The 54767-nt window shown below is 68.5% G+C and carries 53 protein-coding genes (2 of these 53 only partly in view); 25 read left to right on the top strand and 28 right to left on the bottom strand.

The features are described 5' to 3' along the window. On the top strand, positions 1 to 73 hold the final stretch of the coding sequence (locus tag KHO22_RS25885; RefSeq protein WP_211950026.1) for a hypothetical protein. It extends 596 nt beyond the left edge of the window; the window shows 73 of its 669 coding nt (coding positions 597–669); the start codon falls outside the window, past its left edge; its stop codon occupies positions 71 to 73. A 30-nt stretch (positions 74 to 103) separates the two neighbouring features. On the opposite strand, the gene KHO22_RS25880 is transcribed toward KHO22_RS25885, so the two are convergent. From KHO22_RS25880 to leuC, 3 genes are read right to left on the bottom strand one after another with little or no spacing between them, the layout of a single operon-like run. Continuing rightward, a complete protein-coding gene (locus KHO22_RS25880; RefSeq protein WP_211950025.1) occupies positions 104 to 1051 on the bottom strand; it encodes an alpha/beta fold hydrolase in 948 nt (315 codons plus the stop codon). Further along, positions 1011 to 1661 (bottom strand): 3-isopropylmalate dehydratase small subunit, encoded by a 651-nt coding sequence (gene leuD, locus KHO22_RS25875; RefSeq protein WP_211950024.1) that lies wholly within the window; start codon positions 1659 to 1661, stop codon positions 1011 to 1013. Before leuD ends, KHO22_RS25880 begins: the two co-directional genes overlap by 41 nt. Next, positions 1654 to 3090, bottom strand: coding sequence for a 3-isopropylmalate dehydratase large subunit (gene leuC, locus KHO22_RS25870; protein ID WP_211950023.1), 1437 nt, complete (start codon positions 3088 to 3090; stop codon positions 1654 to 1656). Before leuC ends, leuD begins: the two co-directional genes overlap by 8 nt. Before the next feature lie 105 nt (positions 3091 to 3195). Here leuC and KHO22_RS25865 point away from each other — a divergent pair, with 105 nt between their 5' ends. Next, complete coding sequence (locus KHO22_RS25865; protein ID WP_211950022.1) at positions 3196 to 4110, top strand: LysR family transcriptional regulator; 915 nt, start codon at positions 3196 to 3198, stop codon at positions 4108 to 4110. 28 nt (positions 4111 to 4138) lie between these two features. Here KHO22_RS25865 and KHO22_RS25860 read toward each other — a convergent pair whose 3' ends face one another. The 3 genes from KHO22_RS25860 to KHO22_RS25850 are packed head-to-tail and all read right to left on the bottom strand — an operon-like array spanning position 4139 to position 7592. Next, the gene (locus tag KHO22_RS25860) at positions 4139 to 5746 is read right to left on the bottom strand and encodes a rhodanese-related sulfurtransferase (RefSeq protein WP_211950021.1); all 1608 of its coding nucleotides are present in this window, start codon (positions 5744 to 5746) and stop codon (positions 4139 to 4141) included. Then, positions 5743 to 6387 carry a cysteine dioxygenase family protein gene (locus tag KHO22_RS25855; protein ID WP_230427022.1) on the bottom strand — a complete coding sequence of 215 codons (645 nt, stop codon included), beginning with the start codon at positions 6385 to 6387 and terminating at the stop codon, positions 5743 to 5745. The genes KHO22_RS25860 and KHO22_RS25855 overlap by 4 nt, the downstream gene beginning before the upstream one ends. Further along, positions 6384 to 7592, bottom strand: coding sequence for an acyl-CoA dehydrogenase family protein (locus tag KHO22_RS25850; RefSeq protein ID WP_211950019.1), 1209 nt, complete (start codon positions 7590 to 7592; stop codon positions 6384 to 6386). The genes KHO22_RS25855 and KHO22_RS25850 overlap by 4 nt, the downstream gene beginning before the upstream one ends. 258 nt (positions 7593 to 7850) lie before the next feature. Between KHO22_RS25850 and KHO22_RS25845 the strand changes: the two genes are divergently transcribed. The 5 genes from KHO22_RS25845 to KHO22_RS25825 are packed head-to-tail and all read left to right on the top strand — an operon-like array spanning position 7851 to position 13150. After that, on the top strand, positions 7851 to 8972 hold the full coding sequence (locus tag KHO22_RS25845; protein WP_211950018.1) for an LLM class flavin-dependent oxidoreductase: 1122 nt from the start codon (positions 7851 to 7853) through the stop codon (positions 8970 to 8972). Positions 8973 to 9003: 31 nt separating this feature from the next. Beyond that, positions 9004 to 10041, top strand: coding sequence for an ABC transporter substrate-binding protein (locus KHO22_RS25840; protein ID WP_211950017.1), 1038 nt, complete (start codon positions 9004 to 9006; stop codon positions 10039 to 10041). A 4-nt stretch (positions 10042 to 10045) separates the two neighbouring features. Then, positions 10046 to 11089 carry an ABC transporter permease gene (locus KHO22_RS25835; protein ID WP_211950016.1) on the top strand — a complete coding sequence of 348 codons (1044 nt, stop codon included), beginning with the start codon at positions 10046 to 10048 and terminating at the stop codon, positions 11087 to 11089. After that, positions 11083 to 11931, top strand: a complete 849-nt coding sequence (locus tag KHO22_RS25830) for an ABC transporter ATP-binding protein (RefSeq protein WP_211950015.1) — start codon at positions 11083 to 11085, stop codon at positions 11929 to 11931. The genes KHO22_RS25835 and KHO22_RS25830 overlap by 7 nt, the downstream gene beginning before the upstream one ends. Positions 11932 to 11962: 31 nt before the next feature. Then, complete coding sequence (locus tag KHO22_RS25825; protein ID WP_211950014.1) at positions 11963 to 13150, top strand: c-type cytochrome; 1188 nt, start codon at positions 11963 to 11965, stop codon at positions 13148 to 13150. Here KHO22_RS25825 and KHO22_RS25820 read toward each other — a convergent pair. Further along, positions 13128 to 14273, bottom strand: coding sequence for an AraC family transcriptional regulator (locus KHO22_RS25820; RefSeq protein ID WP_211950013.1), 1146 nt, complete (start codon positions 14271 to 14273; stop codon positions 13128 to 13130). The two genes, KHO22_RS25825 and KHO22_RS25820, sit on opposite strands and share 23 nt — an antisense overlap. Before the next feature lie 33 nt (positions 14274 to 14306). Beyond that, positions 14307 to 15299 carry a Bug family tripartite tricarboxylate transporter substrate binding protein gene (locus tag KHO22_RS25815; protein WP_211950012.1) on the bottom strand — a complete coding sequence of 331 codons (993 nt, stop codon included), beginning with the start codon at positions 15297 to 15299 and terminating at the stop codon, positions 14307 to 14309. A gap of 402 nt (positions 15300 to 15701) precedes the next feature. Here KHO22_RS25815 and KHO22_RS25810 point away from each other — a divergent pair, with 402 nt between their 5' ends. The 4 genes from KHO22_RS25810 to KHO22_RS25795 all read left to right on the top strand — a co-directional run bounded on the left by KHO22_RS25810 (position 15702) and on the right by KHO22_RS25795 (position 20194). Continuing rightward, positions 15702 to 16760, top strand: coding sequence for a beta-keto acid cleavage family enzyme (locus KHO22_RS25810; protein WP_211950011.1), 1059 nt, complete (start codon positions 15702 to 15704; stop codon positions 16758 to 16760). A 266-nt stretch (positions 16761 to 17026) separates the two neighbouring features. Next, the gene (locus tag KHO22_RS25805; RefSeq protein ID WP_211950010.1) at positions 17027 to 18028 is read left to right on the top strand and encodes an AraC family transcriptional regulator; all 1002 of its coding nucleotides are present in this window, start codon (positions 17027 to 17029) and stop codon (positions 18026 to 18028) included. Between the two features lie 283 nt (positions 18029 to 18311). After that, positions 18312 to 19286, top strand: coding sequence for a quinone oxidoreductase family protein (locus KHO22_RS25800; protein WP_211950009.1), 975 nt, complete (start codon positions 18312 to 18314; stop codon positions 19284 to 19286). Between the two features lie 65 nt (positions 19287 to 19351). After that, positions 19352 to 20194 (top strand): TauD/TfdA dioxygenase family protein, encoded by an 843-nt coding sequence (locus KHO22_RS25795; protein WP_211950008.1) that lies wholly within the window; start codon positions 19352 to 19354, stop codon positions 20192 to 20194. A gap of 18 nt (positions 20195 to 20212) precedes the next feature. On the opposite strand, the gene KHO22_RS25790 is transcribed toward KHO22_RS25795, so the two are convergent. Then, positions 20213 to 20641 carry a RidA family protein gene (locus KHO22_RS25790; protein WP_211950007.1) on the bottom strand — a complete coding sequence of 143 codons (429 nt, stop codon included), beginning with the start codon at positions 20639 to 20641 and terminating at the stop codon, positions 20213 to 20215. Between the two features lie 114 nt (positions 20642 to 20755). Here KHO22_RS25790 and soxR point away from each other — a divergent pair, with 114 nt between their 5' ends. Further along, entirely contained in the window at positions 20756 to 21241 is a 486-nt protein-coding gene (gene soxR, locus KHO22_RS25785; RefSeq protein WP_211950006.1) for a redox-sensitive transcriptional activator SoxR, read from the top strand. 17 nt (positions 21242 to 21258) lie between these two features. Here soxR and KHO22_RS25780 read toward each other — a convergent pair whose 3' ends face one another. Both KHO22_RS25780 and ytfE read right to left on the bottom strand, forming a co-directional pair. Then, the gene (locus tag KHO22_RS25780) at positions 21259 to 23544 is read right to left on the bottom strand and encodes a nitric-oxide reductase large subunit (protein ID WP_211950005.1); all 2286 of its coding nucleotides are present in this window, start codon (positions 23542 to 23544) and stop codon (positions 21259 to 21261) included. Between the two features lie 37 nt (positions 23545 to 23581). Further along, a complete protein-coding gene (ytfE, locus tag KHO22_RS25775; RefSeq protein WP_211950004.1) occupies positions 23582 to 24259 on the bottom strand; it encodes an iron-sulfur cluster repair protein YtfE in 678 nt (225 codons plus the stop codon). Positions 24260 to 24402: 143 nt separating this feature from the next. Here ytfE and norR point away from each other — a divergent pair, with 143 nt between their 5' ends. After that, entirely contained in the window at positions 24403 to 25968 is a 1566-nt protein-coding gene (gene norR / locus KHO22_RS25770; RefSeq protein ID WP_211950003.1) for a nitric oxide reductase transcriptional regulator NorR, read from the top strand. Positions 25969 to 26034: 66 nt separating this feature from the next. Here the strand turns inward: norR and ubiT are convergent, their stop codons facing one another. From ubiT to ubiU, 3 genes are read right to left on the bottom strand one after another with little or no spacing between them, the layout of a single operon-like run. After that, complete coding sequence (ubiT, locus tag KHO22_RS25765; protein ID WP_211950002.1) at positions 26035 to 26499, bottom strand: ubiquinone anaerobic biosynthesis accessory factor UbiT; 465 nt, start codon at positions 26497 to 26499, stop codon at positions 26035 to 26037. Next, on the bottom strand, positions 26496 to 27410 hold the full coding sequence (locus tag KHO22_RS25760; protein WP_211950001.1) for a U32 family peptidase: 915 nt from the start codon (positions 27408 to 27410) through the stop codon (positions 26496 to 26498). The genes ubiT and KHO22_RS25760 overlap by 4 nt, the downstream gene beginning before the upstream one ends. A gap of 29 nt (positions 27411 to 27439) precedes the next feature. After that, positions 27440 to 28468 carry a ubiquinone anaerobic biosynthesis protein UbiU gene (gene ubiU, locus KHO22_RS25755; protein ID WP_211950000.1) on the bottom strand — a complete coding sequence of 343 codons (1029 nt, stop codon included), beginning with the start codon at positions 28466 to 28468 and terminating at the stop codon, positions 27440 to 27442. Positions 28469 to 28726: 258 nt separating this feature from the next. Between ubiU and KHO22_RS25750 the strand changes: the two genes are divergently transcribed. After that, a complete protein-coding gene (locus KHO22_RS25750; RefSeq protein ID WP_211949999.1) occupies positions 28727 to 29908 on the top strand; it encodes an NAD(P)H-dependent flavin oxidoreductase in 1182 nt (393 codons plus the stop codon). Here the strand turns inward: KHO22_RS25750 and KHO22_RS25745 are convergent. From KHO22_RS25745 to KHO22_RS25735, 3 genes are read right to left on the bottom strand one after another with little or no spacing between them, the layout of a single operon-like run. Further along, on the bottom strand, positions 29839 to 30609 hold the full coding sequence (locus KHO22_RS25745; protein WP_211949998.1) for a Crp/Fnr family transcriptional regulator: 771 nt from the start codon (positions 30607 to 30609) through the stop codon (positions 29839 to 29841). The genes KHO22_RS25750 and KHO22_RS25745 overlap by 70 nt on opposite strands. Then, positions 30602 to 31924 carry a hypothetical protein gene (locus tag KHO22_RS25740; RefSeq protein ID WP_230427021.1) on the bottom strand — a complete coding sequence of 441 codons (1323 nt, stop codon included), beginning with the start codon at positions 31922 to 31924 and terminating at the stop codon, positions 30602 to 30604. Before KHO22_RS25740 ends, KHO22_RS25745 begins: the two co-directional genes overlap by 8 nt. A 22-nt stretch (positions 31925 to 31946) precedes the next feature. After that, positions 31947 to 32372 carry a hemerythrin domain-containing protein gene (locus tag KHO22_RS25735; protein ID WP_211949996.1) on the bottom strand — a complete coding sequence of 142 codons (426 nt, stop codon included), beginning with the start codon at positions 32370 to 32372 and terminating at the stop codon, positions 31947 to 31949. A gap of 354 nt (positions 32373 to 32726) precedes the next feature. Between KHO22_RS25735 and KHO22_RS25730 the strand changes: the two genes are divergently transcribed. From KHO22_RS25730 to KHO22_RS25715, 4 genes are all read left to right on the top strand, one after another. Next, positions 32727 to 34754 carry a type IV pili methyl-accepting chemotaxis transducer N-terminal domain-containing protein gene (locus tag KHO22_RS25730; RefSeq protein WP_211949995.1) on the top strand — a complete coding sequence of 676 codons (2028 nt, stop codon included), beginning with the start codon at positions 32727 to 32729 and terminating at the stop codon, positions 34752 to 34754. Next, on the top strand, positions 34751 to 35404 hold the full coding sequence (locus tag KHO22_RS25725; protein WP_211949994.1) for a response regulator: 654 nt from the start codon (positions 34751 to 34753) through the stop codon (positions 35402 to 35404). Before KHO22_RS25730 ends, KHO22_RS25725 begins: the two co-directional genes overlap by 4 nt. A 190-nt stretch (positions 35405 to 35594) precedes the next feature. Further along, on the top strand, positions 35595 to 35753 hold the full coding sequence (locus tag KHO22_RS25720; RefSeq protein WP_211949993.1) for a DUF3309 family protein: 159 nt from the start codon (positions 35595 to 35597) through the stop codon (positions 35751 to 35753). A 73-nt stretch (positions 35754 to 35826) separates the two neighbouring features. After that, positions 35827 to 36015, top strand: a complete 189-nt coding sequence (locus KHO22_RS25715; protein WP_211949992.1) for a DUF3008 family protein — start codon at positions 35827 to 35829, stop codon at positions 36013 to 36015. A 70-nt stretch (positions 36016 to 36085) separates the two neighbouring features. Here the strand turns inward: KHO22_RS25715 and KHO22_RS25710 are convergent, their stop codons facing one another. The 8 genes from KHO22_RS25710 to KHO22_RS25675 all read right to left on the bottom strand — a co-directional run bounded on the left by KHO22_RS25710 (position 36086) and on the right by KHO22_RS25675 (position 42969). Further along, complete coding sequence (locus tag KHO22_RS25710; protein ID WP_211949991.1) at positions 36086 to 36913, bottom strand: alpha/beta hydrolase family protein; 828 nt, start codon at positions 36911 to 36913, stop codon at positions 36086 to 36088. Continuing rightward, on the bottom strand, positions 36900 to 38042 hold the full coding sequence (locus tag KHO22_RS25705; protein ID WP_211949990.1) for a DUF3182 family protein: 1143 nt from the start codon (positions 38040 to 38042) through the stop codon (positions 36900 to 36902). Before KHO22_RS25705 ends, KHO22_RS25710 begins: the two co-directional genes overlap by 14 nt. A gap of 1 nt (position 38043) precedes the next feature. Beyond that, positions 38044 to 38556, bottom strand: coding sequence for a low affinity iron permease family protein (locus KHO22_RS25700; RefSeq protein WP_420839653.1), 513 nt, complete (start codon positions 38554 to 38556; stop codon positions 38044 to 38046). 333 nt (positions 38557 to 38889) lie between these two features. After that, entirely contained in the window at positions 38890 to 39348 is a 459-nt protein-coding gene (locus KHO22_RS25695) for a PRC-barrel domain-containing protein (RefSeq protein ID WP_211949988.1), read from the bottom strand. 65 nt (positions 39349 to 39413) lie between these two features. After that, entirely contained in the window at positions 39414 to 40007 is a 594-nt protein-coding gene (locus tag KHO22_RS25690; protein ID WP_211949987.1) for a hypothetical protein, read from the bottom strand. A 62-nt stretch (positions 40008 to 40069) separates the two neighbouring features. Then, positions 40070 to 40477: a hypothetical protein gene (locus KHO22_RS25685; protein WP_211949986.1), complete on the bottom strand. Its 408-nt coding sequence runs from the start codon at positions 40475 to 40477 to the stop codon at positions 40070 to 40072. A 172-nt stretch (positions 40478 to 40649) separates the two neighbouring features. After that, positions 40650 to 41468, bottom strand: a complete 819-nt coding sequence (locus KHO22_RS25680) for a sensor histidine kinase (protein WP_211950031.1) — start codon at positions 41466 to 41468, stop codon at positions 40650 to 40652. Between the two features lie 97 nt (positions 41469 to 41565). Continuing rightward, on the bottom strand, positions 41566 to 42969 hold the full coding sequence (locus KHO22_RS25675) for a sigma-54-dependent transcriptional regulator (RefSeq protein WP_211949985.1): 1404 nt from the start codon (positions 42967 to 42969) through the stop codon (positions 41566 to 41568). A gap of 347 nt (positions 42970 to 43316) precedes the next feature. Between KHO22_RS25675 and KHO22_RS25670 the strand changes: the two genes are divergently transcribed. Continuing rightward, positions 43317 to 44279: a sigma-54 interaction domain-containing protein gene (locus KHO22_RS25670; protein ID WP_230427025.1), complete on the top strand. Its 963-nt coding sequence runs from the start codon at positions 43317 to 43319 to the stop codon at positions 44277 to 44279. 29 nt (positions 44280 to 44308) lie between these two features. Here KHO22_RS25670 and KHO22_RS25665 read toward each other — a convergent pair whose 3' ends face one another. Next, positions 44309 to 45322, bottom strand: coding sequence for an SDR family oxidoreductase (locus tag KHO22_RS25665; RefSeq protein WP_211949983.1), 1014 nt, complete (start codon positions 45320 to 45322; stop codon positions 44309 to 44311). Between the two features lie 313 nt (positions 45323 to 45635). Here KHO22_RS25665 and ligD point away from each other — a divergent pair, with 313 nt between their 5' ends. From ligD to ku, 4 genes are all read left to right on the top strand, one after another. Beyond that, positions 45636 to 48311, top strand: coding sequence for a DNA ligase D (gene ligD / locus KHO22_RS25660; RefSeq protein ID WP_211949982.1), 2676 nt, complete (start codon positions 45636 to 45638; stop codon positions 48309 to 48311). Next, the gene (locus KHO22_RS25655) at positions 48308 to 48691 is read left to right on the top strand and encodes a hypothetical protein (protein WP_211949981.1); all 384 of its coding nucleotides are present in this window, start codon (positions 48308 to 48310) and stop codon (positions 48689 to 48691) included. Before ligD ends, KHO22_RS25655 begins: the two co-directional genes overlap by 4 nt. A gap of 210 nt (positions 48692 to 48901) precedes the next feature. Then, a complete protein-coding gene (locus KHO22_RS25650) occupies positions 48902 to 50917 on the top strand; it encodes a hybrid sensor histidine kinase/response regulator (protein ID WP_230427020.1) in 2016 nt (671 codons plus the stop codon). A 212-nt stretch (positions 50918 to 51129) separates the two neighbouring features. Further along, on the top strand, positions 51130 to 52143 hold the full coding sequence (ku, locus tag KHO22_RS25645; RefSeq protein WP_211949979.1) for a non-homologous end joining protein Ku: 1014 nt from the start codon (positions 51130 to 51132) through the stop codon (positions 52141 to 52143). A 79-nt stretch (positions 52144 to 52222) separates the two neighbouring features. Here ku and KHO22_RS25640 read toward each other — a convergent pair whose 3' ends face one another. Next, entirely contained in the window at positions 52223 to 52678 is a 456-nt protein-coding gene (locus tag KHO22_RS25640) for a BON domain-containing protein (RefSeq protein ID WP_211949978.1), read from the bottom strand. Between the two features lie 324 nt (positions 52679 to 53002). Between KHO22_RS25640 and KHO22_RS25635 the strand changes: the two genes are divergently transcribed. Then, positions 53003 to 53254: a hypothetical protein gene (locus KHO22_RS25635; protein WP_211949977.1), complete on the top strand. Its 252-nt coding sequence runs from the start codon at positions 53003 to 53005 to the stop codon at positions 53252 to 53254. Positions 53255 to 53424: 170 nt separating this feature from the next. Next, positions 53425 to 54357, top strand: a complete 933-nt coding sequence (locus tag KHO22_RS25630; protein WP_211949976.1) for an oxygenase MpaB family protein — start codon at positions 53425 to 53427, stop codon at positions 54355 to 54357. A gap of 12 nt (positions 54358 to 54369) precedes the next feature. On the opposite strand, the gene KHO22_RS25625 is transcribed toward KHO22_RS25630, so the two are convergent. Continuing rightward, positions 54370 to 54767, bottom strand: partial view of an MDR family MFS transporter gene (locus tag KHO22_RS25625; RefSeq protein WP_211949975.1) — the final stretch only. 1171 nt of this gene lie beyond the right edge of the window; only the last 398 of its 1569 coding nucleotides appear in the window; the start codon falls outside the window, past its right edge — the gene reads right to left on this strand; it ends in the stop codon at positions 54370 to 54372.

Raw genomic sequence — 54767 nt, 5'->3', positions numbered from 1 at the left:
GGGATGGGTCAACCTGGACCTGGTCTGGAGCATCGCGCTGGCGTTGTGCGGGGTGGCGCTGCTGGTGTGGTGATTGCAGGCTGGCGATCGTGCCCGATGCGCCTCACCCGCGCAGGAACGGCAACGCCGTCTCCAGCAGCAGCTCCGGCGCCTCCTCGGCAATGTAGTGGCCGCATGGCAGGCCGTGCCCGCTGACGCGCCGCGCCACCTTGCGCCATTCGTCGAGCGGGCGGAAGCATTGGCCCACGGCGCCCTGCTCGCCCCACAGCGCCAGCATTTCGCACTCCACCATGCGCCCGGCGGCCAGGTCGGCGCGGTCATGCTGCAGGTCGATGCCAGCGCTCGCGCGGTAGTCCTCGCACAGCCCATGCGCGGCGCCGGGGCTCTGCAGGCAGCGCAGGTACTCGGCCATCGCCGCCTCGGTGAAGGGCGCCAGCCCCGCGCTGCGCGCGCCCATGGCGCTGCGCAGGTAGAGCGCGGGGTCGGCCTCGATCAGCGTTTCGGGAAACGGCGCAGGCCGGATCAGGAAGAACCAGTGCCAGTAGGCTGTGGCGAAGGCGAGGCTGGTCTGCTCGTACATCGCCAGCGTGGGCGCGATGTCGAGCGTGACCAGGCGTTCGACGCGTTCGCCGTGGTCCAGCGCCATGCGGTGCGCCACGCGCGCGCCGCGGTCGTGGGCCATGACGCGGAAGCGCTCGAAGCCGAGCGCGGCCATCAGTTCGACCTGATCGCGCGCCATCGTGCGTTTGCTGTAGTTGTCGTGGCCGGGCAGGCCGGCGGGCTTGTCGCTGTCCCCGTAGCCGCGCAGGTCGGCCGCCACCACCGTGAAATGGCGCGCGAGCGTCGCCGCGACCTTATGCCAGATCACGCAGGTCTGCGGATGGCCGTGCAACAGCAGCAGCGCCGGGCCCTGCCCACCCACGACGGCATGGATGCCCACGTCCGCACATGGCACGTGGCGATGTTCGAATCCCCTGAATCCTTCCAGCACGGGCTTTCTCCTTTCCTGTTCAGTGACCGGCAAGGCGCGACATCGTCTTCGCCGCCACATCCCGCAGCCAAGGCTGCGCCGCATGATGCCCGCGCGCGAAGCCGTCGATCTGCGCCTGCTGCGTCAGCGTCAGGCCGATCACGTCGAGGCCCTGCAGGAACATGCGGCGATGCCGCTCGCCGAGCGCGAAGCCAGCCTGGAAGCTGCCGGCACGCACGGTCATGGCGTGCAGGTCGATGACGATACGCGGCGGCTCCGGCGACGACACCCCGGCCACCAGACGGTCCACCTCGGACTGCGGCAGCATCACCAGCAGCAAGCGGTTGTTGATGGCATTCGAGTAGAAGATCTCGCCGAAGCTCGCCGCGATCACCGCGCGGATTCCGTACTGCTGCAGGCCCCACACCGCATGCTCGCGGCTGGAGCCGCAGCCGAAGTTCGGTCCCGCCACGAGGATACCGGCTTCCCGGTAGGCTGGCTGGTTGAGCACGAAATCAGGCCGGGGCTGGCCCGCTTCGTCGAAGCGCAGGTCGTGGAACAGCCCCTGGCCAAGCCCTGCCTTGTCGATGATGCGCAGGAACTGCTTGGGCATGATCTGGTCGGTGTCGAGATTGGGCATCGGCAGCGGCGCGCCGCTCCCCTCGATGCGCGCGAGCGTGGCTTCAGGCATGGGTTGGCTCCAGTTGGCGTACGTCGGTAATGCAGCCGGCCAGCGCGGCGGCCGCGGCCATGGCCGGGCTCATCAGGTGCGTGCGGCCGGCGCGGCCCTGGCGGCCTTCGAAATTGCGGTTGGTGGTGGACGCGCAGCGCTCGCCCGGTGCGAGCATGTCGTCGTTCATGGCCAGGCACATCGAACACCCGGGCTGGCGCCATTCGAAGCCGGCGTCGGTGAGCACCCGGGCCAGCCCTTCCGCTTCCGCCTGCTGGCGCACGGCGCCCGATCCCGGCACCACCATGGCCCGGACTCCGGGCGCGACGCGGCGGCCGCGCACCACGTCCGCCACCGCGCGCAGGTCTTCAATGCGCCCGTTGGTGCACGAGCCGATAAACACGCGCTGCACCGGCAGGCCCGCCAGCGAAGCGCCGGCTTCGATGCCGATATAGTCGAGCGCCCGTTGCGCCGCGGCGCGTGCCAGCGGGTCGTCCAGTTCCTCCGGCCGCGGCACGCAGGCGTCGATCGGCACGGCCTGGTCGGGGCTCGTGCCCCAGGTGACGTAGGGGGCCACGGCGCCCGCATCGAAGACGAGATCCCGCGCGAACGATGCCTCGGCATCCGAATGCAGCGCCTGCCAGGCCGCGCGCGCCCGTGGTGCCATGGCGGCATCGATGTCCGCCGCGCGCTGCAGCACATAGTCGATGGCGGCGGCATCCGGCGCGATCAGCGCGCCGCGCGCGCCCGCTTCCACCGTCATATTGCACAAGGTCATGCGCGCCTCCATCGACAGCGCGTCGATCGCAGCGCCGGCGAACTCCACCGCATATCCGCGCGCGCCCTGCGCGCTGATGTGGCCGATGATATGGAGGATCAGGTCCTTGGCCGACGTACCCGCCGGCAGCGCGCCGTCCACGCGGATGCGCATCTCGCCCGCCACGCGATAGACCAGCGTCTGGGTCGCCAGCACGTGCTCGACCTCCGACGTGCCGATGCCGAAACCCAGCGCGCCAAAGGCGCCATAGGTCGTGGTGTGGCTGTCGCCGCAGAGCACCACCATGCCGGGGCGGATCATGCCGTGCTCGGGCGCGATCACATGCTCGATGCCCTGCAGTGGATCATTGGTGTCGAACAGCGGAATGCCGTGCCGCTCGCAGTTGCGCGCGAGATTGCGCGCCTGCAGCGCCGAGGCCGGGTCGCGGATCACGCGCGGCGACTCGGCATGGGTCGGGATGATGTGGTCCACCACCGCCAGGTTCTGCCCGGGCGCCGCCACGCCACGCCCCTGCGCGGCCAGGCCCGCGAAGGCCTGCGGGCTGGTGTACTCGTTCATGATGTGCAGGTCCGCGTACAGCAGCATGTGGTCCGCGTCGAGCGCGGCCACGGTGTGCGAATCGACCAGCTTGCGATAAAGGGTGCGGGGGGTGCGAGGGGTGCTTCCAGCCATGGGATTGCCTGCGAAAGCGGATCGTTGAAGGTGAAGGCAGTGTAATCAGGAAACCGATGGCTATAATTTCCAGCGAAGACCTTCATTAGTTCCTGACATTCACGAATGGACGCCTTTTCCGATCTCGCCTTCTTCGTGCTGCTGGTCAAGCGCGGCAGCCTGGCCGGCGCGGCCCAGCAGATGGGCGTCACGCCGTCGGCGGCCAGCAAGCGGCTGGCCGCACTGGAGACCCGTCTCGGCGTGCGCCTGCTTCACCGCACCACGCGGCGGCTGAGCGTGACGCAGGAGGGCGAGGCCTACCTGGCGCAGGGTGGCCGCATCCTGGCCGAGCTGGAGGAACTGGAGCAGGGGCTCGCGGGCAGCCGGGTCGCGCCGCGCGGACTGTTGCGGGTCAACGCCACGCTTGGCTTCGGGCGGCGCCACCTGGCGCCGGCGGTGGCCGCGTTCCTGCGCGCGTATCCGCAGGTGGAGGTGCAGCTTGAACTGTCCGACCGCGCGCTCAACCTGGCCGAACAGGGCTTCGACGTGGGCGTCCGGCTTGGCGGGCTGCCCGATGCGCGGCTGAGCGCACGGCGCCTGGCCGGCAACCGCCGGCTGCTATGCGCGTCGCCGCACTACCTGTCCGCGCACGGCGCCCCGGCATCGCCACGCGAGCTGGCGCAGCACCGCTGCATCGTGATCCGCGAAAGCGACGAAACCTATGGCACGTGGCAACTGTACGCGGGCACCCGGCAGGAGACCGTCAAGGTACGCGGCCCGGCCACGACCAACGATGGCGAGACCGCGGTCGGGTGGGCGCTGGAAGGGCTTGGCATCCTGCTGCGTTCGGAGTGGGACGTCGCGCCCCTGCTGCGGACGGGCCGGCTGCAACCGGTCCTGCCCGACTGGAGCGCGGCGCCGGCCGACATCTTCGCGGTCTACCTGAGCCGCGACCACCTCTCCGCGAGGGTGCGCGCCTTTATCGACTTCCTGGCCGAGCGTTTCGCCACCGCGCCCGCGCAGCCGTACAACGGCTGGTAGCGCCGGGGGGCGGGCGCTGGCGACGGCGTCAGGCGACGTTGAAGAAATGCGTGCCGTCGCGGTCGAGCTGGGCGATCAGGCCGTACTCCCAGTCCAGGTAGGCCTGCATCGCGGCGGCCGCATTGTCGGTGCCTTCATACGGGCGGCGGTAGCGGTCCGTGCGCGGCACGGCCAGGCGCGTTTCTCCGCTTTCCACCGGCAAGCCGGCGGCGAGCCATGCGAGCGTGCCGCCTTCGACCACGTGGATCTCCGCCTGCGTCAGCGCGCGCAGGTCTTCGGCGGCGAAGCGCGCGAGCTGGCTGGTGCCGCAGGTCAGCACGTAGCGGCGTGCCGCGGGAATCCCCTCCAGCGCCCGGGCAAGCTGCGCGCGAATGACAAACCACGCACCGGGGATGTGGCGCTTTACGTAATTGGCACTGGCCGTGAAGTCCAGCACGACCGTTTGTCCATCCTGCGCATCCAGCCACGCGCTCAGCGTGGCCGGCGACACCGCCGCCACCGGCGCCGCATCGGGCGCGGGCACGCGCGGCACGCCGGATTCGCTGCGCTGCGCCGCATCGACAGGTTCCACCACCCACACGTCCCAGCCCATCTGCGCCAGCCATGACGCGCTCATGTCCGCGCGCACGCCGTCATCGTCGGCCAGCACGATGCGCGCGCCGCGCACGGGCGCGCTGTGGTCGGTCTCCTGCACGAGCTGCCCGCCCGGTGCGTTGACAAAGCCGGGCAGGTGGCCGTCGGCGTATTCCTCGGGTGTCCTCACGTCGAACCGGTAGAGCGTGCGTCCCGGTTGTTCCAGCGACGCCAGCGCCGCATGGGCAATGCGCCGCACCCCGGCGCGCGCGGCGATGGCGCGTGCCCCCTGGCGAGCCTGCTGGCGGTTGGCCTCGCCGATTTCCAGCGGCGCGCGCCGGCTCGCGCCGTGGTCCAGCGTCTGCCCCGCCAGCGTCCAGCCGATGGTGCCATTGCGCAGCGCCGCCACCGGGTTCGGAAGGCCGGCATTGATCAGCGACTGCGTGCCGATGATGCTGCGCGTGCGGCCCGCGCAATTGACGATGACCCGCGTCGACGGGTCCGGAGCCAGTTCGCGCACGCGCAGCACCAATTCGGCGCCCGGCACGCTCGTGGCCGTGGGGATACTCATGGTCTGGTACTCGTCGAAGCGGCGTGCGTCGACCACGACCACGTCGGCGCCGCTGTCGATCAGCGCCTTGACCTCCGGCGCGGGCAGCGACGGCGTATGGCGCTTCGCCTCCACCACTTCGCCGAAGGACTTGCTCGGCACGTTGACATCGCGGAACACTTCGCCGCCCGCGGCGATCCACGCATCGAGTCCGCCGTCGAGCAGGTTCACGTCGGTGTAGCCCAGCTTGCGCAGCACGCTCGCCGCGCGCGGCGCGAGGTCGGTGCCGTCATGCGCGCCATAGACCACGATCTGCGTGTCGCGGCGCGGAATGCGCGCCCATGCTTCCAGTTCCAGCCTGGACAGCGGGAAATTGGCAGCCCACAGCGGATGCGACTGGGCAAACGGGTCTTCCTCGCGCACATCGAGCAGCGCGATCTCCCTGCGGTCGAGCAGGGCCTGGCGCACGGTCTGGCTGGCGATCAGCGGATATTGTTCTGCGGAAGCGGTCATGATGCGGCGGAATCCTTCGAGCGGTCCCACGGATTGGGCAGGTAGGGGTTGGCGTAGCCGGAGACGAACGGCTTGCGTTCGCCGGCCTCGGTATAGACGCTGCGGCGCACGCCGCCGATATTGGCGCCGTAGACGTGGATGCTGATCGAGACGCGGTCGTCGTAGGCGTTGTGCACGCGATGGATGTCACCGACCGTCGGGGATACCGCTTCCACTTGTCCCGGCTCCAGCCGCGTCGGCTCGCCGTGCGCCACCGGGCGCCCCGCGGCATCGATCACGAACGGCTGCGAATACTCGGCGCCGCGCAGCATGCCGATCAGGCCCCACACCGTGTGGTCGTGGATGGGCGTGCGCTGTCCCGGGCCCCAGACAAAGCTGACGACGGAAAAGCGCTCGGCCGAATCGCAGTGCAGCAGCATCTGCTGGTAGTACTCGGGATGCGGCTGCGCGAAGGCATCGGGCAGCCAGTCATCGCGCGCAACCAGCCTGGCGAGCAGCGCGCCGCCTTCGCGCAGGATGCGCGGCTCGTCGGGCTGCTGATCCAGCAGCGCCGTCAGGCCGGTGATGAACTCGCGCAGCGGCGCAAGCGTGGCGCGGCCGGCGGTGAGGGATTCACTCACACAGGTCTCCTGATGTGTCATTGTCCGAGCGCCGCGCGGCCCGCCGCGACCAGGATCGAGTCGTTCTGCGGCGTATGGATGCGGCTGCACAGCACGTCGCGGTAATGTCGCTCCAGCGGGTTGTTGCGGCTCAGGCCATGGTTGCCCGAAAGCCGCAGCGCCAGTTCCACCGCGCGGATCGCATTGCCCGTGACCGTAAACTTTAACAGTCCGCTGTCGGTCGGTGTCGGCGGCGTGCCGGCATCGGTGCGCGCCGCGGCATCGTCGAGCAGCGCCTGGTTGGCATGCAGCAGCGCGGCGATCTCGCCGATCGCTTCCTGCACGCGCGCCAGCGTCGCCAGCGGCGCGCCAAGGCTGCCGGGTGCGCGCTCACGTACAAAGCCGCGGACCCAGTCGAAGCCCGCGCGCGCCACGGCGTCATAGAGGCTGCCGAGCAGCACCACCATCCATGCCTGCTGGTCGCCGTTGGCGTCCACGTCGGCCTGGCTCGCGCCAGCTGGTGCCCAGGCCGATGGCTCGCGGATATCGACCGCGTTCGCGGGCGGAATCCAGACATGGTCGAGCACGGTCTCGTGGCTGCCCGATGCGCGCAGGCCCATGTGGTTCCAGTTCTCCACGACACGGATACCCGCGGCGCCGGCCACGGGACGCGGCACGAGGAATACGCCCACGCGCGGTTGGGGCTCGTCGGTACGTGCCCAGACCGATAGCCAGCGCAGCGCGGGAATGCCGGTGCTGTAGAGCTTGCGCCCGCTCAGCCGCCAGCCATCGGCCACGCGCGTGGCGACCGTCGCCGGCAGGCCGCCGCGCGCGGGCGAGCCCAGGTCCGGCTCCACGCGCAGCGAATTGATCAGCGCGCCATCCTCGACCGCGCTTGCGAACACCTGCCGGCGCAGCGGCTCTGGCCAGTGGGCATCCACGCGGCCGATGGCGCGGTGCTGAAGGTAGGTCATGGTCAGCACCAGCGCAGTCGCGGCATCGCCCGCGGCCACCGCGCCGATGATGCGGCGGGCCTCGGCCAGGCCGGCACCGCCGCCACCGTGGGCGCGCGGCACCACCTGCGCGATCAATCCGTACTGGTGCAGCAGCGCGAAGTTCTCGTGCGGGAAGCTCGCGTCAGCATCGTGCTGCGCGGCGCTGGCCGCGAGGCGCGGCGTCAGCCGGGCGAGCACATCGCCGAGCAGCGCCTCGCTGCCCGGCAGCCGGCGCAGGGAAGACAGGGACATGGTGGATTCCTGGCAAGGCGCGGCGCGCGAACGCACGCCGCAGGTGAATGCCGCATAGCGTACCGCCGCCGTGACGCTTCGAGAACGACGCATCCTGCATATGGTCCGTCGTTTTTATTCGTTCGGCTGCGCGCCGATCGGGCGTACCTTGCGGCTCAGTTCCTTTGCCGTTTCACTTTCTTGTTTCCTCTTTCGCATCCCGCCTTGCGCCTTCCGCGCAAGCGCACCATTGCGCCCTTCCAGTCAGGAGAACCACGCATGAGCGTCGATATCATCGGCATGATCCAGAGCCAGAAGCAGTCCGAGATCCACCGCCCCACGGGCCCGGTGATCGACCGCGACTATGTCCGTGCCTTTGCGCAGGCCCACGAGCAGGCCGGCTTCGACCGCATCCTGGTGCCGCATCACTCCACCGGCCCGTCGGCCACGCTGACGATCTCCTACGCGGCCGCGGTGACCGAACGCATCCACTTCATGCTGGCCCATCGCCCCGGCTTCACCGCGCCGACACTGGCCGCGCGCCAGATCGCCACGCTCGACCAGTTCAGCGGCGGCCGGCTCGGCGTGCACTTCATCTCCGGCGGCTCCGACGACGAGCAGAAGCGCGATGGCGACTACCTGAACCACGACGAGCGCTATGCGCGCACCGACGAATACCTGGACATCCTGCGCCGCATCTGGACCGAGGACAAGCCGTTCGACCACGAAGGCAAGTACTACCGCTTCAGCAATGGCTTCTCCGAAGTCAAGCCGGCGCAGAAGCCGCATGTGCCGATCTACTTCGGCGGCGCGTCCGAAGCCGCGCTCAAGGTCGCGGGCAAACACGCCGATGTGTACGCGCTGTGGGGCGAGTCGCTCGACCAGGTGCGCGACCTGACCGCGCGCGTGCGCGCCGAAGCCGCGCAGCATGGCCGCGAGGTGCGCTTCTCGGTGTCGTTCCGCCCCGTGCTCGCGCAGACCGAGGAAAAGGCCTGGGCCCGCGCCGACAGCATCCTCGAACGCACCCGCGCGCTGCGCGTGCAGCAGGGCTACAGCCGCGGCGGCCCGCAGCAGAGCGAAGGCGCGCGCCGCCTGCTCGCCGCGGCGGAGCAGGGCGACCGCGTCGACCAGCGCCTGTGGACCGCGATTGCGCGCGAGACCGGCGGCCGCTCCAATTCCACCGGCCTCGTCGGCACGCCGGAACAGGTGGCCGAAGCGCTGCTGCAGTACTACGACCTGGGCGTCACCACCTTCCTGATCCGCGGCTTCGATCCGCTCGAAGACGCGGTCGACTATGGCCGCGAGCTGATTCCGCGCGTGCGCGAACTGGTCGCGCAGCGTGATGCCGAACGTCGGACCGAACTCCAGCCTGCACACCAGGCAACGCGCAAGGCCGCCTGAGGCCGACCATCAACAGGAACGGGGAGAATCCATGAGCCATACCGAACCGGCCGACTTACTGGCCAGCGCGGCCACCCACAACGCGCGCCGCCGCAGCGTGCTGCGCGCAGCCGGCGCAGTCGCTGTCGCCGCGCCGGCACTGATCCTTGGCCGCCAGGCCTGGTCGGCACCGCGCAAGCTGACCTTTGCCTGGAACCAGAACTCGTTCTGCCTGACACCGGTGGTGGTGGCGCAGGAGCGCGGCTTCTTCGAGAAGAACGGGCTGCAGGTCGAGCTGGTCAACTACAGCGGCTCCACCGACCAGTTGCTCGAATCGATCGCCACGGGCAAGGCCGATGCCGCGATCGGCATGATCCATCGCTGGCTCAAGCCGCTGGAAGCCGGCTTCGACGTCAAGATCATCGGCAGCTCGCACGGCGGCTGCGTGCGGCTGGTCGGCTCGAAGGCGGCGGGCGTGACCAGCCTGCAGCAGCTCAAGGGCAAGACCGTCGGCGTGAGCGACCTGGCCGCGCCGGGCAAGCACTTCTTCACCATCCTGCTGGCCAAGCACGGCATCGATCCCGACAGGGACATCACCTGGCGCCAGTACCCGGCCGACCTGCTCGGCGTGGCGGTGGACAAGGGCGAGATCCAGGCGATTGCCGACGGCGACCCCAACCTCTACCTGCTGGAGAAGCGCACCAACGGCGCCTATGTCGAGCTGGCCACCAACCTGAGCGGCGAGTACGCGCGCAAAGTCTGCTGCGTGGTCGGCGCGCGTGGCGAGCTGGTGCGAAACGATCGTCCCGCCGCGGCATCGCTGGCGCGCGCGATCGTGCAGGCGACCGGGTTCGTCAACGAGAACCCGAACGAAGCCGCCAAGGTCTTCTCGAAGTACTCGCCCAAGATCAGCCCCGATGACCTGCGCAAGCTCTACGCCACGCTGACCTATACGCACCACCCGACCGGCGTGGACCTGCAGGAAGAGATCGGCTTCTACGCCGACGATTTCCGCCGCATCGGCGTGCTCAAGAAGACCACCGATGCCAGACGCCTGGCGCAGCATGTCTACGCCAATGTCCTGGGGTAATGCCATGACCACAAGCCAATCCGCACTGGATCCGGCACTCGCGGGCGGCGCCGGCACCAGCGCGACAACGGCGCGGGACGCCTGGCGGCCCTGGCCCGCGGGCATCGCCGCCGCAGCCGCCTGGGCGGCGTTCGGCGCCCTCACGTGGCGCTGGCCCAACAAGGTGACGGGCTTCTCCGACTGGGCCTATACCGGGGAACTGGGCATCGCCGCCATGGCGGCGGCGGCCGTGCTGGCGCTGGTTGCGCTGGCTGGCCGGCGCGCGCCGCTGCCGCATGGCACGCTGGCCAGGCTCCACGCTGCCGGACCGTGGCTGATTGCACTGGCCCTGGTGCTGTCCGCGTGGGAGATCCTGACCGCCAAGACCGCGCTCCTGCCGACGCCGTTCTTCGCGCCACCGCAGGCGCTGATCGAAGTCTATGCCGAGGACTGGCCCCGGCTTGGCGACAGCGCGTTCAACACGCTCAAGCTGCTCGGGCTCGGCGTGGCCTACGGGGGCATCGCCGGCTTCCTGACCGGCGTGTCGGTCGGCTGGTCGCGGCGCATCGGGTACTGGGTGCATCCGGTGCTGCGCGTGCTGGGTCCGCTGCCCTCCACCGCGCTGTTGCCGCTGACCTTCTACTTCTTCCCGTCGAGCTATTCCGCCGCGGTGTTCCTGATCGCGCTGGCCACGGCCTTCCCCGTCGCCGTGCTGACCTGGTCCGGCGTGGCCAGCGTCAACAAGAGCTACTACGACGTTGCGCGCACGATGGGTGCGTCGGGCTGGTTCCTGGTGTTGCGCGTGGCGATTCCGGCGGCGTTGCCGCAAGTGTTCGTCGGCCTGTTCATGGGCCTCGGCGCTTCGTTCTCCGTGCTCGTGACGGCCGAGATGATGGGCGTGAAATCCGGCCTTGGCTGGTACCTGACCTGGGCCCAGGGCTGGGCCTCGTACGTCAACATGTACGCCGCGCTGATCGTGATGGCGCTGCTCTTCTCCGGCGTCATCACGCTGCTGTTCACCGTGCGCGACCGCGCGCTGTCGTGGCAGAAAGGAACCGTCAAATGGTAGCCATCGCAGAACGCCCTGCCTCCGCAACCGGCCATGCAAATGGGCATGCAACCGTGCATACGACCGGGCATGCACCCGTGCCCGGCACCGGCGCGCACATCGATATCCGCAATGTCAGCCACTGGTTCGGCAGTGGCGACAGCCGCCTGCAAGTGCTCGATGGCGTGGACCTGACGGTCACCCCTGGCGAGTTCGTCGCGCTGCTCGGCCCCAGCGGCTGCGGCAAGTCCACGCTGCTGCGCCTGGTCGCAGGACTGGACTCGCCCGTCTCCGGCGAGCTGCTGCAGGACGGCAGGCCCATCACCGAGCCCGACCCGTCGCGCATCGTCGTGTTCCAGGACCCGACGCTGTACCCGTGGCGCCGCGTGTGGGACAACGTCGCGCTCGGCCTGCAGGCGCGCGGCATCGTCAGGCAGGAGCGCCATCGTGTCGACGCGGCGCTCAGGCGCGTGGGCCTCGAAGCGTTCGGCCGCGCCTTCCCGCACCAGCTCTCGGGCGGCATGGCGCAGCGCGTGGCGCTTGCGCGCGCGCTCGTCAATGACCCGCGCCTGCTCGTGCTGGATGAACCGCTCGGCAAGCTCGACTCGCTCACGCGCCTGGCCATGCAGGGCGATCTCGTCGAACTGTGGCAGCGCTCGGGCTTCTCCGCGCTGCTGGTCACGCACGACGTGGAAGAAGCCTTGTTCCTGGCCCAGCGCGTGATCCTCTTCAGCGACCGGCCGGCGAAGATCCGCGCCGAACTCACCGTGGACCTGCCCTACCCGCGCCACCGCGGCGACCCGCGCCTCACCGAACTGCGCCACGAAGCGCTGCGCCACCTGGGACTGGATGCAAGCTGGTGACGATGCCCTGGCTTGACGGGCCGGTGCGCCCATGAACGGCCTGCCCGCGCAGGCCTGGCTCAATACCCTGCTGGTCCTGCTCCAGGATGCCCAGCTTGCGCTGCTGCGCCTCTGGCATGCGCTGGGGCTGAGCGGCGACGCCCACGGCCAGCCCGCCTGGCCGTGGGCGCGGCGTATCGCCGGGGAAACGCTGCTGATCGACCTGGGCCTTGCGCGCCAGCTCGGGTTTTCGCTCGGTACGGTGGTGTTCGCGCTGGCGTTGCTGGCCATGGCGGTGGCATGGCGCCGTCGCCGGGCTGTCCTGCTTGCCCTGGCCGCCCTGGCGCTTGTGCTCGCGCCCTGGCCGTCGCCGTCGCTGCTGTTCAGCGCTGCCGCGCCGACCAGCTTCCACAGCAGCCCCACGCGGTTTTCCGTCGATGCCATCGCGCGTGGCGCAACAGTCTATGCGCGGCACTGCGCGTCCTGTCACGGGGACGATGGTCGCGGGGAAGGACCGCAAGCCGCATCACTCAAGCGCTGGCCACCCACGCTGGTCAGCCCGCTGCTCGCGCGGCGCGCGGATGGCGAGCTGTTCTGGCATGTCGTCGCCGGCATGCGCGATCCACAGGGCGAAGTCACCATGCCGGCGTTTGCTCGTGCGCTGGACGACGCAGACACGTGGGCGGTACTGGACTACATGAAGGCGCTGGCCGCAGGCAGCGCAGCCGCCGCCAACGGCAGCTGGCCGATGCCGCTGCCGTTGCCGGATACACGCGTGCGATGCGGTGATGACGCGTCGCCACGTTCGCTTGCGCAGTGGCGCGGCGGGCAGCGCGTGCGCGTGGTTGCGTTTGACGGGGATCTCCGTTCGCTGCCGATGCTGGATCCGAGGTTCCAGACCTTGCTGCTGACGCGCGACGGCACCTTGCCTGCCGGCGTGCCGCGCTTTCGGGCCAACTGTGTTGCGGCGTCTGCGCAGGCATGGGAGGTGTATGCGCGGATAGCCGGCGTGCCCGCCGACCGGCTGGGCGGGATGGAGTTGCTGGCGGATCGCGACGGCTGGCTGCGCGCGCGCGGTGCGCCGGGGCGGAGGGACTGGTCCGATGCGGATATGGTCTGCAGATCAGGTGCCCCGGCTGAGGCCACCCGTGAAGCGCCGGCCGCCGATGGGCTGACGGCGCTGGTGCTGCGGATGGATGGTGAACCGGTCAGGTTTGTTAAGGGGGGATTTGTTCATTGAGGGAGCGCGCGTGGACGCTGGTTGCCGCTTGCTCGCCACATGCATCGGGTTCTGCGGATTGCCGCTTCCCATCGTGGACGAGAGCTTGACGATCTGGAGTTGACCGGATCACCGGCTGGGCGCGCTGCCTGCGCCAGTCGGTCGCGCTGCAGCCAAAAGCGGCGCGGAACCAGTGGCTGAAACTGCTCAGCGTGGAGAAGCCCAGCAAGCTGGCCACTTCCCCGATCGGCTGATCGCTTTCCTGCAGGTGGCGCACCACCAGCTCCTGGCGAACCTGGTCAAGCAGGGACGAGAACGTCAGTCCTTCGGCGCTGAGATAGCGGTGCAGCGTGCGGCGGTCGACGCGCAGACGGTGCGCCAGTTGCTCGGCCGTGCAGCGGCCGGCCGGGAGCAGCACCAGCATCAGCGCCCGGCAGGATTCGCGCACGCCCTCGGCGCGATGCCGCAGCGCGGCCTCGAGATAGTCCCGCGCAAAGCGCGCGGCGCCCGGGTCGCCCGGCGTGCGCGGGATCTGCAGGTCGGCCGCCATGCAGACCATGCCGTTGAAGGACTGGTTGAATTTCGGCAGGCAGCCAAAGAAGGCGCGGTGCGCGGTCGCATCGGCCGGCGCGCGGTGCGTGAAGCAGACCTCGACCGGCTGCCAGCGGGGACCGATCAGCTCGCGGAGAATGCGGAACTTCACGCCCACGGCAAGTTCCATCGCCTGGCGCGTGGACAGGCCCGGGCTCGGCAGCAGGTCCTCGCGAACGATGACGGCGTGCCCGTTGTCCTCGACGTGAGTGACCAGCGTGGCGCTGAGCAGCTTCAGGTAGCGGCACAAGGTATCGAGCGCCTGCCGGGGAGTCGGCTCTTCCTTCAGTACCAGGCTGATGGGCCCCAGGTTCGAGAACGTCCGCTGCCCGGCCAGCCGCAGCGCGAAGTCTTCTATGCCGGTGGCCAGCGCGGTGAGTTCGAGCAGTTCGCGCACGGCATGGCTGGGAATCAGTTGCTCCGGATTCTCGAGCAGCCCGGCCGACAACCCTACCGCGCGCAGGTAGGCGTGGGGATCGCGTCCGAGCGACTTCACCAGCTCGACGTAGCCGTTCAGGCTGGCACTGCGGATCAGCTTGCCGACGGATTGCATGGATTTCCCGATTACAGACGCTGAAATCAACCCTCAGTCCGGGGTGAAGTTGATCGAGCGCAGCAGCTTGCCCTGACGTTCGGACGACTCACGCGCGTCCCTGGCCAGCTCTTCGCTGGTGGCCGCCGAGCCGATCTCCATGCCGAGGTCTTCGATCTTCTTCTGGACCTCGGGCGATTGCATGACCTTGAGCGTCGCTTCGCGCATCCGTGCGAGCACGGCTGGCGGTACGCCCGGCGCGGACCAGAGTGCCATCCAGCTCACTTCCTTGAGGTCCGGAAAGCCGAGCTCGGCAAACGTGGGGACATCGGGCAGTGCCGGAATCCGCTTCGGGTAGGCAATCGCGAACGCCTTGAGCTGCTTCGACCTGATGAACGGCAGCGAGGTGGCCGGGCCGTCGAACATGAGCGGGACGTGGCCCCCCATCACGTCCTGCAGCGCGGGCGGCGACCCCTTGTAGCTCACGGCGCCCGCCGTCACGCCTGCCAGCCGGTTGAACTGCACGCCCATGGTATGGCCACGCATGCCGGCACCGAAGTTCGCGTAGTCGACCTTGCCCGGGTTCGCCTTGATGTAGGTGACCAGCTCGCCGAGGTTCCTCGCGGGCAGGCCGGGCTTGCCGACCAGGATGAGCCCCTGCCGGGTCAGCTGCGCCAAAGGCACGAGGTCCTTGAACGGGTCATAGGTGACCTTCATGACCTGGGGCACTTCCGAGACAATGCCCTTCTGGACCAGCAGGAAGGTGTACCCGTCCCGCGGCGCGGACAGCAGGCCATGCACGCCGATGGTTCCCGCTGCGCCGGCCTTGTTGTCGACGATCAGGGGTTGTCCGAGGGGACTCTGCAGTTCATGGGCAAAGATGCGCGCGAGGATGTCGGCGGTGCCGCCCGGAGGCGCAGCCACGATGATTCGCACAGGCTTGGTCGGCCATTCCGCGGCAGTCGCGGCCTGCGCGACGGGAAACAGGGGAACAGAGGCAATCATCAGCGCCAGCGCCTGGCGTGCAAACTTCGGGAAAGGCTTCATCGCGGTTCCTTGGGGGTCTCTTGGTCCGGTGCCAACCGGCATCCCTGGATGCCGTGGCCGGCTCTGATATGGCCGTCAGGAACATTCTGTGGGCGCGCGCGGCGACCCGCTTTGCATCGCGCGACAGAAATGTGCAGATCGTGACAGCGGGCGCTCCGACGCGGGGGATATCGCCCGGCCCTGTTTCGACGCGGTGCCAGTCCGTGCGCGCATGTGGTGCCCGCGGCGCCTGCTCCAGGCCTGTCCCAACTCGACAAATGAATGTCCCGGATCGACAAGCGTGCGCGGCGGGCGCGCCAGATACTCAGTGGACCGGATCACAGCCGGAAACATGGAGACCAGAGCACCAGGCCGACACGGCCGTCTCCTGAACCGACCACAGCATTCCCCTGGAGACACACCATGAATTTCCTCGACGGCCACCTGTTCCCCGAGAACCAGCAGCCCCTGATCATCACCGCGGCCCCCTACGCCCCGGGCTGGCTGCCTTCGGACTTCCCCGAGGACATTCCGGTCACCATGGAAGCGCAGATCCAGAAGGCCGTGGATTGCTACAACGCCGGCGCCACGGTGCTGCACCTCCATGTGCGGGAACTGGACGGCAAGGGCAGCAAGCGGCTGTCGATGTTCAACGAGCTGATCGCCGGTGTGCGCAAGGCGGTGCCGGAGATGATCATCCAGGTGGGCGGCTCGATCTCGTTTGCGCCCGAGGACGAGGGCCAGGCCGCCAAGTGGCTGTCGGATGACACCCGCCACATGCTGGCCGATCTCGAACCCACGCCCGACCAGGTCACGGTGACGGTCAACACGTCGCAGATGAACGTGACCGACCACGCGGAAGACGCGGATTTCAAGGGCACCTCGCGCGAGAACCCCGCCATCTTCGAGGCCTACAAGGAAATGACCGTGCCTGCGCAGCCGGGCTGGGTGGAGGAGCATGTGCGCCGCCTGACGGCCAAGGGCATCCAGAGCGCCTTCCAGTGCTACAACACCAACAGCTTCGAGTCGGTGGAACGACTGATGCGCCGCGGCTTCTACAAGGGCCCGCTGGTGATGAACTGGGTGGCCATCGGCGGCGGCATGGACACGCCCAATGTCTACAGCCTCGGCAATTTCATGCGCGGCGTGCCCGACGGCGCGGTGGTGACGGTGGAGAGCAATGTGCGCAATGTGCTGCCCGTCAACATGATGGGCATTGCCATGGGACTGCATGTGCGTTGCGGCATCGAGGATGGCATCTGGAACCAGAAGCGCACGGCCAAGCAGAGCACGGTGAAGCAGATCGAGCAGCTGGTGCGCATCTCGCACGAGTTCGGCCGCGAGATCGCGACGGCGAAGGAAGCGCGCGAGATCAGCAAGATCGGCGTGTTCTACGACACCGTGGAAGAGTCGCTGCAGGCCAACGGCTTCGCGCCCAACCGCAACGGCGGCACCCAGGGCTTCCTGCGCAAGACGCAGTGAGGGGGCCGGGCCGACGCCACGGCCCGGTCACACCGGGGTCCCTTCGCAGGTGCGCCGGCGCCGGGATCCCGGAGGCGCTTGCGGCGAGGTCACGTTTCCACCCGACGTGTGCCGCTGCAAAGACCCGACGGCATCTCCTCGATAGGGGTTTACGTTAGATCCTATGTAGGAGTATTGACACGGCACGGGTGGGTGCATACCTTCAGGGCCGGTGACACAGCGCCAGAACGCGGCACCGGAAGTCCAAGGATTCGCCCCCAAGCCATATGAGCACCCTGATTCGCAGCGCCCTCCTGGTCAAGTACTCCGAGATTGCCCGCACCATTGGCGTCGACCCCGAGCGCATGATCCATCATGTCGGGGCCGATCGCTCTTGCATCGTTTCGCCCGACCTGCATGTGCCGGAGCCATGGCTGGCAAAGGTGCTGGATTCCACCGAACAATCGTCCAGCTGCGCCGCGGTGGGCCTGCTGATGGCCGAATCCTGGCGGCTGTCCGACTTCGGCCCCATCAGCCTGGCGTTGCAGCACCAGCCGACGCTGCGCCATGCGCTGGGCCAGCTCGAGACCTATCGCCACCTGCTGAGCGAATCCGTATTCGTCCATGTGGAGGAAGTCGGCGAAACGGCCATCGTCCGGCAGCAGCTGATCACGGAACGGCCGATTCCCGGGCGGCAGCCGGTCGAGCTTTCCGTGGGCGCACTGCTCTGCCTGATGAAGTCCATGCTTGGCGGAAGCTGGAAGCCGCGGAGCGTGCATTTCTCGCATTCCGCGCCGGCAAGTCTCCATGTCCACCACCGGCTGTTCGGGACACGCGTCGAGTTCGGCTGCGACTTCGACGGCATCGTCGTGGACCGGCGCGACCTGGACCGGCCCAATCCACTTGGTGACGTGAATCTCGCGCGCTACGCCAGGGAATTCCTCGACCAGCATCCTCACGGCCGCCAGGTTTCCACGGCCTCCAATGTCCGGCGCGCGGTCCACATGCTGTTGCCGCGCGGACAGGGCAGCATCGATCAGGTCGGCCAGCAGCTCGGCATGAGCTCGCGCACGCTTCAGCGCCGGCTCGAGCAGGAAGGCCTGGAGTTCTCGTCGCTGGTGAATGAAGTCCGGCGCGGGCTGGCCTGCCGCTTCCTGGGGGATATCCGGTACCCGGTGTCCCAGGTGGCCATGCTGGTCGGCTTCGCCGAGGTCAGTACGTTCTCGCGCTGGTTCAGCGCGCAGTTCGGCACGCCGCCGACGCGCTGGCGCGCCGAAACGAACCATTGAAATCGCTTCATTCCCCGGACGCCGGCCTGTGCATCGCCATGCCGTGACCGACACCCCGCGCCGATCTCGGCGGTCTGTCTGACGGCGCTCCACCTGCGCCTGCCATCCGCTTCCCTTGCCCGCACGCGCGCGGATATCGAAGCACCCGCCCTCCCATCGCCCCCGCATTGAAACCGGCGCCGCAAGCTGGCGCAATCCGTCAAGTTGTGGCGCCGCCCGTCAAGCACAGACGCCTGCAACTGCCGAGAATCGCTGTCAGTCAAGTGAAGCGAAAGGAGACGGCATGAAAGCGGCACAAGTGATTCCGGGCGCCGACGGCGGTCGCATCGAGGTGCGGGACATCCCCGTTCCGCGGCCGGGCCCCGAAGAAGTCCTGGTCCGGGTTCGTGCATCCGGCATCAACTACGGCGAGCTCAAGTACATGCGGGAACATCGGGCCGGCAACCCGATGACCGCCGGCGTCGAGTTCGCCGGTGAAGTCGTCAGCGTCGGCGAAAAGGTCAAAGACTGGCGCGAGGGCGACCGCGTCATGGGCCATGGCCGTGGCTGTCACGCGCAGTTCGTGATCGCCGCGCCGCTGGCGCTGATGCCGGTGCCCGACGATGTGTCCTGGGTTGATGCTGCGGCATTCCCCAATGTGTTCATCACCGCCCACGACGCACTGGTGAGCAATGGTGAACTGAAGGCGGGCGAATCGGTGTTCATCAACGGCGCTTCGGGCGGTGTGGGCATGGCCGCGATCATGATCGCGTCGGCGCTCGGCGCCCGGCCGGTGATCGCGTCCTCGCGGTCGGCGCAAAAGCTCGAACGTCTCGCGAGATTCGGCGTCGACGTCGGCGTCAATGCGTCGCGCGATTCGCAGGTAGAAGCCATCATGGCGGCCACCGACAAGCGCGGCGTGGACGTCATCATCGACACCATCGGCGGGTCGGTCTTCGAGGACCATATCAAGAGCCTCGCGGTAAAGGGACGCCTGGTCAATATCGCCCGGCTTGGCGGCGCAAGCACCGCACAGGTCGATATCAACCTGCTCTGGCTGAATCGCCTGAAGCTGATCGGCGTCACGTTCCGCACGCGCACCGAGCAGGAGCGTATTGCGTGCATCCAGGCCTGCGCACGCGACCTCTTGCCGTCCTTCCGTGGCGGCAAGCTGCGCCTGCCGATCGACCGGACCTTCCCCATGGATGCGATCGGCGATGCCTACGCGTATATCGCGGACAGCCAGCACCTGGGCAAGATCGTGCTCACCGCTGACTGACAGAGAAGGTTGCAACAGGCTGGCATGCGATGCCGGCCGCCTCACATGCTCAAGGAGTGGCCACTATGCAAATCAATCAACTTACCTGCTCGATTGGCGCCGAACTGACTGGCGTGAGTCTTGCCGATGTCGCGCGCGACGATTCGCTGTATGCGGAAATCAAGGCGCTGCTGCTCAAGCACCGGGTGCTGTTCTTCCGCGACCAGGACATCACGCGCGAAGACCATGTCGCGTTTGCCCGGCGTTTCGGTGACCTCGAAGACCACCCCGTCAACAACACGGTGCCCGGCTATCCGGGCCTGATCGAGATCTACAAGAGCGAGAAGCGGGACCACTTCGAGAACACCTACCACAGCGATGCCTCGTGGCGCCCGAGCCCGCCCAAGGGCGCGGTACTGCGCTGCATCTCGTGTCCCGACGTGGGTGGCGACACCATCTGGGTGAACATGGTGGAGGCATACAAGCACCTGCCCGAAGAGATCAAGCAGAAGATCTCGCACCTGCGTGCCAAGCATGGCATCGAGCATTCGTTCGGCGCCATCATGTCGACCGAGGAAAGAGAGGAGCTGGTACGCAAGCATCCGCTGGTGGATCACCCGGTGGTCAGGACGCATCCGGAGACAGGCGAGAAGATCCTGTATGTGACGCCGTTCTCGACCCACTTCATCAACTACCACACGCCGGAGAACGTGCGCTTCGGACAGGACAAGACGCCGGGCGCAAGCCTGCTGCTGAACTACCTGCTCAGCCAGGCCGCGATCCCGGAGTACCAGGTGCGCTTCCGCTGGCGTCCCAACAGCGTGGCGATCTGGGACAACGCCGCCACGCAGCACTATGCGGTCAGCGACTACTGGCCGGCGCCGCGCCGCATGGAGCGCGCCACCATCATGGGCGATCGGCCCTTCTGATTGCGGCCCATGGCCGGCTCAGCCGGCCAGCACCGCTGTCGCCTCGATCTCGAACAGCATCTCTTCCAGCGCCAGCTTCGGCACCGGGATCAGCGTGCAGGCCGGCGCCGGGGCATCGCCCCATGTTTCGCGGATGGCCGACGTGACGATGCGATGGCGTTCCGGCGAATGATCGACCACCAGCACGGTCAGCTTGGCCACATCCGCCGGGACGGCCCCGGCGGCGCGTAGCGCGCAGCGCAGGTTGCGCATGGCCTGCCCGACTTGCCTGGCGAACACGGGCGACAGTCCGCCAGCGGCATCTTCGCCGCCTTGCCCGGCCACATAGACGATCCTTCCCGGCCCCCTGGCTACCGCCACATGGGAGTAGCCATTGCAGCGGGGATCGTACAGCGCATTCGGATTGATGAAATTCAGCAGGGCGTTCTGGCTGGCCAGTTCGTACATGATGCGTGGGCTCCGCGATGGAAAGTCGGCGCCCAGTATCAGACCTCAAGTTAAGTTGAGGTCAAGTCATTCCCTGTTAGCATGTCGGGGTTTATCGCCACCGGTGCATTAGATATGGCAACGAAGAACAGCCCCCGCCAGTCCGCGGCCGCGCCACGCCGCAACGACCTGCTTGCCGTCGGCGAGGTGGCGGAGCGCGCCGGCGTGGCCGTTTCGGCGCTGCATTTCTATGAAGCCAGGGGACTGATCGCCAGCACGCGCAGCGCAGGCAACCAGCGCCGCTATCCGCGCGCGGTGCTGCGCCGGCTGGCCGTTATACGCGTGGCGCAACGCATGGGCCTGCCGCTGGCGCTGATCGCGCAGGCCTTGCAAGCGTTGCCGGCCGGGCGCGCGCCCACCGCGGCGGACTGGCGGCGCATGTCCGCGGCATGGCGTGAGGACCTGGACGAACGTATCCGCATGCTGACGCAACTGCGCGACCAGCTCGACGGCTGCATCGGCTGCGGCTGCCTGTCGCTCAAGGCCTGCCCGCTGCGCAATCCGCAGGACACCATGGCCGGAAGCGGACCGGGCCCGCACTTTGGCGGGCCCGGTACCTGAATCAGCCAGTCAGGAGATCAGCGTCGCGCCGGCTCCAGCCCCACCGGCTGCGGATCCGCCGCAACCGTGCGGTTGGCCAGCCCCAGCACCACCTGCAGCGCGAACGACACGGCACCGACGATAAACACCACGTCGCCGAACGTCCGCACCCAGCGCAGGGTCTGCAGGATCGGTTGCTGCATGAACGCCTCGCTGCGCGAGTACCAGGTCCCGTATTCCACGCTGGCCAGGAACTGGATGATGCCGATCGGCAGCAGGCTGGTGCTGATCATCAGCACGAGGCCGGCGTTCAGGCCCCAGAACGCGGTCTTCATCAGGGCCGGGCTCAGGCGGTAGGCCGGACGCACGTAGCGCAGCACCAGCAGCGTGAAGCCGAGCGCGAGGAAGCCATACACCCCGAACAGCGCGGCGTGCGCGTGCACCGGCGTGGTGTTCTGGCCCTGGATGTAGTACAGCGAGATCGGCGGGTTGATCATGAAGCCGAAGACGCCGGCGCCAAGCATGTTCCAGAACGCCACGGCGACGAAGCACATCAGCGGCCACTTCAGGTCGGCCATCCACGGTGCGCGGTCCTTCAGGCGCCAGTTGTCCCACGCTTCATGGCCCAGCACGATCAGCGGCACCACTTCGAGCGCGCTGAACGCGGCGCCGACCGCCATCACCGGCGTGGTGGTGCCGGCAAAGTACAGGTGGTGGAAGGTGCCCGGGATACCCCCCAGCATGAACAGCGATGCCGATGCCAGGCTCGCGGCCGTCGCCATCGGGCGCGACACGAGGCCGAGCGTGCAGAACACAAAGGCCAGTGCCGTGGTGGCGAACACCTCGAAGAAGCCCTCCACCCACAGGTGGACGACCCACCAGCGCCAGTACTCCATCACCGTCAGGCTGGTGCGCTCGCCGTAGGCCAGCCCCGCGCCGTAGAACAGGCCGATCGCGACGACCGACGAGGTCAGCAGCGCAAGCAGGTTCTTGTCGCCGCCGCGCGAACGCAGCGCCGGCCAGATACCGCGCATCATCAGCACGAGCCAGATCAGGATGCCGGCGAACTTGCCGATCTGCCACAGGCGGCCCAGGTCCACATACTCATAGCCCTGGTGGCCGAGCCAGAAGTTCAGGTTCGGGGGCAGGATCTGCGCGATGGCCAGGTAGTTGCCCGTGAAAGAGCCGACCACCACGATCACCAGCGCCCAGAACAGCACGTCCACGCCCAGGCGCTGGAACTTCGGGTCCTTGCCGCCGTTGATCAGCGGTGCGAGGAACAGGCCGGCGGCCAGGAAGCCCGTGGCGATCCAGAACAGCGCGCTCTGGATGTGCCAGGTGCGCACCAGCGAATACGGGAACCACTGCGAGACATCGATGCCGTAGAACTTCTGCCCTTCCACGGTGTAGTGCGCGGTGAAGCCGCCCAGGAACACCTGGAACACGAACAGCGCCACCACCAGGAACAGGTACTTGCCGAGCGCGCGCTGCGACGGCGTGAGCGCCACGGCCAGCAGCGGATCGCGCGCCGGGGCATGCGGCAGGTTCTCTTCCTGCCCGCGCAGGAACGCCCAGGCCCATACCAGCAGGCCAACGCCCGCGAGCAGCACCACCACGCTGATGACCGACCACACCACGTTTTCGCTGGTCGGCTGGTTGCCGATCAGCGGCTCATGCGGCCAGTTGTTGGTGTAGGTGGCTTCGTGCCCCGGACGCGCGGTGGAAGCGGCCCATGCCGTCCAGAAGAAGAAATGCGTGAGTTGCGCACGGCGTTCGGCGCTCGGCAGCGTGTTTTCCTTCATCGCGAAGTGCTCGCGGCTCGTGTGCAGGTCGGGCGAGTCGGAGAACAGGCGGTCGTAGTAGTCCGCGGTCTGTGCAATGGCCTGCGCGCGGCGCGGCGACACGGTCAGCACGCTGGTCTGCGGATCGGCATGATTGCCACGGTACTCGGTGCGCAGCTGTTCGCGCAGCGCGGCTTGCGCCGGGCCGTCGAGCTTTGCGTACGGCCGGCTGTACTGCTGCTGCGCGGCCAGCTCAAGCCAGGCGGTCAGCTCGCGGTGCAGCCAGTCGGCGGTCCAGTCCGGCGCCTGGTAGGCACCGTGGCCCCAGATGGAGCCAAGCTGCATGCCGCCGACCGATTGCCACGCGGTCTGGCCGTCGAGGATGTCCTCGCCGGTGAAGAGTGTGCGGCCGTCGCTGACCACCACCTTGGCAGGCGTGGGTGGCGCCTGCCGATAGACCTCGACACCGTAGTAGCCGAGCAGGGAGAACGTGACCACCAGCACGGCGATCAGCAGGAACCAGAGTCTGCGATAGGGACCCATGATAAGGCTCGCTTTATTTGGGATGATTGGCGTTGGCTCAGTCGTGCGCTGCCTGCGTGGCAGCCGGCTCAAACAGGATGTTGTTTTCCAGGTGGATGTGCTCCATCAGGTCTTCACGCAAGGTGCGCAGGCCCAGGTACAGCGCCCGCCAGGTATTGCACGCCGCGCGCGGCAGCGTGATGTCGTTGGTCAGCGCGGCCAGGCGCTGCAGCGCTTCGCCGTGGTCGTCATGCTCCATGCGCATCACCGCGATCGGCGCCGCGGCGGCTGCCTGCATCCCGCGCGCCAGGATCGGGAACAGCACCTGCTCTTCCTTCTGCATATGCCCTTCGAGTTCGTCGCGCATGGCCACCAGGTGGTCGGCCAGGCCCAGCGGACAATCCGGCCGGTCGCCGTGCACGTGCTCCACGCGGCGGGCCAGGCGGATCAGTTCCGGGAGCTGCTCGCGATGGCGCTCATGGAAGCGCGTGAGGATGTGGGCGATCAGCGAGGCCGGCGGCACGGCGCCCCAGTCGGTCTGCACCGGCTCGCTGTCGCGCTGCAGGGTCTGCAGCCGCATTTCGATGCTGTCGGCATCGAGGCCCTTGGCGGCCGCGGCATCGCGCAGCGTCTGCTTGCCGCCGCAGCAGAAGTCGAGGTCATAGTCGTGGAAGATGCCGGTGGCACCGGGAATACGGCGGGCCAGCTGGCCCAGAGGCTGGTCTTGCAAGCGCATGATGTGCTCCTTCTCGAATGCGTTGCACATCACTATGCCAGTATCGTGCCAGCTTTTTATTCCATATAAATCATTGGCTTATGAAAAACACGGTATAATTCACCCACTTTGAATTGCGGTCTTTTTTACCGTTTAAGGTGTTTATGACCCTGAACCAGCGGGACATCTATACGGAGTTGCTGGCCGATGTGGTCGCCGAACTGCCGCACGCCGTGCGCCTGCAGCGGCTGGTCGGCGCGTTGCGCGCGTATTTCGGCTGTGGTGCCGTCGCCTTGCTGCGGCTCGAAGAAGAACACCTGCGGCCCGTGGCCGTGGACGGGCTGGTACGCGACGCGCTCGGACGACGTTTTGCCGTCGGCCTGCACCCGCGCCTCGGCGCCATCCTGGCGCGGCGCGGCGTCACGTGTTTCCACCATGACAGCGTGCTGCCCGACCCCTATGACGGCCTGATCGACGAACACGTGGGCGAGCCGCTGCCCGTGCACGACTGCATGGGCATCAGGCTGGAACTCGATGGCCGCGCGTGGGGCGTGCTCACGCTCGACGCGCTGCAGGTCGGCACCTTCGACGATGCCGCGCAGGCCGAGCTGGACGGACTGACGCTGCTGGTCGAGACCGCCATCCGCACCACCCGGCTGGAGGCCGATATCCGCGCGCTGCAACTGTCGCGCGGCAAGACGCCCGACAACGAGCTGCCAGCCGACGAGAGCGAGATCGTCGGGCAAAGCGAGGCCATCACCGGGCTGCTGCACGAGCTGGACGTGGTGGCGGATTCGGAGCTGCCGGTGCTGCTGCTCGGCGAAACCGGCGTCGGCAAGGAACTGTTCGCGCACCGGCTGCATCGCCTGTCGCGCCGGAGCGAGCGTCCGCTGGTCCACGTGAACTGCGCCGCGCTGCCGGAGTCGCTCGCGGAAAGCGAGCTGTTTGGCCACGTCAAGGGCGCGTTCTCGGGCGCCACGGGCGAACGGCCCGGCCGCTTTGAAGCCGCCGATGGCGGCACGCTGTTCCTGGATGAAGTGGGCGAGCTGCCGCTCGCTATCCAGGCCAAGCTGCTGCGCACGCTGCAGAACGGCGAGATCCAGCGCCTGGGCTCGGACAAGCCGCGCCGCGTCGACGTGCGCGTGATCGCTGCCACCAACCGCAACCTGCGCGAGCATGTGCGCGACGGCTCGTTCCGCGCGGACCTGTACCACCGGCTGTCGGTCTACCCGATCCCGATCCCGCCGCTGCGCGAGCGCGGCAACGACGTGCTGCTGCTGGCCGGGCGCTTCCTGGAGCTGAACCGCGCGCGGCTCGGCATGCGCAGCCTGCGCCTGTCGCCGGCCGCGCAGGATGCGCTGCGCCGCTACCGCTGGCCCGGCAATGTGCGCGAGCTGGAACACGTGATCAGCCGCGCGGCGCTGCGCTCCGTGAGCCGCGGCGCCAATCGCAATGACATCGTGACGCTGGAGCCCGACTTGCTCGACCTGGACAGCCTGGCGCCGCCCTCCGATGCGTCGGCGTCCGTCACGAATGCCGCGGAAGCCGGGCACCACCACGTGGCACTGCCCGCCGGGACCACGTTGCGCGACGCCGTGGAGCAGATCCAGCGCGACTGCATCGACCAGGCGCTGCGTGCGCAGCAGGGCAACTGGGCGCAGGCAGCGCGCCAGCTCGGCATCGACGCCAGCAATCTGCACAAGCTGGCGAAACGGCTCGGGTGCAAATAGGCGGAACAGGCGGAATAGGCGGAATAGGCGGCCCGGCAATGATGTTGCCCGAGCCACCCGCGCCCTTCAGCGATGCCCCGTCTCCGGCGCCGCGACCCCCAACCCTGCAGCGAGCCGCGACGCCAGCGGTTCAAGCCATGGCGGTCGCGGCGCCGCGTCCAGCCAGTACTTCACTTCGAGCCCAAGCGCCGTGTCGCCGCTGATCACCAGCTTGCGCTGGAAAAAGAGCGTGTCGGTATCGCACTGGCCCGCCAGCAAACGCAGGTAATCGGGCACGCGGGCGCGCAGCGTCAGTTCGGGGTCACCGGCGTTGCTGCCGGCCGAGCGGAAGCGTCCCTGTTCGCAACGGAAAGGCACGTCCAGGCCGAGATCCTCGACCGTCAACAGGAAAGTGTGCCCGTCGAGCGCCGCCGGCGGCTCCAGCCATCCGGCGCGACGCGCCAGTTCCAGGGCCGAGACCAGCGGCAACGCGCGCGCCCGGGCTGGCATGCGGCGATGCACGCGGGCGAGCAATCCTTGCAGTACGCTCATGGCCGGTCCTCCCACGCAATGCCCGGGCGTCCATGCCAGTAGCCGTTGCACGGTTGCGCGCCGGCCGGCACCACGCCGCTCGGCGCGGGCGCGCGTTCGCCGGCGCGGATCGCCGCCAGCGCGGCCACCACCTCCAGCGTCCCGGCCGAATGCGGACTCACGCGCAGCATGTCGACACCCATGTGCGCCATGGCCTGCGCCTGGCCGCACAGGTCCAGGCACGTCGCCGACTGGGTCTGGATGCCATTGAGCGTGAAGAAGTCCTGGCCCTCGCCGGTGGCGGCAACGAGGCCGTCCGGGTAGTCGAGGCAGCGAAACTCGCAGGCGTCCTTGCGCAAGCGGTGGTGTCGCGCGGTGAAGCAGCGCGCCGAGAATGCGAGCGGCATGCGGCCCCAGGCCAGCACCTCCAGCGCCACGCCGGCGCAACGCCCGGCCGACAGCGCGGCCAGCGTCGCGCCGTCCATCTCGACCGGCACGACGCAGCCCCGGGCGCCAAGGCTGGCGAGCCACGCGAGCGTGTCCGCGTGATAGACGTTCAGGTGCGGGCCGCCGATGAACGGGCGGCCGCCCATGCAGCGCACCGCGCCCACGTCGTTGGCCTCGACCAGATAGTCTTCCTGTTCGCAGACACGGCGCATGCAGGCGATATCGGTATCGGACTCGATCAGCACCGGCGTGGACAGCACCACCTCCTTGCCGGCTTCGCGCAGCATCTGCGCGATCTCCAGCCAGTGCGCATGGCGCAGTTCATGGCGGCGCGTGCAGACCGTTTCGCCAAGGTAGACGCGATCGACGGCCGATTCGGCGATGTCGGCATAGAACTGCATCACCGTCGCGCGCGGCCAGTAGTACAGCAACGGTCCCAGCGCGATGCCGAACCGGGCCGCGCCGGGTGTGAAGGGTTCCCGCATGAATGACTCCGTGGTTGGATTTGCCGTGCTCATCGCCACGGCCTGTCGTAGGCGCCCTGCGTGACCTGGTCGCCCTCGGCATGGCGGCCCAGCGTGCCCTGCCATTCCTGGCGCGGGGCGAAGCGTGCCGGCTCGGCACAGGCGGCGTCGATGGCGGCGCGCAGCACGCCGACGACATCCGCCACGTAGCGCGGGCTGCGCTGGCGGCCTTCGATCTTGATCGCGGCGATGCCGATGTCGAGCAGCGCCGGCAGCAGTGACAGCGCGTTGAGGCTGGTGGGCTCTTCCAGCACGTAGCCGCGCTCGCCCTCGACCTCGAAGCGCCCCTTGCACAGCGTGGGATATCCGGCGGGCTCGCCGGGCGCGTAGCTGTCGATCAGGATGCCCGACAGGCGCGCGTGCATGGTGCCGTCCTGCTCGGTCCAGCGCACCGCGTGCGCGGGCGAGCAGACGCCCTTGTTGTTGGGCGAGTCACCGGTGGCATACGAGGACAGCAGGCAGCGGCCCTCGGCCATCACGCACAGGCTGCCGAAGCCGAACACTTCCAGCTCCACGCTGGTCTGCCGCGCCAGCTTGCCGATCTGCGCGAGCGACAGCACGCGCGGCAGCACCACCCGCTTGATATTGAAGCGCTCGCGCATCAGCTCGATGGCGTCGGCATGCGTGGCGGAGCCCTGCACCGACAGGTGCAGCCGCAGTTGCGGGTGCCGCTGGTGCGCGTAGGCCATCAACCCCGCATCGGCCATGATGACCGCGTCGGCGCCAAGGTCCGCGGCCGCGTCGACGGCGCGGTGCCACCTGGCCACTTCACCCATCTGCGGGAACGTGTTGATGGCGAACAGGACCTCCGCGTGGCGCGCATGGGCCTCGGCCACGCCGGTGCGGATATCGGCCTCGGTGAAATTGAGCCCGCCGAAGTTGCGGGCATTGGTGGCGTCGCGCAGACCCAGGTAGACGGCATCGGCGCCGTGCTCCAGCGCCGCGCGCAGCGCGGCCAGCGAGCCGGCGGGCGCGACCAGCTGCGGGGAGCGCGCCCGCACGGAAGATGAGGTTGTCATGTCGGAAGCGCCGCTTGCACGGCGCGGGAATTCGGCCAGCGCAGATGCTAGCGAGCCACTTCGCGTGTGGGCTTGACCACGCGCAAACCGCGCCGCAACGACTTGCGGCATAGACCGGTCGGCCTACGTCATTGGTGCAGGGGCGGCCGCCGCTTGACCTGAGGCAAACGCCGACGCCGGACGCTGTGCCACGCTTGGCGCGTTCGTGCGCGGTCCGATATCGCGGTCCGCACGCAGTTCCAAACAAGCGAGACCATCATGACAGAACACTGGCTGAAACTGGCCGGGCGCCGGCTGCTGCCGATCGTCCAGGGCGGCATGGGCATCGGCATTTCCGCGCACCGCCTGGCGGGTACCGTGGCCGCGCACAACGGCGTGGGCACCATTGCCAGCATCGACCTGCGCCACCACCACCCCGACCTTCTCGCTCAGACACGCGGCACGCGCGACAAGGCGCGCATCGAGGCCGCCAACCTCGTGGCACTGGACCGCGAGATCCAGGCCGCACGCGAACTGTCGCGCGGGCGCGGCCTGGTTGCCGTCAACGTGATGAAGGCCGTGGGCTCGCACGCGCAACTGGTGCGCCAGGCCTGCGAAAGCGGCGCCGACGCCATCGTCATGGGTGCAGGCCTGCCGCTGGACCTGCCGGAGCTGACCGCCAGCCACCCGAAGATCGCGCTGATCCCGATCCTGTCGGAAGCACGCGGCATCGGCCTGGTGCTGCGCAAGTGGATGAAGAAGGGGCGCCTGCCCGACGCCATCGTCGTCGAACACCCGGCCCATGCCGGCGGCCATCTGGGCGCGTCCGCCATCCAGGATCTCGGCGAAGACCGCTTTTCGTTCGCGCGCGTGCTGACGGAATGCCGCGAGCTGTTCCACACGCTCGGGCTCGCGTGGGACAGCGTTCCGCTGATCCTGGCGGGCGGCATCAACAGCCATGCGAAAGTGCGCCACTGGCTCGGCGAAGGCGCTGCCGCGGTGCAACTGGGCACCGCCTTTGCGGTCACGGAGGAATGCGACGCCCACCCGGCCTTCAAGCAGGTGCTGGCCACCGCCGGCCCGGAAGACCTGCGCGAGTTCACCAGCGTGGCGGGGCTGCCGGCGCGCGCGGTGCTCACGCCGTGGCTGTCACGCTATCTGTCGAGCGAAAGCCGGCTGCAGCGCCGCGCCAAGGCCCGCGACTGCCTGGAAGGCTTTGACTGCCTGCAGGCATGTGGCCTGCGCGATGGCGTGTCACGCATCGGCCAGTTCTGCATCGACCTGAAGCTGGCGCAGGCCGTGCGCGGCGACGTGGAACGCGGGTTGTTCTTCCGCGGCAAGGGCGCGCTGCCGTTCGGCGAAGCGATCCGCCCCGTGGCGGACCTGCTCCACTACCTGCTGAGCGGCGAGAAGCCCGCTGCCATGGCCGCACCGGCCGCCGTCGCCACCGTCGCGGCATGAGCGACGGCCGGGGCGTCCGCGCGTGACCCGTCGTCCGCCAGCCGCCCCAGCCCTTCGGCATCGAGCAGGAAGATCTTGCCGCGCTCGAGCCGCACCAGGTTTTCGGCGCAGAAGCGGCTGACCACGCGCGACAGGGTCTCGGGCGTGATGGCAAGCTTGGAGGCCATCACGCGCTGCGTACAGGCCAGCCACGTGCGCCGCCCCGCGCGCGCTTCATCCCGCAGGAATCCGGCCACGCGCTGCAGGGCGTTGTGCAGGCTGGTGGCCTCGATATCGCGCATGAGCGCATGCAGCCTGCCTGACAGATTGCGCAGCAGGCGCGCGGACAGCTGCGGGTCGCGCGCCACCGCGTCCCACAGCACGGCGCTGTCGATGCAATGCACGCTGGTGCGCGTCATCGACTGACAGTCGGCCGGCTGCTGCGCATCCACGAACAGCACGTCTTCTCCAAACGCGGCACCCGGGCCAAAGACCTCGATGGCGCGTTCCGCGCCTTTCGCACTGCCGGCCGCGGCGGGCAGCGAGAGCTTCACCAGTCCGTCGGTCACGATAAACAGCCCGCGGCAGGGTTCGCCGCGGCGGAACAGGAATTCGCCCTTCTGCAGGCGCCGCTGCGTGGCCGCACCGGCGATCGCGTCGAGCACGCCGGCATCGACGCCACGGAACAACGGCAAGCTGTCGAGCGTCACGATCTCAGCCATGGTGGACTCCTTGCACAACCGGCTTGCGCGGCGGCAACCCGCCTTGCGCGCGCATGGCGCGCATGCATCGCATTGCCTTCAGCAACTGCAGCCCGAGCCAGCCATTGGCCAGCGCGAACGCCAGTCCGCCGGCGCGCGCCAGCCAGGCCGGCGCGAGCGGCAACGCCAGCAGCATCGCGAAAGCCGCCAGCAGCAGCCACGCCTGGCGCCGTTGCGTGGCGGGCGTGATGATGGCCTGCATGGCCGGCACGCGCGCGCGCGGTGGCAGCAGCCGGCGCAGGTGCAGCCAGACCAGGAACGGAACGATCTTGCCGAGCATGGCGGTCACGGGCACCACGCCGCCACCGACGAGCGCCAGCGTGCCGACCCACCATGACAGCGTCGCATGCCAGGGCTCGGGGACCAGCGGCAGGGCCGCCGCCAACAGCGCCGCCGCCAGCATGCTGGTTGCCGCGACCGGCCACAGCAGCCAGACCGGATCGTGGCGGCGCCGCGCGCGCAGCGTGGCCGCCAGCGCAAAGCCGGCCACCCATGCCGCAAACAGCAGCCAGGGCACCAGGCCCCAGCGCGCGAGCACGCCATCTGGCTGCGCCACCACCAGCGCGCTGAATCCCAGCAGGGGCAGCCAGTGCCCGAGCGGCAGGCAGCGCTCCAGCCAGCGCGGCAGGCGTGGCGCCTGCCAGAACATCGGCAGCACCGTGGTGGCAATGCCCGTCACCAGCGCGGCCAGCCAGCCGCCCAGGCCCCAGGCCACATGCAGCGCCAGCCATTGCGACGGCGGCACCGTCCACAACCCGCCGAACAAGCCCGCCAGGGCCGCGCCGAGCAGCCCGGTCAACACCAGCGGTGCACCAATGCCGGCCAGCGTGCGCGTGGCGGCATCCACCGCGGCAACGCGCCGTCCGGCCAGCAGCAGCAAGCCCCCCGCGAGCGGCAACAGCAGGCCGCCGGCCACGGCGGCCAGGCGGTATGGCGCGGTGCCGCCACCGAGAAAGCCCGCAGCCAGCGCGCCGGCCGTGGTGCCGGCGGCCAGCGCCACCAGCGGCGCGAGCGCGCCCGAACCCGGCACCGCCACGCCCGCCACCACGGGCATCATCTGGAACAGCGCGCCAAGCATGACGGGCAGCAGCATGCCAAGCGCGAGCACATGCACGGCTGCAAGCGCCAGCGGCGCGAACCTGTCCGGCAGCCCGGCCGCAGGACCGAGCGCAAGCAGCAGGCCCGCGGCCGCGCCCAGCCAGGGCGCCGGCATCAGGCAGCCGAACACCACGCCGGGACGCGGCGCGCGTTCATAGTCGAGGCTGGCGGCTTTCAAGGTGGATTTCCTTTCATGTCGGTCAGCCGACGTTCGCCAGCAAGGCATCAATTCCGGGCACCCGCGCGCGGCACATCGGGAACAGCACGTTTTCCTCCTTGAGGTTGTGCTGCTGCAGCAGCACAACCAGCGTGTCGAGCTCCGCGGCCAGCGCGTTGGCATCACGCAACTGCAGCCATTCGCGGGCGTTTTCCAGCAACGCGCGGACTTCGTCGTGTTCGTGCCGCATCATGGCGGTGGGACCGCAGGCAGAACCTGCCGCCTGCTCGAAAGCGGGGAACAGGCGATCCTCCTCGGCCGAGAAGTTGCCCAGCAGCGCGGCGTCGAGGCGCGCGAACGCACCCGCCGCCGCTACCCAGTCCGGGTTGGGCAGGTACGCTTCAAGGTCCTCAAGGGCCTGGTCGCAATCGCGGTGCTGGCGCACCAGGGTTTCAATGGCGCTGGACATGGTGGTTCTCCGGGGTCAGTCCGGTGGATGCTAGGACCCGTATCGGGGGCGGGACTTGATCGCGAATAAGTCCGCGCGAGATTCGCGGGCAAGACCCGACCACCTTCAGGGTCTATGAGCGCCGGGAGACGCACCGTCATTTTTATATCACGCCATGATATGTCTCCCCACGGAAACCAGGAGGCTCGGCCCAGGTACGGGGCCCGGCGCAGCAAGCGCAGCGCACGGCACAAAACTGTGTCACGGAATGACGTTTTCTTGATCTGGCGCATGCTGAGCCACCCGGACCGCGCGGACAATCGCCCGTAAGGTTGACCGCCCCCAGTCCTCAGACCTTGTTCCCATGTCCTTCCCATGTCCACTCCCGACACCGACACTGCGCCGTTCGCGGACGGCAGTCCGCTTCCCGATGCCGCTGGCCTGACGCCGCCCCGTCACCGCCTGTCCACGCGCATCATCCTGCTGTCGCTGGCTTCGCTGCTGGTGGTGCTCACCATGATCGCCGGTACGCTGTGGCTGTCGTGGAAGCTCGAGGGCGCGGGCGCGGCCATCAATGACGCCGGCAGCCTGCGCATGCGCGCCAACCGCGTGGCGATCGAACTCGCTCTCTCCGCCACCGGCCAGCCCGGCGCACGCAACGATCAGATCCAGGCGCTGGACGACACCCTGGCCCAGCTGCGCAAGGGCAATCCGGTGCGGCCCCTGTTCCTGCCCGACGAACCGGCCATCCATGCGCAGCTCGATCACGTCCTGCATGACTGGCAGCAGCGTCTCAGGCCGCTGGCGCAGGCCGGCAACGGCGCCGCGTACGTGCGGGCGCTGCCGGATTTCGTCGCCCAGGCCGACCGGCTGGTCGTACTGATCGAGCACGACAGTGCGCGCAAGACCGACCTGCTGCGGCTGTCGCAGGCCGGGCTGGCGGCCATTGCGTGCGTGGGTACGGTGGCGGTCATCTACCTGCTCTACCTGTGGATCATCCTGCCCGTGCTGCGCCTGCAGGATGGCCTGCGCCGCATGGCCGCGCGCGAATTCACGCTGCGCCTGCCGGTGGAAACGCGCGATGAGTTCGGCACCCTGAACGCGGGCTTCAACCGGATGGCGGACGAGCTGCAGGACCTGTACCAGGACCTGGCTGCGCGCGTGGCCAGCAAGACTGCCGAACTGGAGCGCCAGAACCGCGACCTCGAAACGCTCTACGACATGGCGGCCTTCCTCAACCAGGCCCGCGATGCCGAAGCCATGGCGCGCGGCTTCCTGCAGCGCGTGATGCGGCTGTTCGATGCCGATGGCGGCTCCGTGCGCGTCATGGACGCACAGCACGGCAAGCTGCATCTGCTCGCTTCCTCCGGCCTGCCCGCGACGCTGGCAGAGGCCGACAACTGCATGGCAGTGGATGCCTGCCACTGCGGCGACGCCACGCACGAAGGCGTGGTCGCCATTGCCGACCTGCGCAAGACGGCGCGCCGCCCGCTGCTGGCGCAGCCTTCGCCCTGCACGCGCGAAGGCTTCACGGCCATGGCGGCCTTCCGCATCGAGAGCCAGCGCGGCGCCATCGGCACGTTCGTGCTGCACTTCCGCGCGCCGCGCGAGCTGCCCGCTTCGGACCGCCAGTTGCTCGAAACGCTGGCGCAGCATCTCGGCATCGCCCTGGAACACCTGCGCCTGTCCGCGAGCGCGCGCCAGCTGGCCGTGGTCGAAGAGCGCAACCTGGTCGCGCAGGGCCTGCACGACAGCATTGCGCAGGGCCTCAATTTCCTGAACCTGCAGGTGCAGCTTCTCAGCGACGCGGTGGGCCGCGACGATCTGGCCGAAGCACGCGAGCTGGTGCCGATGCTGCGCCACGGCGTCGAAGAGAGCTACCAGGACGTGCGCGAGCTGCTCAACAACTTCCGCTCGCGCCTCACGCCCGGCGAATTGCGCCCCGCCGTCGAAGAGACCGTCGAGCGCTTCCGCCGCCAGTGCCGCACCGAAGCCAAGCTGGTCATCGACGACCGTGGCAACAATCTGCCGTTGCAACCCGAGCAGCAGCTGCAGGTGCTGTTCATCCTGCAGGAAGCATTGTCCAACGTGCGCAAGCATGCCATGGCCGCGCACGTCACCGTGTCGCTGAGCCACGGGCACGATTTCCGGCTCGTGGTCGAAGATGATGGCGAGGGCTTTGATCCGGCCGAGCTCGGGCATGACAACGACGTGCACGTCGGCCTGAACATCATGCGCGAGCGCGCCGCACGCCTCGGCGCGCGGCTTGCCATCGAGGCCCGCCCGGCGCAGGGCACGCGCATCGAGCTGGTGCTGCCGCGCGGCGGCCAGGCCGCCCGCGCCGAACGCCATTCCACCGCGGGGCAAGCGTTGCCGCGCCCAACCCAGGAGTCCCTGAGATGACCATCCGCATTCTGCTGATCGACGACCACACGCTGTTCCGCTCGGGCATCCGCGCGCTGCTGCAGCGGCAGGCCGATTTCGAGATCGTCGATGAAGCCGCCGACGGCGTGGAAGGCATCAAGCGCGCCAAGCAGCATCGTCCGGACGTCATCCTGCTGGACCTGAACATGCCCGGCCTGTCCGGGCTGGAAGCGCTGCAGTTGCTGGTCGAGGACCTGCCCGATTCCGCCGTGATCGTGCTCACGGTTTCCGAAGAGGCCGAGGAACTGGCCACCGCGCTGCGCAGCGGTGCGCGCGGCTACCTGCTGAAGAACATCGAGACCGAGGCCCTTACCAGCGCCATCCGCCGCGCCGCCGCCGGCGAGCCGGTGATCTCGGAAGCCATGACCGCCAAGCTCGTTCAGCAGTTCCGCGCACCGGCGCCGGCGCCCGCGCGCCAGGACGACACGGCGCGGCTCACCGCACGCGAGCGCGAAATTGTGCAGGGGCTGGCGCGCGGCGAGAGCAACAAGGAAATCGCCCGCGACCTGGGCGTCGCCGAAAGCACAGTGAAGATCCACGTGCAGAACATCCTGAAGAAGCTCAACCTCGCCAGCCGCGTGCAGGTAGCCGTCTACGCGGTGGAACATGGCCTGACCGAGGCGGGCTAGCGCTCCGCGCCGCGCGTCGTCCGATTCCTACACCGTTTTCAGCCGTGTTCCGGAAGGATGCGGCTGACCGCTGGGCTACGCTGAAATTACGCGGCTAAGCCTGTCCACTGCCCCGCTTGAGCCAACGGACGCCCGGACAGCGAAGCCCAGATGACAAGCGTGGCCTATCGGCCAAAACCTGGAGCACGATATGGGAATCGGCACCATTCTTCTGATCCTTCTCATCCTGTTGCTGGTCGGCGCCTTGCCGGCCTGGCCGTATAGCACCGGATGGGGCTACTGGCCAAGCGGTGGACTGGGACTGATCGTCCTGATCGTGCTGCTGTTAGTGGTCCTGGGCCGCATCTAGCCGGGCGGCAGCGTGCACGAACGCGCTGCCGTCGACGCCCTGCAACGGTACCTCAGTGAAGAAGGAGACAGACATGCCTGCGAAATCCAAGGCACAGCAGCAAGCCGCCGGCGCGGCGCTCGCCGCCAAGCGCGGGGACAAGAAGGCCGGCGCCCTCAAGGGCGCCTCCAGGTCGATGGCCAAGTCCATGAGCATCAGGGAGCTCAAGGACATGGCGTCGACCAAGACCAAGGGCAAACCCAAGCACGTATCCGGTCGCTGAGCGCCTGCCCGGCCACCCGGATACGCCACAGAACGCCCGTCCCGCCCTGCGGGGCGGGCGTTCTGCCGTTCTAGGGGGCGGTGGATCCCTCCACGGCGTGCCCTTCGTCGTCAGCGGATGGCGCATTCGCCGCTGACGGCCGTTGTGCCGCAACCGGTCCCGCGCGCGCGCCGGTGACCATCTCGCGCAGCCAGTTCACCAGGAGGCTGGAATAGGCACGCTGGTGCTCCTCATCGGCGAGGCCGTGGTCGGCGCCCTTGATCACGCGGTAGGTCATGGAACTGGCGTGCACGCAGGCGTCCACGTAGCTCGTGACCGCGGCATGCGGCACGATCTGGTCGTTCTCCGATTCGATGACGAGCACGTCCCCCTCGAATCCGGTGCAGGCGCGCAGCGCGCGATTGGCGTCGGGAGGCACCACCGAGCGCCGGTAGTTGACCAGGTCCTGGTCGCGGTGGAGCTGCCGCTTGGGCAGCTCCCAGCCTTCGTCCATATACAGCGCCGGCGCGCGCAGCGCCATCCAGCGCACCGGGCGCAGCGTCGTCAGCACTGCCGCCAGGTAGCCGCCGTAGCTGCTGCCGACCACGGCAATGGCGTTGCGGTCGACTTCCGGATGCCGCGCGAGCACATCGTAGGCGGCGACCAGGTCGGCCAGGTTGCGCATGCGGCTGACGGTCTCATACTGCGCGCGGGTGCCGGCGTGGCCGGTCAGGTCGAAGGTCAGGCACACGCAGCCCAGGCCCGCGACTTTGCGCGCACGAGCAAGGTACTGCTCCTGGCTGCCGCCCCAGCCATGCACGAACAGTACGCCGGGCAGCCTGGTGGCCGGCGCGATCAGCGTGCCGGCAATGCTGCCGCCTTCGCTCTGGATCTCGATCGTGTCTTCATGGGTTGCCATCGTCTTCCGACTCCAGGAATGCAAACTTGGTCAGCGGACCGACGTCGCGGTCCTCGCCCTGGAAATACACTTCGGCGCCGTCGGGGACGGACACGCCTTCACCATAGACTTCACGCGTCGCGGCCACCACCCGGTGGCGGCCCGGATCGGCACGCAGGGCCTGCAGCGCGGCCAGTTCGGCACCGGTCGCGCCGCCGACGCGCCAGGACTGTTCGAGCACGCCGCCAAGCTCATTGGCACCGGCGTCGCCCGACGGCACGCCGAAGGCCACGTCATAGTTGCAGCGCGACAGCACCATGCCGGGATAGCAGGCGAGGGCGGCGTCGTGATAGGCCGTTGCCGCACGGACCGCCGACAGCGCGCATGGCTCGAACGGCTGTGCGAACAACGCCGCGAAATCGCCGCGCACGACCGTCAGTGTCGACCCGCCATAGACCTGCTCGCCGCTGTTGTTTGCGGTGAGATCCTGTGACCCGCAATAGCTGGCCAGCAAGCCGCCCAGCAGGACCTGGCCGACGCTGTAGGTTCGCGGGGACGCCAGGTCGCGTTCGAGCACGAGGCCATTGGCTTCGATGTCAGCCGGCAACATGGCAGCCAGCGCCTCGTCGAGGGCCGGTTCGCTGTCGACCGTCTGCTGGCCGAGCCCGCCGATGCCACACGGGTCCTTCAGGCGAACGGCGCCTCCGGCCAGCAAGCGCAGGCCCGCATGACGGGCATCTTCGAGCGAGAACGCGGTATAGCCCGGCAGCACCGCCGCATGGGCCCGCCGCACGAAGTCCGGATCCCAGCCTTGCGGGGCCGCCGCATCCGGCGCGACCAGCCCGTGCGTGATCGCCTTGGTAGCAACGAACGCAAACGGCACGACGCCGCCAAACAGGTCTTCGACGCCGTGGACGCCCAGCGCACGTGCCTGCGCGACACCGACCAGCGTGTCCAGGGGCACAAGGTACAGGGCCGCCTCAGGCGTGCCGGCGCGGGCCTCGTAGGCGCCGCCGAAGCCGTAGCCCGCGAGCTGCGCCACTTTCCTGCCGATGCGCTCCAGCGTCACGGCCTGGTGGCTGTCCGGCTGCCCGTAGCTGGCGCAGCCATACACCATCACCTGCCTTGCCTTGTCATGGGCCACCGGCATGTCATGCCCCCTGGCGGACCGGGACGGACTCCGGGGAATCCGCCGGGTTCGCATCGCCTGCCTTCGCGACCGGGCGCCGGCCGGTACGTGCCTCTCGCTTGGTCGCCTGGTTCAGGTGGGCCTCATCCAGGGAGTGGCTTGCCTTGATTCCGCCCTCCTTGTCGGCCAGCTCCGCCAGGTGGCGATAGAACGTGACGAGCTGGTGCAGCTCTTCCTCGTCGAGATCTTCGATCGAGACCAGCATATTGCTCGCTTCGCGATGCGAGGCCAGCAGCTCGTTGAGCTTCAGGTGGACGGCAACGGCGTCCTTGTTCTGGCTTTGCTGGATCAGGAAGACCATGAGGAAGGTCACGATCGTGGTACCGGTATTGATCACCAGCTGCCACGTTTCCGAATAGTCGAACATGGGGCCCGTGACCGCCCATGCGGCCACCACGACCACGGCCACGACAAAGGCCGCCGGCGAGCCGGCGTGGCGCGTGGCGGCGCCGGCAAAGCGGTCGAAGCGATGCATCAGCCAGGATCGTGGCCGCGCGCTTAGCGCGGATGCCGAGCCGCGCGGATCCCGCAGGTCGAGACCGTTTCTGCTCATCGCTGCCCTCCTCATTCGCGGCGGGGTGACGTCTGCCAACACCTGCCGCCAGCACACTGATTTCAGTGTATCGAGCGCACCGCCAATGTTCAGCGGGCGCTGTCCTACAACGCGCAGGCCACTTCCCCATGCGGCCGGCCGCCCTGCGGGAAACGCCAATATGCGGCAATGCCGTGTCAGGCAAAAGCAAGGGCCGGCGCGCATGGCGCCGGCCCTCACCCCTCTCTCCCACCCTGAATGAGGTTCCCGCGAAAGTCAGTGCCACGGGTCGTAGCGGTCCGACTCCCAGTACGGCGAAATGCCGTAGTACTCGTGGATACTCGTGGCCCACTGCGAATCGGCCATGCCAGGCCAGTGATCCTTGTCAAAACCTGGCGCGGCCTTCAGGCGGTCCTTCTCCACGCCGAGCACGAAGCACTTGCGGCGCGTGTCCAGCGTCAGCGCCGACCACGGCAGCGCAAAGAGCTTCTCGCCAATGCCGAGGAAGCCGCCGACCGCAAGCACCGCGTAGGCGACGCGTCCGCCCGGCACGTCGATCATGATGTGGTCGATGGTGCCGAGATCATCGCCGGCGGGATCGACCACCTTGTTGCCTTCCAGCGTATCGGCGGCCATCACGAACGGGCCCGGGCCCGGCGAATCGCGGTCGATGCTGCCGACAATCGCCGCGCCGCGTGGCTGCGATTCGCGAGTCGGGGGTTGGTCTTGTCTCATGGACACCTCCTGAAGTGATGCAAGCAGATGGACGAGAGAAATCGCCCGTCCGTTTCCATGGCCCGTCACGCGCGGCGCGGCTCGCCTTCGCGGCCTGCCGGCACCGGCGGTGCCAGTGGATCAAAATCGGCCCAGCGGCCTTCGCGCCAATGCCCCTGCGCGCGCTCGATGTCGCGGGCGCCGCCCTTGCGCAACAGATCGCATACCAGGCCCGCGTTGGCCGGTTCGACATGGGTGGCCAGCAACACGCCGGCATTGCGCACCGGGGCACGGCCCCGGCGGCCTTCGGCGCGCGCATCGCGCGTCAGCGACAGCGCGCCCACCAGTGACCCGACATAGGCGCACAGCCCCGTGGCGAAAACCAGTACGAACAAGGACACCGGCGGCGACACCCCCAGGATGGTGATGATCGCCGCGCCAAGCGCGGCGCCCGCGGTGGCGCCCAGCAACACACCGGCGATGGCGCCGATGCCCGAGCGGCGCGCGCCCGGATCGACGGCGGTATCGCCGCCGATCGGGTAGGTGGCGTGCTGACCGGGCGGATTCACGTAGAAGACGCTCATGTCCTCTTCCGCGACGCCTTGCGCGCGCAGGCGGCTCGCGGTGGTCTCCGCCTTGGCAAAACTGTCGAAACGACCGGCGATGATGGCATCAGACATGGTGGCTCCTCTGTGTCATGCGCTGGCATCGTGCGCTGCAATGGGGGCGATCCCGGGCTCGTTCAGCCGCGGCCGGTGGCGCCTTTGCGGTGACCGGCGGGCTTTGTGCCGGCAGGCTGGTGTTCACTGCCGCGCTTGAGCTTCCAGTCGACGTCGTCGCGGTGGGTCCGGGTCTTCTTTTCGGCGTGCATCGCCGCGCTCGGCGAAATGGGATCGCTCGCGGGGAACGTCATTTCGAGGGAATCGTCAACGGCGCCCTGATAGGTCTTGCGCTTGTCTTCCGAGGTCTTGCGCTTGTCATCGGCAGACGCGGAGGACCTGGCATCGGGCCTCGCGGGCGTGCGCTTCGCGGAAGCAACCTTTCGGGCGCCTGCCGCCTTCTTGGTGGCGGCCTTCTTGGTGGCTGCCTTCCTGGTGGCTGCGGGCTTGCCGGCCGGACTGGCCTTGGCGGGTGCGTGGGCTTTCTGCATGGCTGGGCCTCCGTGAGGAACATCCCTTCCCATGCAATCGGCGGGCCAGCCGGGGCGCACCCGATTTTGGGCCGGTCGCGCCGCTCCCGACAGCACCCGACCGCGCGCTCGTGCCGGTGCACCGGCGCGCGCCGGCTTGCGACAGGCACTTTGTGCCGGCGCGATGTAAAAGCTACAGCCCGGACGCGCGCTGCGCGTGGCGCGGAAACTTCACCGCGATGCAGACCGACACCTTGTCGGGATCGCAGGTCTCGCTCTCGGTACTGAGCGCGGCGCCGTGCAGTTCCACCATGCGCCGGGTCAGCAGCAATGCGCTGGACTGCCGCGAAGACTGGCCCGCCTGCGGCGGGCGCCGTCCGAAGAAATCGGACAGGATCGACAGCCGGGTGGCGCTGCGCGTCTGGTCCAGCGGCGCGCTCTCTGTAATGCGCAGCTTGATGTGGTCGGGCTCTGCGTACAAGTGGACCGCCACGGATCCGCCCGCCTGTGCGCGCCAGATGCAATGCACCAGCAGATGACGCAAGAGCGGCGCGAGCCGGACCGGATCCCCGTCGATGAAAAACGCTGACGCGTCTGAGTGCGCCTGCACCGATTTCAGCTCTACGCCGCGCGCCGTCGCGGCCGGGCGGCGGTCGGTCACGGCCTGCACGGTCGCGGCCAGCAGGTCGGTGAGGCGCCATTGCGGAGGGCTTTCGTCGGCGAGCAGCCGCACGGCCTCTTCCATTTCCTCGACCAGCGCGAGCTGCTGCTGGATGCCGGCGCGCACGCCCTCCAGCGCGCGCCGGGCAGGTGCCGCGCTCTGGTCGATACCACGTTCGAGGACATAGGCCCAGCTCTGGATGGCATTGAGCGAGGAACGCAGGTCGTGCACGGTCTGGTCGATCAGGGCCCCCACCTCGGTGACGGTCCGCACGTCCTTCTCCAGCTGAGGCGATGACACGCCTTCGCTGTCAGGATGTTCCGGCTCGCTGGATTGCGATTGCGGCGTCATGTTCATGTTGGCCCCGGGTTTCCATGCAGTTGCCATGCAAGAAGCATGCAACTTCAGACAGAGCCGGCCGGTGACTCCAATGGCGCGCCCGTGCCGATCAGCCTGCCGCAGCAACGCCGGCCTGGCTGCTGCGCGACGCGCGCAGCCATTCCGGCAACTCGCCGCGCGCGGCGTAGTCTTCCAGGCGGTTGTACAGAGTCTTCAGGCTGATGCCAAGGATTTCCGCCGCATGCTTCTTTACGCCCGCGCACTGTTCCAGGGTAGCGAAAATAAGCTGGCGATCGGCGTCGGCCAGCGACATCCCCACCGGCACCGACACCATCGCGGCGACCGGCGCCTGCGTGGCCGCCGCTTGCAGCGGCACCTGCACCTCGGTGATGAGGTCGTCGTCGGCCATGATGTAGGCGCGCTGCACGAAGTTGCGCAGCTCGCGCACATTGCCCGGCCAGGTATGCAGACGCAGGCTGTCGAGCACGCCCGGCGCGAAGCGCCGCGTCGTGCCCTGTTCGGCATTGAGCTGCTCCAGCATCGTGTTGGCGATCTGGATCACGTCGTCGCCGCGCGCGCGCAGCGGCGGCAGCTCGACCGGGAACACATTGAGCCGGTGAAAGAGGTCCGCGCGCAGCTTGCCTTCGGCTACGGCATCTTCGGGATTGCGGTTGGTGGCCGCCAGCACGCGCACATCGGCATGCTGCTCGCGGTTGGTCCCCACGCGCATGAATGCGCCGGTTTCGAGCACGCGCAGCAGCTTCACCTGCAGCTCGGCCGGCATCTCCGTGATTTCGTCGAGGAACAGCGTGCCGCCGTCGGCACGCTCGAAGTAGCCCTTGTGCTGGCGGTCGGCGCCGGTGAAGCTGCCGCGCTCGTGGCCGAACATCTCGGTCTCGATCAGGGTCGGCGAGATCGCGCCGCAGTTGACGGCCAGGAAGGGCTGGCGTCGCCGCGCGGACAACTCATGCACCGTCTGCATGGCCAGTTCCTTGCCGGTACCGCTTTCACCGATCAGCAATACCGTGGCCTCGGTGGGCGCCACGCGCGCGAGCTGGTCATAGACGGCCTGCATCACATCGGAACTGCCCAGCAGCCGCCCGAAGCGGCCGTAGCGCCGCAGTTCGCCGCGTAGCGAATGGATCTCCGCGCGCAGCGCGCCGGTATTGGCGAGGCGCTTCAGCACGGTCTGCAGACGCGCCACGTTGATGGGCTTGACCAGGTAATCGGTCGCGCCCGAGCGCAAGGCTTCCACCGCGCTGTCCACGCTGGCATAGCCGGTGGTGAGGATGACTTCCACGCCGGACGAGCCCACTTCGGCAAACAATTCCATGCCGCTGCCATCGGGCAGGCGCAGGTCGGTGAGGATCACGTCGGGCATGCGCCACCCGATCTGCAGCCGGGCTTCACGCAGGCTGCCCGCGGTAGAGGCGGTGAACCCTTCCAGTGCCACGATCTCCACCAGCGCGGCGCAGGCGTTTTCGTCGTCGTCGACAATCAGGATGTGAGGCATGAATGGCGCGGCCCGAAGGCCGGAAGTTTGCCTGGGGAACAACGGTGGATGCCTACAGGCCAGAATGGCACTTCTGCCTGCTGCAGTGCAACACAACGTGTTCGCATCGCGGACATGCGGGGCCACCGCGAAGTGCGTATCGCAAGTCTAAACATCCGGGAGCCCAATTGTTGCCAGTGTCTCTCTGACACGGCTGTCGGATGTTTCCGCGCGCTGCGCCCGACGTCTGGCAGGGCCCTGCCTCACGGGCTAGCATAGGAACGTCCCGCGCCCCCGGATGCAAGCTAACTAACGTGTCGACCACCGCCACTCCGTCCCGACGCGGCACGACCCAGCAAGCGGAGGGCTTGCGGAGTCGCGCCGTTCCGTCCCAGGTTTCCCTGCTATGGGAGAGCACCGCGCCCGCCATGCGCCACCTGCTGGCGCTGGTCGAGCGCGTGGCCGCCACGGATGTGACCATGCTTGCCATAGGGGAAAGCGGCACGGGCAAGGAAGTGGTGGCGCGCGCGGTGCATGCGCACAGCAGCCGGCGCGATGGCCCCTTCGTGGCCGTCAACTGCGGCGCCATTCCGCCCACGCTGATCGAATCGGAACTGTTCGGCCACGAAAAAGGCGGCTTCACCGGCGCTATCGACCAGAAGGCGGGCTACTTCGAGCAGGCCCAGGGCGGGACATTGTTCCTGGACGAAGTCACCGAAATGCCGCCGGCCATGCAGGTCAAATTGTTGCGCGTTCTGGAAAACCGCACCTTTCACCGCGTCGGCGGCGATACGCTGATCGCCAGCGACGTGCGCATCCTTGCCGCCACCAACCGCGAACCGCTCGACGCCGTGCGGGCCGGCCAGCTACGCGAAGACCTGCTGTACCGCATTGCCGTGTTTCCGTTGCATATTCCGCCGCTGCGCGAGCGCGTAGAGGACATCATCCCGCTGGCCCGCCACTTTCTGGACGAGTACAACGCCATGGAGCGCACGGACAAGATGTTTTCCGCCGGCACGCTGGAGCGGCTGACGCGCTACGACTGGCCCGGCAATGTGCGCGAACTGAAGAACGCGGTGTACCGCGCCTTCATCCTGGCCGACACGGTCGTGGAGATCGGCAACCCGAGCCTGGCTGCCCAGACGCAGCGACCGAGCACGGTCGACGGCGTGGTCAACGTGCGCGTCGGCACCACGCTTGCCGACACCCAGCGCGAGATCATCATGGCCACGCTCGCGCATTACAACGGCGACAAGCGACAGGCCGCGCGCGCGCTCGGCATCAGCCTCAAGACCCTGTACAACCGCCTGGAAGCGTATCGGGCCGGCTGATGGCCGACCCGTGCCGGGCGCCCCGGGCGCTAGTCATGGTGTCCGCGCCGCGCCTGCATCATGGCGGCCACGGCGGCCGATGCGCCGACCACCAGCGCCGTGGCCAGCACCGGATGGCGGGCACTTGAGGTGTAGGGGCACGACTGCAACGCGACGCGGTTGCCCGTGCGCTCCTGCAGGCCGTTGCCGCCGCCATACAGGGTGTTGTCCTCGAGCGGGCCTGCCGGGTGGCGGGTCTGCTGCGCACGGCCCATGAAGCGGCGCATGAACAGGTCGAACGCGTGCGGGGCATGATAGGCCGCCGCCGAAAACGCCTTGGCGGCGCCGCCCACGAACAGGTCGCGGCGCGGGTTCTCGGCGGCAAAGAGGATGGCGTCCGCCGCCAGCGCCGGGTCATACAGCGGCGGCGGCAGCCGTGGCTCCACGTCGAGGAAATTCTTGGCGTGCGAGGCCAGCGGGGTTTCAAGCCCGGCAGGCTTGATCAGCGTGACACTGATCGGCGCCATCTCCTGATCCAGCTCCAGCCGCAGCGAATCCGTGAAGCCCTTGATCGCATGCTGCGAGGCCGCATAGGCGCTTTGCAGCGGCAACGGCCCGTCCGAGGCTTCGCTGCCGATATTGATGATGGCGCCCCCGTGCTCGCGCAGGTGCGCCGCCGCCGCGAGCGAGCCATGCACGGTGCCCCAGTAGTTGGTGTCGAACAGGCGCCGCTGGTCTTCCAGCGGCACGTCGGCATGGCGGCCAAAGATGGTCACGCCGGCATTGTTGACCCAGGTATCGAAGCCGCCAAAGCGCTCGATGGCCGCGTGCGCCACGCGGGCAACGTCTTCTTGGCGGCCAACGTCGGCGCTGACAGTGATGACTTCGGCGCCCTTCTCCCGCAGTTCCTCGGCCAGCTTGTGCAGCGACTCTTCGCTGCGGGCCACCAGCACGAGGCGGGCACCCGCGGCCGCCGCCTTGCGCGCAGTGACCAGGCCGACGCCGCTGGTGGCGCCGGTCAGCACGATGACCTGCGACCCGATTGTCTTCAGAGAGAGTTTCATCTGCTTGCTTCCTGATGTCCCGGGCACGGGAACGACGAGCGCCGGCGTCCGGGACACAATGCCGGCGACGCTTGACCGTATGCAGGGCCAGATGCCGCAAGGAGCGTTCCTGCGGCCGGGGCACTGGGCACCGCTGTTTCGCGGGCTCGCATGCCGCATGTCCTCGCGCGGATTTACAACGTCCGGTAAGAAGCACACACACGCGGCATTGGCCGACCCGGGTGTAGGACTGACGCCGATTTCGGTGGGGTGGGGTGCTGCCTAAGCTGAAGCCACCGAGGTTCGCCTCCGTCCCATGTGAAGCCGGTCCACCATGGCCAAGACCACGCGCCAGGCCCCTGACGATGCCCGCACCGCCGGCAAAGGCCCGGCCGCACGCAAGCACAGCGCCGACACCCTGGACAAGTACCGCCGGATGCGGGACTTTGCCGCCACGCCCGAGCCGGGCGGCGTCCGACCGCGCGCCAAGGGATCCAAGCGGGGCGCTGTCCGCACCAGCGCGCTGTCCTTTGTCATCCAGAAGCACGCCGCGCGCCGGCTGCACTATGACTTCAGGCTGGAACTGGACGGCACGCTGAAGAGCTGGGCCGTTCCCAAGGGTCCGAGCCTCGACCCCGCGGACAAGCGCATGGCCGTGCATGTGGAGGACCACCCGCTCGACTACGCGGGTTTCGAAGGGGTGATCCCGCCCGGCCACTACGGCGCCGGCACGGTGATCGTGTGGGATCGCGGGGTGTGGTTGCCGGATGGCGATGCCGATGCGGCGTATCGCGCCGGCAAGCTGAAATTCGAACTGCGTGGCGAGAAGCTGCACGGCCACTGGACGCTGGTGCGCATGCATGGCAGCCGCCAGAAGGAGCAGGATGCGTGGCTGCTGATCAAGGAGCGCGATGACGCGGCGGTGCCCGCCGCCGAACTCGACGTGACCGAGGCCATGCCGGACAGCGTGCTGGCCGGCGCTTCCCCGGCGCGCGCGCCGGGGAAGACCGCGAAGAGCACGAAGGACGCGAAGGGCGCGAAACCCAGAGCTGCCACCAGGGACACGGACAGTGGCACAGGGAAAGCGCCGGCCCTGCCTCGCCGCGCCGTCGCCGCCGCACTGCCCCTGGCCCTCTCGCCGCAGCTTGCCACGCTGGTGGAGCGCCCGCCCGCCGATGCCGAGGCCTGGCGCTACGAGATCAAGTTCGACGGCTACCGCCTGCTGGCCCGCATCGACGGCGACGACGTGCGCCTGTTCACGCGCCAGGGCCATGACTGGACCTCGCGCCTGAAGACGCTTGCGCGCGAAGTGCGCGCGCTGGGCTTGCCGGACGGCTGGCTCGATGGCGAGATCGTGGTGCTCGGCAAGCATGGAGCAACCGACTTCCAGGCCTTGCAGAACGCCTTCGAGACCGCGCACGTCGAGTCGATCGAGTACTACGTGTTCGACCTGCCCTTCTATGCCGGCCACGACCTGCGCAAGGTGCCGCTGTCCGAACGGCGTGCGCTGCTGCGGCGCCTGTTCGAAGGCAGCACCGCGACGCACCTGCGCTTCAGCGAAGACTTCGAAGCCGCCCCGGGCGAGATGCTGGAAGCGGCGTGCCGCATGAAGCTGGAGGGCGTGATCGGCAAACGGGCGGACGCGCCCTATGTCAGCACGCGCAGCAATACCTGGATCAAGCTCAAGTGCACGCAACGGCAGGAGTTCGTGATCGGCGGCTATACCGAACCGAAAGGCAGCCGCGCAGGCCTGGGCGCGCTGATGCTCGGCGTGCACGACGGCGCAGGCCGCCTGCGCTATGCCGGCAATGTGGGCACGGGATTCGACACGCGCACGCTGGCGAAGCTGCGCAAGCAGCTCGATGCGCTGCGCACGGACAAGACGCCGTTTGATGCGCTGCCCGCATCGGTCAAAGGCCTGTGGGTACGGCCACGGCTGGTGGCGGAGGTGTCGTTCGGCGCGTGGACGCGCGAGGGACGCGTGCGGCATGCCGTCTTCCACGGCCTGCGCAGCGACAAGCCCGCCGGTGCGGTGTCCGTGGAACAGCCTGCCGCACCGGCCGGCGACAAGCGCAAGACCGGCGCCGCCGCGCGCAAACCCACCGCAGCGAAGGGCAAGGTTGCCATCAGCCACGCCACTCGCGTCATCGACGCCGCGAGCGGCCTCACCAAGGGCGACCTGGTGCGCTACTACGAACGCGTGGCGCCGTTGATGCTGCCGCACCTGCGCGGCCGCCCGATCGCCATGGTGCGCGCGCCCGCCGGCGTTGCCGGCCAGCAGTTCTTCCAGCGGCATGGCGACACGCTCAGGGTGGATGGCGTCAACGTGCTGGACCCCGACCTGTGGCCGGGCCATCCCGCGCTGCTGGAGATCGTCTCGGAGCACGCGCTGGTGGCGGCCGCCCAGCTCAACGTCGTGGAGTTCCACACCTGGAATTCCAGCAAGCGCAGCATCGACCGGCCCAACCGCATCATCTTCGACCTGGACCCGGGCGAAGGCGTGGCGTGGCCCCCTATGCGCGAAGCCGCCGCGCTGATGAAGGCGTGGCTCGATGAACTGGGACTCGACAGCTTTGTGAAAACCAGCGGCGGCAAGGGCCTGCATGTGGTGGTGCCGCTGACGCCGCGCGCGGGCTGGGACGAGGTCAGGGACTTTGCGCATGGCGTGGTGCTCCACATGGCCCACATGATCCCCGCGCGCTTCGTGGCGAAGAGCGGCGCCCGCAACCGCGTCGGCAAGATTTTCATCGACTACCTGCGCAACGGCGTAGGCGCCACCACGGTGGCGGCGTTCTCGGCGCGCGCGCGCAGCGGTCTGGGCGTATCGGTCCCGCTCGCCTGGGACGAGCTTGACGGCCTCAAGGGCGCCGACCAGTGGACCGTGGCCAACGTGGCGCCACGGCTGGACGAGATCGCGCGTCACGACCCGTGGGAGGCCTATGCGGGCACCCGCCAAACCATGACGCGCGCGGCCGCCCGGCTGGCGCGCGCCGCAAGGAGTCAGCCATGACCCGGTCCTTTATCCGCGATATCCGCCACGTACGCCAGCTGGCTCCCGCTCGACACGCGCTGGTCGCGGCGATGCTGATGGCGATGGCCCTGCCGGCGGGCGCGCGCCTGCCGTCCCCGACACCGGAACAGCAACAAGCCGCCGACGCGCGCAAGGCCAAGGAAGCCGAAGAGGCCAAGCACCAGGCCGAGCTGCTGGCGCAGGCGCAGGACCGCATCGCCGCGCAGTTCGGCAGGAAGGGAGCCGCCGGCGACAGCGCGCCGGCCACGGAGCCAGGCAAGGTATCGCAGAAGGCCGCGGAAGCACCGCAGTCCGCGGGCCCCCACGGCGGAACTTCTCCGAGCGCCGAGGCGCATAGCGGCGAAGCCGCCCGGCATTAGATGCCGGCGGCTTCCGGCACGCCTTTTGCGCGGTGCTCCTGCGGGTCCCATCGATAAGGGGCCGGTCGTCCGCGCAAGACGCTGCCAAGCAAGGGGGAATGACGCCGTGAGCACCGACAGCCATGCAATTACTGCAAAACGCTTGCAACCATACAAGGTAATTTTTACAACGCCATGCGTCGCGCGGCCGCGGTGCGAAGGGTGCCGGCCATGAACGCGAGCGCTCCCCGGCAGGGCCGCCTGATCCTCAATGTGGAAGATGGCGAAGGCCCGCGCTATGTAAAAAGCAGCATCCTCCAGCGCGCCGGCTTCTCGGTGATCGAAGCGTCGACCGGGCAGGCGGCGCTCTCGCTGGCGCGCCAGCATGCGCCAGCGCTGGTGTTGCTGGCCCTGCAGCTTCCCGATATCAGCGGGTTCGAGGTGTGCCGGCTGCTGAAGGCCGATCCTCATCTGGCCCACACGCCGATCCTGCTGACCTCGTCTGCGCTGGCCTCTTCCTCGCAACGCGTGCAGGCACTCGAATGTGGCGCGGACAGCTTCATCGCCGAGCCGGCCGAGCCCGAGGAACTGGTCGCGAGCATCCACTCGCTGCTGCGCCTGCGCACGGCGGAAGATGCCTACCACCGCACCAGCCAGGCGCTGCACGACAACGAGGACATGTTCCGCCAGCTCGCCGAATCGCTGGTCGACGTAGTCTGGCTGCTCGACGCGCGCGACCGGCGCCTGCTGTTCGTCAGCCCAAGCGTCGCGGACCTGTGCGGCCAGCCACCCGAGAAGATGCTCGAAGATCCGCAATGTTGCCTGGCCCGCGTGATCCCGGCGGATCGGGCGCGCGTGGCGCAGGCGTTTGCCGGCATGCTGCAGGACGGCCACCTCGATATCGAATTCCAGCTCATGCACGCCGACGGCGGCATCCACGAGATCCGTGCACGGGCCTTCCCGGTGCATGGCGCCGACATTCGGGAAACCCGGGTCCTGCGCGTGGCCGGCACCTGCCAGGACGTGACCAGCCAGAACCGTGCGCGCCGCGCCTTGCGCGGCGAAGAGCGCCGCAAGGAACAGTTCCTGGCCATGCTCGCGCACGAGCTGCGCAACCCGCTGGCGCCGATGCGCAGCGCCGTGGACTTGCTGCAGCAGCCTGCGCCGACACCCGCGGACACGTTCCGCGCGCGCGACGTGATCGGGCGCCAGCTCAGGCACCTGTCGCAACTCGTGGACGATCTGCTCGACATCTCCCGCTTCAACCAGGGAACGATCACGTTGCGGCAGGATCTCGTGGAACTGCGCGGTGCACTCAACACCGCAGTCGAAACCGTGCGGCCGGTCATGGAGGCGCAACAGCACACGCTGCGGCTTGCCTTGCCCGAACAGCCGTTGCCGGTACGCGGCGACATGGTCCGGCTCACCCAGATCTTCAGCAACCTGCTGCATAACGCGGCCGCCTATACGCCGCCCGGGGGCCAGATTCGCATCGACGCGACGGCAGGGGACGGACAGGTCGCCGTTCGCATCCACGACAACGGCATGGGCCTGAGCCAGACCTTGCAGCGCTTGCTGTTCGACCCGCTGGCGCCCGGGGAGCCCGGCACTGCCACCGCGGCCAGTGGCAGCGGCCATGCCGGCGGGGAATCTGATAACGGCGCGGATACCGGCGCGGATACGAGCGGCGCGCAACTTGCCGTGCCGGAAGGTCCGGGCATCGGCCTGACGCTGGTGCAGCAACTCGTGCGGCTGCATGGCGGCAGGGTTCGGGCCGAGAGCCCGGGTCCGGGCGAAGGCAGTACGTTTGTGGTCGAGCTTCCGATCGAGCCGTGGCAGAACTGGCATCCGGCCGACACCATGGCGCCGCGGCCATCCGGACCGCCGCGCGTGATCATGGTGGTGGATGACAACACCGATGCCCTGGAAGCCATGAGCATGACACTGACGTCGCTGGGACACACCGTGGTCACCGCGGCCGACGGCGAGAGCGCGGTCGCGCGCGCGCCGGAAGTCAAGCCCGAGGTGGTGCTGCTCGACCTGGGCATGCCGACCATGGACGGCTTCGAAACCGCCCGGCGGCTGCGTGCCCTGCCTGAAATGCGCGGCGCCACGCTGGTGGCGCTGACCGGCTACGGGCGGCCGGAAGACCGCCGCCGTGCGCTGGAGGCCGGCTTCGACCGCCATCTGATCAAGCCGGCCACCCTCGAATCCCTGATCCGGCTGTTCGAAGAGCCTGGCGACTGACGCGGCCACAACCGCCTCGCCAACTTATCGGAGTCCCGAACCATGCATACCACCCCCGATCCCGACCTGCCTTCGCACAAGCCGGAGGTCCCACCACCAGAACCGCCACCGGGACCGCCCGAGCCTGTCGTCGATCCGCCGCCGGGCGACCAGCCGGCGCCGCCGCCGCAGCGCGCTGGCGCGTGACGGCAGGACACGCAAGGAGACGCATCGTGTCGCGCATCATCTGGAAGGGCGCCATTACTTTCGGCCTGGTCAACATCCCGGTCGTGCTGCGGCCGGCATCGCGCAGCCAGTCGCTCGACCTGGATCTGCTGGACGTGCGCGACATGGCACCCGTGGGCTACCAGCGCATCAACAAGAGCACGGGCAAGCCGGTCGAGAAGGAACACATCGCCAAGGGCTATCAGTACGAGAAAGACGAATACGTACTGCTGAGCGACGAAGACTTCCGGCAGGCCAACGTCGAAGCCACGCAGACCGTGGATATCGTCAGCTTTGTGCAGGCTGACGAGATTCCCCCGTACTACTTCGACACCCCCTATTATTTGGAACCCGACAAGCGCGGAGAACGCGGCTACGCGCTGCTGCGCGAAACCATGCGCCGCACCGGTCGCGCCGCGCTCGCGCTGGTGGTGCTGCGCAACCGGCAGCACCTGGCTGCCATGCTCGTCCAGGAGAACGCGCTGGTCCTGAACACCATGCGCTTCGCCGACGAAGTGCTGCCGATCTCCGACCTCAGGCTGCCGAAAGCCTCTGGCGCAAAGGCCACCGGCGCCCACGCGCGCGAGATCGGGATGGCCGTCAAGCTGGTCGAGGACATGAGCGAAGCGTGGTCGCCGGAGCAGTATCGCGATACGTATCGCGACGACCTCATGGCCCGCATCGACGCGAAGATCGAATCAGGCAAGACCCATCAGCTCACGCCGGCCGCCAAAGAAGAGGAAGCACCGCGGCAGGGTGCCAAGGTCATCGACATGGTGGCGCTGCTCAAGAAGAGCCTGGATCACCACGGCAAGCGAGGCACTGCCAGGAGCGAGCCGGAGGAAGAAAAGGCAAAGGCGCCGCGCAAGACCACCAGCAGCCGCGCTCCCGCGAAGAAGCATGCAACGCCCGCCAGGCGTGCGGCCGGAAGCCGGGCGTCCGCCAAGCGGTCTACCCACCATGCCGCCACGGGCAAGACCTCGTCCACTACCCGAAGCACGGCACGACGCAAGCAGGCGTAGCCGCCTGCGGTCGACAGCCGGAACAGATAAAGCCGGGCCCTGACGTGACGTCCGGGCCCGGCAATCGTGCACAACGCAATCAGCGCGACGATACCTTCAGGGTGTCGTTGACGGACACCACGCCTTCCACTCCGCGGATGGTCTGCAACGCCATGTCGTGCTGTTCCTGGCTCGGCACCGTTCCGCTCACATTGACCGTGCCATCCGTGGTCTTCACGTGAATGCCCGTGGACTTCAGGTCCTTGGTCGACAGCAGCTTGGTCTTGATCTTGGTGGTGATCGTGCTGTCCGCGACGACCTGCTTGGTCGTGTCGGTGCTCACGTCATGGCTGGGCGGTGGCGCCGTGTCGCGGTTGATTTCGGCGCGGCCCGGCATGCCAGGCGCGGAATTGGCGGGCGCGGGCGCAGCCGTGTCGACGGCAGTGCGCATCAGGCCGCCGGCATCAAGCGCGCAAGCGCTGCCCGCGACGGCTGCCAGTGCTGCCGCCAGACAAGCCTTGCGCAGGATCGGAGCGGTAGGTCGGCTGGATTGCATGGTTGACTCTCCTTGGCGGGTGACAGGAATGACCGCGCCCCGCGCGTGCGCCGTGTGCGCCGGATGCGCGACTCGGCGTGGGGCGCCCCTCGATGCTTCCCCGCAATCCCCGTACCCGCCTGTGCGGGATGGCCTGCCAGTGCTTTGTGCGGCGTGCGCGGCGCAGACGGCATGCGGCTGTGTAAATCGGGACAACGCTTTGTAAATCCGGTGGGAAAGCATCGCTGCCGCCCTGCCGGAATCCCGCCAGCGGTGGCCTCGCGGACCTGGCATGTGGCTTGCAACAAGTACCTTGCGGCAGTTCGCCGCGTCATGGAGACAGTGATGGGACAGCAGCAGCAGCCGGGGCAATCCCAAAAGGGCCAACAAGGCCAGGGTCAGCGACAGCAGGAGCAGTCGCAAAGCGGCCAGCGCAGCGGCCAGCAGGGTTCCAACCAAGACCAGCGTTCTGGCGGCGGACAGATGGGTAACCAGGACAAAGGTACGGGCCAACAGCAGCAGGATAGCGGCAAGAGCTCGCAACAGGGCCATCAGCAGGGACAGGGCGGAACGGGCGGAACGGGCGGTCAACGCTAGCAATGACGGCTGACCGGCGCCGATAAGGCGCCGACCCAGCGGGCCGGGGTTCTTCGGAATTCCGGCCTTTTTGTTGCCGCGCCACCCAGGGCCATGGCACGGCCCGGGGCCCGACACATCCGCGCCTTCCCGTGTATCCTGAACGGAACTCGCAACGTATTCACCCACCTTTGCCAGCCTCCACCGATCCGGCGGCCGCTCGCCGCCAGGGCCAGTTCCTCGACCGCATTTCCAGCCGCCTGCGCACCACGGCGGGCGCGCAGGTGCGCGCACTGACGCGCAGCAACTCGGGCCTGACCCTCGACTACGACAACCCACCCGGCGATCCCGGGCTGTTTGGCCCGGACGCGGTCTGCTGGCGCGTGCATGCCGATTTTCCGGCCATGCTGGCCGGCGGCGTCAGCGCCTTGCTGATGCAGACGCTGCACCCGCTGGCACTGGCCGGCGTCTGGGACCATTCGACCTTTCGCGCCGATATGCAGGGCCGGCTGGGGCGTACCGCGCAGTTCATCGCCGGCACGACCTACGGCAGCCGCGCGGACGCCATGACGCTGATCGACCGCGTACGGCGCATCCATGCGCACGTCAGCGGCAGCGCGCCGGACGGCAGGCCCTACTCAGCCGACGACCCGGCACTGCTGACATGGGTGCACGTGGCGGAAGTCTCCAGCTTCCTGGCCGGCTACCTGCGCTACGTGGGGCCGCTGAGCGAAGCGGAACAGGACCGCTACTACGACGAAGTCGCCCGGATCGCCGAACTGCTGGGTGCCACCGGCGTACCGCGCTCGTGCGCGGCGGTGGCCGCCTACCTGGAAGCCATGCGCCCGCAACTCGAAGCCAGCGCGCGCACGCGCGAGGTGGCGCGGCTCGTGATGAAGTTGCCGGTCGCCAACCCGATGCTGGTCCCGGCGGTACGCGTGATGGCGCACGCGGGCATTGCGCTGATGCCGGACTGGGCCCGCCGGATGCTGGAGCTGGATGGCCCCTCGATCCGCCGCCCCGTGTCGCTCGCGGGGATGCGCGTGCTGGCGCCGACGCTGCGCTGGGCGCTCGGCGCCGGGCTGGCGGCCCGTGCGCGGCGGCGCGTGGCACGCGCCGCCTGAGCGGGCGTCAGGCTATTCGGCCGCCGAGGCGGCAGCGGCAGGGCTGCCGCGCAGCGTGGCTTCGCGCAGGCGCGCGACCAGGAACGGCGACAGCAGCGACACGGCCGCGCTCATCAGGAACAGCAGACGGAACGCGCGCTCGGCGGCTGCGCGCACCGCCGCGGCATCCGCCGCCGGCGTGTCGGCCGCCAGCGCCCGGTGGAACATGCTCATGAGCACGTCTTCGCCGCCCGACAGGTCGGTCACCGCCATGCCGCCGTGGCGCAGCAGCGCGATCAGCACCGTGGTCAGCACCGCCACGCCGACCGCGCCACCCAGCATGCGCGAAAACGAGGTCAGTGCCGTGGCAATCCCCACCTGCTGTGGCGGCACGGCGTTCTGCGTGGCAACCAGGCCGCTTGGCAACTGCA

It is taken from the genome of Cupriavidus yeoncheonensis (assembly GCF_905397275.1).
GTDB lineage: Bacteria > Pseudomonadota > Gammaproteobacteria > Burkholderiales > Burkholderiaceae > Cupriavidus > Cupriavidus yeoncheonensis.
This window is presented reverse-complemented; position numbering and strand designations above follow the sequence as displayed.

What these genes read in the sequence shown, in the direction of transcription:
- KHO22_RS25880 (WP_211950025.1), bottom strand. Translation starts at nt 1,051, where the DNA reads ATGTGGCGGCGAAGACGATGTCGCGCCTTGCCGGTCACTGAACAGGAA.
- leuD (WP_211950024.1), bottom strand. Translation starts at nt 1,661, where the DNA reads ATGCCTGAAGCCACGCTCGCGCGCATCGAGGGGAGCGGCGCGCCGCTG.
- leuC (WP_211950023.1), bottom strand. Translation starts at nt 3,090, where the DNA reads ATGGCTGGAAGCACCCCTCGCACCCCCCGCACCCTTTATCGCAAGCTG.
- KHO22_RS25865 (WP_211950022.1), top strand. Translation starts at nt 3,196, where the DNA reads ATGGACGCCTTTTCCGATCTCGCCTTCTTCGTGCTGCTGGTCAAGCGC.
- KHO22_RS25860 (WP_211950021.1), bottom strand. Translation starts at nt 5,746, where the DNA reads ATGACCGCTTCCGCAGAACAATATCCGCTGATCGCCAGCCAGACCGTG.
- KHO22_RS25855 (WP_230427022.1), bottom strand. Translation starts at nt 6,387, where the DNA reads ATGACACATCAGGAGACCTGTGTGAGTGAATCCCTCACCGCCGGCCGC.
- KHO22_RS25850 (WP_211950019.1), bottom strand. Translation starts at nt 7,592, where the DNA reads ATGTCCCTGTCTTCCCTGCGCCGGCTGCCGGGCAGCGAGGCGCTGCTC.
- KHO22_RS25845 (WP_211950018.1), top strand. Translation starts at nt 7,851, where the DNA reads ATGAGCGTCGATATCATCGGCATGATCCAGAGCCAGAAGCAGTCCGAG.
- KHO22_RS25840 (WP_211950017.1), top strand. Translation starts at nt 9,004, where the DNA reads ATGAGCCATACCGAACCGGCCGACTTACTGGCCAGCGCGGCCACCCAC.
- KHO22_RS25835 (WP_211950016.1), top strand. Translation starts at nt 10,046, where the DNA reads ATGACCACAAGCCAATCCGCACTGGATCCGGCACTCGCGGGCGGCGCC.
- KHO22_RS25830 (WP_211950015.1), top strand. Translation starts at nt 11,083, where the DNA reads ATGGTAGCCATCGCAGAACGCCCTGCCTCCGCAACCGGCCATGCAAAT.
- KHO22_RS25825 (WP_211950014.1), top strand. Translation starts at nt 11,963, where the DNA reads ATGAACGGCCTGCCCGCGCAGGCCTGGCTCAATACCCTGCTGGTCCTG.
- KHO22_RS25820 (WP_211950013.1), bottom strand. Translation starts at nt 14,273, where the DNA reads ATGCAATCCGTCGGCAAGCTGATCCGCAGTGCCAGCCTGAACGGCTAC.
- KHO22_RS25815 (WP_211950012.1), bottom strand. Translation starts at nt 15,299, where the DNA reads ATGAAGCCTTTCCCGAAGTTTGCACGCCAGGCGCTGGCGCTGATGATT.
- KHO22_RS25810 (WP_211950011.1), top strand. Translation starts at nt 15,702, where the DNA reads ATGAATTTCCTCGACGGCCACCTGTTCCCCGAGAACCAGCAGCCCCTG.
- KHO22_RS25805 (WP_211950010.1), top strand. Translation starts at nt 17,027, where the DNA reads ATGAGCACCCTGATTCGCAGCGCCCTCCTGGTCAAGTACTCCGAGATT.
- KHO22_RS25800 (WP_211950009.1), top strand. Translation starts at nt 18,312, where the DNA reads ATGAAAGCGGCACAAGTGATTCCGGGCGCCGACGGCGGTCGCATCGAG.
- KHO22_RS25795 (WP_211950008.1), top strand. Translation starts at nt 19,352, where the DNA reads ATGCAAATCAATCAACTTACCTGCTCGATTGGCGCCGAACTGACTGGC.
- KHO22_RS25790 (WP_211950007.1), bottom strand. Translation starts at nt 20,641, where the DNA reads ATGTACGAACTGGCCAGCCAGAACGCCCTGCTGAATTTCATCAATCCG.
- soxR (WP_211950006.1), top strand. Translation starts at nt 20,756, where the DNA reads ATGGCAACGAAGAACAGCCCCCGCCAGTCCGCGGCCGCGCCACGCCGC.
- KHO22_RS25780 (WP_211950005.1), bottom strand. Translation starts at nt 23,544, where the DNA reads ATGGGTCCCTATCGCAGACTCTGGTTCCTGCTGATCGCCGTGCTGGTG.
- ytfE (WP_211950004.1), bottom strand. Translation starts at nt 24,259, where the DNA reads ATGCGCTTGCAAGACCAGCCTCTGGGCCAGCTGGCCCGCCGTATTCCC.
- norR (WP_211950003.1), top strand. Translation starts at nt 24,403, where the DNA reads ATGACCCTGAACCAGCGGGACATCTATACGGAGTTGCTGGCCGATGTG.
- ubiT (WP_211950002.1), bottom strand. Translation starts at nt 26,499, where the DNA reads ATGAGCGTACTGCAAGGATTGCTCGCCCGCGTGCATCGCCGCATGCCA.
- KHO22_RS25760 (WP_211950001.1), bottom strand. Translation starts at nt 27,410, where the DNA reads ATGCGGGAACCCTTCACACCCGGCGCGGCCCGGTTCGGCATCGCGCTG.
- ubiU (WP_211950000.1), bottom strand. Translation starts at nt 28,468, where the DNA reads ATGACAACCTCATCTTCCGTGCGGGCGCGCTCCCCGCAGCTGGTCGCG.
- KHO22_RS25750 (WP_211949999.1), top strand. Translation starts at nt 28,727, where the DNA reads ATGACAGAACACTGGCTGAAACTGGCCGGGCGCCGGCTGCTGCCGATC.
- KHO22_RS25745 (WP_211949998.1), bottom strand. Translation starts at nt 30,609, where the DNA reads ATGGCTGAGATCGTGACGCTCGACAGCTTGCCGTTGTTCCGTGGCGTC.
- KHO22_RS25735 (WP_211949996.1), bottom strand. Translation starts at nt 32,372, where the DNA reads ATGTCCAGCGCCATTGAAACCCTGGTGCGCCAGCACCGCGATTGCGAC.
- KHO22_RS25730 (WP_211949995.1), top strand. Translation starts at nt 32,727, where the DNA reads ATGTCCACTCCCGACACCGACACTGCGCCGTTCGCGGACGGCAGTCCG.
- KHO22_RS25725 (WP_211949994.1), top strand. Translation starts at nt 34,751, where the DNA reads ATGACCATCCGCATTCTGCTGATCGACGACCACACGCTGTTCCGCTCG.
- KHO22_RS25720 (WP_211949993.1), top strand. Translation starts at nt 35,595, where the DNA reads ATGGGAATCGGCACCATTCTTCTGATCCTTCTCATCCTGTTGCTGGTC.
- KHO22_RS25715 (WP_211949992.1), top strand. Translation starts at nt 35,827, where the DNA reads ATGCCTGCGAAATCCAAGGCACAGCAGCAAGCCGCCGGCGCGGCGCTC.
- KHO22_RS25710 (WP_211949991.1), bottom strand. Translation starts at nt 36,913, where the DNA reads ATGGCAACCCATGAAGACACGATCGAGATCCAGAGCGAAGGCGGCAGC.
- KHO22_RS25705 (WP_211949990.1), bottom strand. Translation starts at nt 38,042, where the DNA reads ATGCCGGTGGCCCATGACAAGGCAAGGCAGGTGATGGTGTATGGCTGC.
- KHO22_RS25700 (WP_420839653.1), bottom strand. Translation starts at nt 38,556, where the DNA reads ATGCATCGCTTCGACCGCTTTGCCGGCGCCGCCACGCGCCACGCCGGC.
- KHO22_RS25695 (WP_211949988.1), bottom strand. Translation starts at nt 39,348, where the DNA reads ATGAGACAAGACCAACCCCCGACTCGCGAATCGCAGCCACGCGGCGCG.
- KHO22_RS25690 (WP_211949987.1), bottom strand. Translation starts at nt 40,007, where the DNA reads ATGTCTGATGCCATCATCGCCGGTCGTTTCGACAGTTTTGCCAAGGCG.
- KHO22_RS25685 (WP_211949986.1), bottom strand. Translation starts at nt 40,477, where the DNA reads ATGCAGAAAGCCCACGCACCCGCCAAGGCCAGTCCGGCCGGCAAGCCC.
- KHO22_RS25680 (WP_211950031.1), bottom strand. Translation starts at nt 41,468, where the DNA reads ATGACGCCGCAATCGCAATCCAGCGAGCCGGAACATCCTGACAGCGAA.
- KHO22_RS25675 (WP_211949985.1), bottom strand. Translation starts at nt 42,969, where the DNA reads ATGCCTCACATCCTGATTGTCGACGACGACGAAAACGCCTGCGCCGCG.
- KHO22_RS25665 (WP_211949983.1), bottom strand. Translation starts at nt 45,322, where the DNA reads ATGAAACTCTCTCTGAAGACAATCGGGTCGCAGGTCATCGTGCTGACC.
- ligD (WP_211949982.1), top strand. Translation starts at nt 45,636, where the DNA reads ATGGCCAAGACCACGCGCCAGGCCCCTGACGATGCCCGCACCGCCGGC.
- KHO22_RS25655 (WP_211949981.1), top strand. Translation starts at nt 48,308, where the DNA reads ATGACCCGGTCCTTTATCCGCGATATCCGCCACGTACGCCAGCTGGCT.
- KHO22_RS25650 (WP_230427020.1), top strand. Translation starts at nt 48,902, where the DNA reads ATGAACGCGAGCGCTCCCCGGCAGGGCCGCCTGATCCTCAATGTGGAA.
- KHO22_RS25640 (WP_211949978.1), bottom strand. Translation starts at nt 52,678, where the DNA reads ATGCAATCCAGCCGACCTACCGCTCCGATCCTGCGCAAGGCTTGTCTG.
- KHO22_RS25635 (WP_211949977.1), top strand. Translation starts at nt 53,003, where the DNA reads ATGGGACAGCAGCAGCAGCCGGGGCAATCCCAAAAGGGCCAACAAGGC.